Below are 57,671 nucleotides of genomic sequence, written 5' to 3'. Positions count from 1 at the left end.
AAATTGTATTCGTGCTTTTGACTAGAATCACTGTCGCCCATCATTTTAGCCATGACAATTGTTACGATTAAACAAGTTATTGAACCTACAATCGCTGGCAATTCTGGTCCAATAAACTTAGCCACTAGAATTTGTGGCAAGGCAAAGGATAAACCTGACATTAAGGTAATCCAAACTACACCCTTCAACGCCTTTAAGCTATTCTTAGTTAAAACCACCAACAAGAATGGAATAATTGCAATCAGAACTGCTAATTGCAAGGTAACAACGTAAGACAAGTTCAACGAATTAAGGCGTGTAACGTCTGCCAAGGTAATTACAGGTAATCCAATTGCACCGAAAGCTGTCGGAGTAGTATTGGCAATTAAACAGATAACTGAAGCTCTAATTGGATCTAATCCAAAAGCAATCAATATTCCCGCTGGAATAGCTACAGCTGTCCCAAAGCCAGCAATCGCTTCAAGAAAGCCACCGAATCCCCAAGCGATAATTAAAACTAAAACCCGCATATCAGTAGTAATTGAACTAAGCAAGCCTTGAATAACCTTCATCGCACCTGATTCAGTAGAAATATTGTAAGTAAAAAGAGCCGCAATAATTACATAGATAATCGGCCATAATCCCATAGCAATTCCTTCAAGCGCACCAGTAAAGGTATCAACAGCTGGTAATTTGAAATAAATAATAGCTAGGAAAATTGTAATTACTAAACCGGCAATACATGCCTTAAAAGCCGGCATCTTGATTACACCTAAAGATATTATCAACCAGATAATTGGAATAAGCGCGAAAATAAATTCAATCCACATATATTTCACCCTTTCTTATTTCACTCTTAACATCATTATAAATGAAAGCGCTTTAAAAAGATAGTGAAAAATATTATGTGTTAGCTATTTATTAGTAATTACATACGTATTTTTATTCACAAAGTATATAATTTATTAAGAAATTGATTCCACAATACTGATAAAAATTATTTATACTTCAAATGATTTTATTCACTAATTATGTCCAAAAAAAGATTAGTTTACATCAAAACTAATCTTTTTGCTCCTACATATCTATATTATCATCAAATTTATGGTGTTGAGAGTTCAGATCAACTAATTCCCCACTTGTCTTGTAAACAACCCATTGAGCCAAGTTAACTACGTGATCACCAATTCTTTCCAGTAATCTAATAATCATGAAGTAACTTGCGGAAGCTACAGCTGCTTCTGGATCCTTTTGAACTCCTTCAATGGCGATTTTTCTTGCCTTAACGAACTCTTCGTCTACTTCATCATCTTTTTTAGCCATAGTACGAGCCAATTCTTCGTCATCTTGAACATAAGCTTTCAAGATTTGATCAAGCATGAAGTTAACCTTTTTGGACATACTAGTGATAACTTCTTCAACTTCTGGAATACGACGATTACCTTTCACACGGATAGTTTCCCAAGCAATTGACATTGAGTTTTCACCAATACGCTCTAAGTCACTAGTTGCTTCCAAAATACTAATTACAGTTCTAAAATCTGTTGCAACTGGCTGCTGCAAAGCCATTAACTTCAATGTTTTCTTTTCTACCTTTAAGGCAGCACGAGCAAACTTCTTGTCATCTGCTACTAAATCTTGTGCCAATTTTTTATCGTGGTCAATGTAAGCTTGAGTCGCTTCATCGATTTGTTCACTAACATCTATTCCTAAATTCATAAAACGAGTATTTAATCTTTTTAACTCGTCTAAAAAGACCTCATGCATCTTAAAATTCTCCTTATATTATCCAAAACGACCATTAAGATAATCACTAGTGATTTGTTTCTTAGGATTGATAAACATATCTTCTGTTGAACCATATTCGATTAAGTCACCATTCATTAAGAAGGCTGTCTTATCTGAAATTCTACTTGCCTGCTGCAAATTGTGAGTCACCATAATAAACGTAAACTCATGCTTAAGACTAAGCAAAGTTTCTTCAATTTCTGAACTAGAAATAGGATCTAAGGCACTAGTTGGTTCATCTAATAGCACCACCTTAGGATGGACTGCCAAAGCGCGAGCAATACAAATTCTCTGCTGTTGACCACCTGAAAGCGCCTGGGCATTTTTGTTTAAGTCATCTTTTACTTCATTCCAAATTGCAGCTTGCTTTAAGCTTTCTTCAACTCTCTGGTCGATTATACTTTTATCTTTTACACCGGCTAGGTGAAGACCATAAGCAACATTATTATAAATAGAAAACGGAAAAGGAGTTGGCTGCTGAAAGACCATTCCTACTTCCTTTCTCAATTTAACCAAGTCCATCTTAGAGCCATAAATATCTTCATCTTCAAATGTAATTTTGCCGGTAATTTTAATATTATCAATATCATCATTCATACGGTTCAAACAGCGTAAAAATGTTGACTTACCACATCCAGATGGTCCTAATAATGCCGTTAATTCTTTTTCTTCAAAATTCATACTAATGCCATGCAATGCTTCGACTGGTCCATAACTCAAGTGAACATCGCTAGCAGTCATAATATTTGTCAAAGAAGTCTCCTCCTATCCAAAGCTACCACGAATATAATCTTCAGTAATCTTGCCTTGTGGATTAGTAAAGATGTTTTCAGTTTTGTCATATTCAAGCACATGACCTAAATGAAAGAATGCAGTATAGTCACTAATACGTGATGCTTGTTGCATATTGTGAGTTACCATAATCATTGTATAGTCACTACGAAGCTGCTTAAGCGTGTCTTCAAGCTTAGAGGTTGACACTGGATCTAAGGCACTAGCCGGCTCATCTAAGAGAATGACTTCTGGCTTGACTGCTAAGGCACGGGCAATACATAATCTTTGCTGCTGACCACCAGATAGGGCTAAGGCACTTTTATCAAGATTATCTTTTACCTCATCCCAAAGAGCTGCAGCACGTAGGCTTTCTTCAACTATCTGATCCAGTTGTCCTTTATCTTTTTGACCATTGGCTTTTAGGGCATAGATAATATTTTCTCTAATTGACTTAGGAAATGGATTCGGCTTTTGAAAGACCATTCCAATGTTCTTTCTTAATTCATAAACATTGATATCACTTTTATTAATATCAAGACCGTGATACCAGATTTCTCCAGTAATTTTAGCCACTTTATCATTCATTCGATTTATTGAACGCAAAAAGGTAGACTTACCAGAGCCTGAACCACCGATCAAAGCTGTAATTGAATTCTTCTTAAACTGCAAACTCGCATTAAATAACTTTTGAATTGTCCCACCATAAAAAACACTCAAATTTTTTGTAGACAAAATTTCATCATTAGGATCAAAGTTTTTAATGTGCGTCTTTACTTCATTTATATCTTGCATCCCAAACTCTCCTTAAGACTTAGCCGCAGTTAGCTTACGATATAAATGATTACCTAAAGCCCGCGCACCTAAATTGAATAAAATTACTACAATAATCAGTAATGCTGAAGTTGCAGCTGATACGATATCAGCATCAGGAATAATACCTTCGGTGTTAACTTTCCAAATATGAACAGCCAAAGTTTCTGCTGGTCGCATTACGTTCAAAAAGCTAGTAGGACTAAATGGATTCCAATTGCTATAATCGATCGTCGACCCGCTTTGACCAGCAGTATAAATTAAGGCAGCAGCTTCACCAAAAATACGGCCTGCACTCAAAATTACACCAGTTAAAATGCCTGGTAGCGCTGCTGGAAGGACAATTCCCCTAATGGTCTTCCAGTTAGAAAGACCTAAGGCAAGACCTGCATCTCGTTGAGTTTGCGGAACTCCTGCGATTGCTTGTTCAATATTACTGGTTAAAGTTGGCAAATTAAAAAATGTTAAAGCTAAGGCACCAGAAATAATCGAAAAACCAAAGCCAAATTGAACAACGAACAGCAAGTAACCAAATAACCCCACAACAATAGATGGCAATGAACTTAAAATCTCTATCGTAGTTCTGATTAAGCTAGTAAACCAATTATCAGTTGCGTACTCAGCTAAATAAATTGCAGCCCCCAAAGCAATCGGCAGGGATATAATCATAGTTAAGACCAACAAATATAATGAATTAAACAGTTGATCTCTTACCCCTCCACCAGCTTGGTAAGAAGATGCTTCTGAAGTTAAAAAATGCCACGATAAGTGCGGTACACCTGAAACAAGAATATTTCCAATTATTCCAAACAGAATAACTACCACAACGCTAACCAAGGCATAAATAACTGCAGTAGCTACCTTGTCTCTTGTTTTTGCATTCATATTATTTCTGTCCTTTCTTGCCGACAAAGCGGACTAAGAAGTTGAAGAACAAAGCCATGATCAAAAGTAATAGCGCTAATGACCATAAGGCATTGTTTGGCAAAGTTCCCATAACTGTATTACCCATTTGACTAGTTAATTGACTAGTTAAGGTAGCTGATGGACTTACTAAGTTATATGGCATCAAAACTGCATTACCAATAACCATTTGAACAGCTAAAGCTTCACCGAAGGCTCTTGCCATCCCAAAAATTACAGCCGTCATAATTCTAGGAGCAGCTACTCTCAAGACTACCTTATAAATAGTCTGCCAGTGAGTAGCACCTAAAGCTGCTGATGCTTGGCGATAATGATTCGGGACTGCATTCAAACTATCAACTGTTAGAGATGTGATAGTTGGTAACACCATTACAAATAGAACTAAAGTAGCTGATAAAATACCAAAGCCTGTACCGCCAAAAATATTTCTAATTAATGGCACAATAATTGTTAGTCCCAAAAATCCATAAACAACTGATGGAATACCAACCAATAATTCCATCACTGTCTGTAAAAAGTGCCCGCCTTTCTTACTTGAATATTCAGTCATAAATAAGGCAACGGCAATTGCAAAAGGTGTCGCTACTAAGGCTGCTAATATGGTGACTGCAAATGATGTCACAATCATTGCAGCTGCACCGACATAATTCTTACCTTCGCCTGGATCCCAATCTGTTGAAGTTAAGAAATGAAAAACATTTACATGATTTTGCAAAAATGTCGATAAGCCACGTACCGCAATGAAACCGATAATTGAAACTACTAAGGCAATGATTAATATAATTGCTGCATAGGTCAAGCCTTTTCCCCAGTATTCTTGACGGGTTTCTTTAGAAGGTTTAGTTAGCCTTTCGACATTGACCTTATCAACGCCAATTTTTTTCAGCTTAACATGTGGTACCTTCTGCTCTGCCAGAGCTTGGTTTACCACTTGCTTTAAATCTTGTTTGTTATTCATTTAAGAGCAATCCTATTCTTTTACTACTTGATTGTTACTATCTCTAGTAACCTTCATGTCATCAATACTAATATAACCTAACTTAGGTACTAAGCCCTTTTGAACTTTAGTTGAAAGCATATATTTGATAAAGTCCTTAACATACTTAGGAGCATTTTTTTGTGTGTACATATGCTCATAAGACCACAGCTGCCACTTATTAGTAGTAACATTATCATTAGTTGGCGCTATGCCATTTAGACTTAATTTTTGGATGTTTTTGTCGTTAGCATATGGGAAGGAAATATAAGAGATTGTCCCTGGAGTTGAACTGACAATTTTTCTTACTGTACCATTTGAATCTTGTTCTTGAGCCTTGACAGGCTTAACGCCTTTTAGAACAATTCCTTCAAAGCTAGAACGAGTACCGCTTCCTTTAGAGCGATTAATTACAGTAATTGCTAGGTTCTTGCCACCTACTTGCTTCCAATTGGTTATCTTTCCAGAAAAAATATCCTTTAGCTGTTGGAAAGTAAGATTCTTAACCCCAACCCCCTTATTAACGATTGGTACAATGCCGACAATGGCAATTTTGTAATCAGTTAAGACCTTAGCATCGATTCCTTTTTGTGTCTCTGCAAAAACATCGGATGTTCCAATTTCTACTGCTTTAGCCTGTACTTGACTTAGACCTGTACCTGACCCACCACCTTGAACAACAATATTGCTATCTGTGTGAGTTAGACGGTAATCGTTCCCGGCTTGCTCTGCCAAAAGTTGCATAGCACTCGAACCGACAATAGTTATCTTCTTATCATTATTTCTCGCACATCCCGTTATGACCGTAGCCACTAAGATTGAAACAAAGAAAATAATAAACTTCCGTAATCTTTGTTTAAACATTTTATTCTCCAAGCTAAATATATAAATAATCAACTTTATTTTATCATATAAAACGCCTGCAACAATAGTCTTACAATGAGAAACAAAAAAGAGATTCATAAGAATCTCTTTTTACCATTATTTTAAAACCTTAGATAGAAAATCTTGAGCACGGTCTGATTGAGGATGATCGAAAATTTGCTCTGGACTTCCTTTTTCTTGAAGATAACCATCAGCCATAAACCAAACAATGTCAGATACTTCTTTAGCAAATCCCATCTCGTGAGTAACAATGACCATTGTCATTCCTGAATCTGCTAAATCTTGCATAACCTTTAAAACTTCCCCTACCATTTCTGGATCAAGAGCACTAGTTGGTTCATCAAATAGCATTACTTCAGGATCCATAGCTAGTGCTCTAGCAATAGCCACACGCTGCTGCTGTCCACCTGAAAGACTAGATGGAGATTGATTAGCTCGATCTTTTAGACCTACCTTATCAAGTAAATCAAGGGCAATTTTTTCTGCTTCTTGGTCACTCATTCCTTTGACTTTCATAGGGGCAAGCTTGATATTTTCAATAACGTTCATATTTGGAAATAGATTAAAGTTTTGAAATACCATACCCATTTTTTCTCTAAGTTGGTCTAGTTCTTTTTCATCAATATTGGTTAAATCTTTCCCATCAAAAATAACCTTACCAGACGTAGGTCTTTCTAAAACATTTAAGCATCTTAGTAAGGTACTTTTACCTGAACCAGATGGGCCAATAATTGTAATAACTTGTCCTTTATTAACGGTGGCAGAAATATCTTTGAGGACTTCATTTTTATCAAAATTTTTCTTTAAGTGCTGAATCTCTAACATTTTAGTCATTTTTCTTCATCCTTCTTTCAAAGTAGTTCAACAGTCTAGTCAACGAGAAGGTCATGATGAAGTAGATCACCATCGCAATAAATAATGGTAGAACACCACGATAAGTTGAAGTTTGAACCAATTGTGTTTGGTACATTAATTCAGAAACTCCAATCACAGAAACTAATGAGCTATCCTTTAATAAAGTAATAAATTCATTACCTAAAGCTGGCCAAATATTTCTTATTGCTTGGGGAATAATTACATATCTGTAAGCCTTAGCCTGACTTAAACCTAAAGAGCGAGCTGCTTCAACTTGTCCTTTTGGAAGTGAATCGATCCCTGAACGGATATCTTCAGCCACATAAGCACCAGAGTTAAGACCAATTGCAATAATACCAGCAATAATAGCCGATAAATTAGAAATTAAGTATCCCACTCCAAAGTATACAAATAAAATCTGTACCATTTGTGGTGTCCCACGGATAAATTCAATATAAGCAACTGCTAAACAGTGAAGGAGCTTATTTCTAGATAAGCGCATCAAAGCCAAAATTATTCCTAAAATAATCCCAATTAAAACTGAAAAGACGGTAATTACAATAGTATAGCCGACTCCCTTAAGGAAGTAACTCCAGTATTGGCTCATCTTGTTAGTCTTGTTAGCAGTCTTCATATATTTAGCAGCTTGAGGCAAGAACTTATTATCAATCAGATTATTCTTTTTTACTTTATTGATAGTCTTGTTAACTGCTGCTACTAAATCAGGCTGCCCTTTAGCCATTGCTACAGCGTTACCTGCTGCATCGTCTTTAATGTCTGATTTGACAGCTTTTAAGTTATTATTGTTTTGAGCATAGGCTTTTGCAATTAATTCTTCCATTAATACTGCAGAAACCTTGCCCGATTGTAAAGCTAAAACTAAATTATTAATTTTCCCTAAGCCTTTAACGGTTGATCCCTTCATTTGGGACTTAATTTCATTATATTGAATACTACCAGTTTGGGCTCCAACAGTTTTTCCTTTAAGACTTTTTATGTTGGTATATTTAGTTGCATCCTTTTTATTAATTAAGAAATATTCACCACTTGGCTTGTAATAAATTTTAGAAAAATCAACGCTCTCTTTACGCTCAGGGGTTGGTGTCATGCCTGAGATAACCATATCAATCTTACCCGTTTCAAGAGCGACTAAAAGAGAGTCAAAGCTCATGTTTTTAATAACGAGTTTTACACCCAAGTCCTTAGCTATTTCTTTAGCCAATTCAATATCAACGCCGACATATTTAGTACTACCGTTTTCGCTAGTTGTAAACTCTAGTGGTGGGTAGTCTGCTGAAGTACCAACAACTAATTCTTTCTTAGCCTTAATTCTTTTTAATACTGAACCCTTAGCTACTTTTTTAGTAGTACTAGTTTGACTAGAACTAGCCGCATAACTAGGTGTCACTGTCGCAAAAATTATGGCTAACATCGCCAAGATTATTGACAGTGCCTTAATCATCTTTCCTTTCTTCATTCTTTTCACCTGCTCCATGTCTTTTATCATAAATTTAATTATTTTATCATTATACCTGTAATTATAGGTATTAAGCAAGCTCTACCGCAGATTTTTTAATTAATTGTAATGCTGCCTATTCATAGACATCAAAAAAAGAGTTCCATCTGCTGAACTCTTTAGTGAACTATATTTTTAAATTTCGTAACCTATCATAATGCCATTATTTTCGGCATAGTATGAGCATAAACCACCACAAGTTGAAATGGTAACTTCAGCTTCAGGATAAACAGATAAAATTTCGGTCTTCAATAACTGGGCCTTGCCATCTGCATCAACAGTATCAATCATTACCTCTCCGCCATGGTATCCAGCTGCTTGCATTACCTTAAGTAACTTAGGATACATCTTCTTACCACCGCGAGTCTTACCCAACATTTCAAACTTACCTTCACTGTTAGCACTGCCATAGATGTTTAACTTAAGTAGATGTGTCACCTTAGCAATTGCGGGACTAATACGGCCATTATTAGCTAAATTGTCAAGATGTTCCAATACGAACAATAAGTTGGTCTTGTTAATCTCTTGATTAATTGTCTCTACAACTTCATCGAAAGACTTGTCTAGATTAATTAACTCAGCTGTCTTCTTGGATAAAAGCCTAATTTGTGGACCAGCAGTCTTAGTATCGAAAATATGTATTTTAACATCTGGATGATCTTCTTTAAATAAGTTAGCTGCCTGGACAGCAGAATTATAAGTGCCTGAAAGACCACTAGTAATTGTCAAAACATAAATTTCATCTGCACCTTCATAAGCAGATAACCAGTCATTAATACTTGGACACGCTGAAGATGTCTTTTCTTTAGTATTAGCAAGTTCTTCAACAAAGCTATTCAAATCTAACTCCTCATTATCAGTCCAAGACTTACTTCCTGCCCTAATGGTTAAAGGTACATTAGTATGTTGAATATTTAAAATAGTGTTTTCAAAGGTGTTAGCACCTGAATCTGTAATAATTTTTATTGTCATAATTTTACCTCGATTTGTTACCAATACTAATAGTTTTTAAAATACCTGTCAACAGTTTTTAAAAAACTGATATAAAGTTGTTTGTTGACAGAGTAGAGTAATCAAGGTTTAATCTATTTATGAGGTAAATAATCATGACAAAGCTAATTGAAATTTCTAAATTTAAATTACCAAAGTTTAGCGAAATTCCTGATATGGGTTTATATCTAAACCAAGTAGTCGCCTACTTAAATAATTGTCTAAGTCCACTAGGAAATATTAAGATTACCAGTTCCATGGTTAGTAATTATGTTAAGCACAAGTTAATTGCTCCTCCAGCTAAGCGTCTATATAGCAGAGAACAAATTGCTGAATTATTGTTTATTGCTGTAGCTAAAAACGTAATGGAACAAGATGATCTAAGACGCGCAATCAAGATCCAAAAGTCAACTTATCCGGTAGATATTGCCTATAATTACTTCGCCTTAGAGTTACAAAATGCTCTTTTACACGTCTTTGGCTTTCAAGAGCAATTACAGCAAATCGGACATGACCGAACTAAGCAAAAAGAAATGTTACGCAATTTAATCTTGTCTTTTGCTTATCGCGAATATTTATACCAATTTTTTAGAGAAAATTAAAAGGAGCGCATCAAGTCTGCTGCGCTCCTTTTTGTACTTATCTCTTAGTATTGCATTATTTAACTAGGAAATCTATAGTGATAATCTATAATCTTCTTCATTAACGAAATGCAATTTATCAACAAATACTTTTTTAAAAATCAGACCAAAGATTATTGGAAATACCGCATATACTAACGTAGTTATTAAAATATTAATCATACTCCAACCACCTGATGCTAAATTAAGATTATTAATTGGTCCGACTAGGCCACTAAAGCCAAATCCAGCACTCATCGGCGTTCCCTTAACTTGGAAAATATAAGCTACTAGGCCAGAACATGCATTTGAACATATTATAGGTATAAGTGTCTTGGGATTCCTAGCGATTACTGGCATCGAAATTTTAGGTGATCCCAAAAAGTGAGCAATGCTAATACCATGTGAATTCACCCTCCAGCCCAAAATTGCAAAAGCAAAGCCAGTTGCACAGATACCAACGTTAGCCGCTCCCGAGCCAATGCCCGCTAAGGAGATAGCCAAGGCAATTCCTACTGTAGTAATCGGTGATACAATTAAGACTCCAAATACTACAGCTAACAAAATACACATTAACATTGGCTGCAGTCCTAATAATTGCTTAATACCAATTCCGATTAATTCTGTAATCCTAGCAACATAAGGGGCAATTATTACCCCAACAGAACCAACAACTACTAAAAGTAGCGTTGGAATAATTAAAATTGTGTATGCTTTCAACCTATCTGCCACAAGCAGGATTACTCCAGCTCCAATTGCGGCAACGATCATCATATTGATAATGTCACCCGTACCTGACAATATTAGGGCTCCATCTTTAGCTTTAATAGCTCCTGCAGAAAATTCCACTGCCAATCCCAAAGAAGCTGCTTGAATTGGACTAAACTTGAAATTTAATCCAACTAAAATTCCGCAGACCAGTCCCATCATTGAATTAGCCAAGTTTAATCCTTGTTGCACGACAGATAAAGCGGGCATTGATGGCAACAATACTTTAACCAATTCTGATAATAAGGCACCTGGTACTAAGACGACAACAACACCAATTGCAATCCCATTAAGAATATTCATTGCAAAGTCTTTTATAGTAAATTTTTCTTTCATAATTTTTCATCTCCATCCCGAAATAAATGTTAGCGTTTACTTAAATATATTATTACTTGCTACAGATAAAAAAGCAATCAAATCCAACGCATTTATTAAAGCGCATACAGATAATTGCTAAACTTTTTTAATAAATATTATCAATTAGCGCGATTTTCTTGACATAATAAGGTATTATGGTAATAGTTAAAAAAAGGAGCTTCCCCATGCAAACAGATAAACGACCTATTATTATTGGTATTGCCGGTGGTTCTGGTAGTGGTAAGACTACTATTGCCCATGAAATTTATAAAACTTTACATCAAAATGATCACATGCTAGTGGTTACCCAAGATTCTTATTACAAGAATAATGACAACTTACCTATGTCAGAGCGCAAGAAGATTAACTACGATCATCCTGATGCCTTCGATATGCCACTATTAATTGAACAACTAAGTCAATTAATGAACCGGCAATCAATCGAGATGCCAGTATATGACTTCACCGCTCATACTCGCAGCAGCGAAACTATTCACACTGAACCTGCAGATATTATCTTATTAGAGGGTATCTTGGTTCTCTCTGATGAAAAATTACGTGACTTAATGAGCATTAAAGTATTCGTTGATACTGATGATGATATTCGCTTTATCAGAAGATTAGAACGTGATACTCAAGAGCGTGGTCGTTCTGTTGATTCAGTTATCAATCAATACTTGGCCACAGTTAAGCCGATGTACCACCAATTTATTGAGCCTACTAAGCGTTATGCAGATATTATCGTCCCTGAAGGTGGGGAAAATGGCGTCGCTATTGATATGCTTACCACTAAGATTCGTTCAGTTCTAGCCCAATAAGGGAAAATAAATAGACCTAGCTATGCATATTTTCATAACTAGGTCTATTTTTGTTTTGGTAATTAACTATTAAACTTCTTCTGTAAATGGCTGGCAAACATTGAGAGTGAGAAACATACCACGAAATACATTACAGAAATAATCAAGTACATTGGAATTAAGTAAGTCGAGTTTTGACTATAAATAATCTGCGCATGGAATAATAATTCCGGCAAGACAATAATTGTAGCTAATGAAGTATCTTTAACTAATGAAACAAATTGTGATAGCAAAGCTGGGATCATCTTGTGCAATGCTTGTGGCAAGACAACATGGATCATCGCCTGCATATAAGTCATCCCGTTAGAGCGGGCTCCCTCCATCTGACCAATCGGAACAGCATTAATACCACTACGGACAATTTCAGCTAACATTGCCCCTTCAAATATTACCAAGGCAATAATTGAGGCAAGTATAGGATTAGTTACTATTCCTAATTCTGGCAAGCCAAAATAAGTGAAGAAAATAATCAATAATAATGGCAAGTTTCTAATGATATCAATACAAAAGCCAACAATAGCAGAGAGATACTTAATCTTCATATTTCTAATGAAACCAAATATTAACCCAACTATAAAGCTTAGTGCAATTGAAATCAAAGACACATAGATTGTCACCCCAAGTCCTTGTAAGAGGAAGCGGATATCAACCCATGAATATGCTTGAGCAAAATTTCCCATCTATATTCCCTCCTCTAATTCAATTTCTTTTCTAAATAACGCATATAGTAGCTAAGTGGCAAAGTTAAGATCAGATAAAAGACCCCAACAATTACATAAGTATTAATTGTCTGAAATGATGACAATGCTACTACATCTGCTTGATACATTAAGTCGAACCCTGCTACAAACGCTAATACTGATGAGTTCTTAATCAAGTTTATGAATTGATTGCCCAGAGGTGGGATCACAATTCTCATTGCTTGCGGTAAAATTACATACCGCATTGCTTGGGTGTAAGTCATTCCATTTGAAAGAGCACCTTCCATTTGACCATCACCGACTGAGTTAATACCCGCTCTAATATTTTCTGCAATAAAGGCTGAAGTATATAAACTCAACCCAATAGTTCCAGCAACAAAGCCTGAAACCTTAAAGAAAAATTGCGGAATAACTAAATAAAATACCATTGTGATAACTAGCAGTGGAATATTTCGAAAAAGCTCAATGTAAATTTTAGCAATTATTCTTAAGAACTTAATTGGTGCAACTTCCAGCAATGCGAAGCCTATTCCAAGTACTAGACTAAAAAATAGAGCAATTAAACTGCATAAAATCGTATTTCCAAATCCGGTAATGAATTCTGACCAATGACTAGTTAAAATTCCTATCATTCATTCTCGACCTCCTTAAAACCTGGAACTCCACCAAACCACTTTTCAACGATTCTGTGATAAGTACCGTTCTTCTTCACTTCTACTAAAGCTTGATTTAGTTTATTAAGTAACTTCGTCTGCCCTTTATTGACGGCAATACCGTATGGTTCTTGAGTAAAGGTACCACCTACGAGTTTATAGCCACGATTTTCACTAGCAATCCCTGCCAAAACGCCATTATCCGTAGTCATAGCTTGTCCCTGTCCGGCCTTCAAGGCAGTAAATGCTTGACCATAATCATCATATTCAAGCACCTTGGCTTTTGGCGCAAACTTGGCCATATTATCGACAGCTGTTGTACCCTTAACTGCTAAAACAGTCTTACCATTTAAATCTTTAACATCTTTAATTTTAGAACTATCTGGCACTAATAATGACTGCCCAGATGGAAAGTAAGGCTTAGTAAAGTCAACTTGCTTTGCACGCTCTGGTGTTATCGTCATTGTCGCTAAAATGGCATCGATGTTACCATTTTTTAAAAGTGGGATTCTCGTTTTAGGGGTAGTTTGGACAAACTTAGCCTTAGCATCCTTGCCTAGTATCTGTTTAGTCAATGCCTTAGCTAAATCAATTTCAAAGCCTTCGATCTTACCAGTCTTTACACTCATTAGACCAAATAAGCGCGTATCAGCCCTTACACCCCAAGTAATTGTCTTTGATTGTTTAACTTCTTGATATACATTCTTATTCTTAGACTGCTTTACGCTGCAAGCTGCAAGGATAAATACCAATCCAAAAATTAATGGCAGCAGCCATATTCTACGGTATTTTTTCATAATAGCCACCTAGTTAGTAATAACCTTACTTAAGAATTGACGTGCACGTTCACTCTTAGGATTATCAAAGAATACATCTGGCTTCTCATCTTCGATTACTTCTCCACCATCAAAGAAAATTACCCGATTGCCTACTTCACGGGCGAATCCCATTTCGTGAGTAACCACAACCATTGTCAAGCCTTCATCAGCAACTAGCTTCATAACATTCAATACATCTTGAATCATTTCAGGATCAAGTGCACTAGTTGGCTCATCAAATAAAATAGCCTTTGGTTTCATTGCAAGTGATCTTGCAATTGCAACACGCTGCTTCTGTCCACCAGATAATTGTCTAGGATAATAATCTGCCTTATCAGCGAGACCAACTTTTTTCAAGAGGTCCATTGCAATTTGATGATTCTCTTCATTATCACGATGTAAAACAATCTTAGGCGCTAAAGTGATATTTTCAAGTACAGTATGATTTTCATATAAGTTGAAGTGCTGGAATACCATACCAACATTTTTTCTAATTTTATTTAAGTCAGTCTTTTTGTCAGCAATATCGTAGCCGGTTACAATCAATTGACCGGAATTAATTTTCTCAAGGCCATTCATAGTTCTAATTAAGGTACTCTTACCTGAGCCTGACGGACCAATAATACTTACGACCTGACCTTCTTCAATTGATAAGTTGATATTTTTTAGGGCGTGAAGTTTTCCATAATACTTGTTAACATTTTTAAATTCAATAATTGCAGCCATTATTTTTCCCCTCTCTTTTTTCTATTATGATTTATATTTTACTCTATGTTCGTGATTTTTGCTTTAAAAAGAATGAAATCTTTACAATAAGTACGAACTTTTTATTAAAAAAGCAAACTATTTTATTTAATTAAGAGATCAATATTTTCTTTTTATTGCTTAATTTTGTTGAGTGAATTTTATACTAAAACCCGGGATATTTCCGAACCATTTTTTCAAAAGTCGATTGTAGGTACCATTCTGTCTTAAATTCTGTAAGGCCACGTCTAGCTTAGAGGCAAACTCTTTTTGACCTTTATTAACAGCAATTCCATATGGATCACTGGTGAAGTTACCTCCAACTAGTTTATAGCCTTTACCCTCTTTAGCAAGTCCGGCTAAGATACCACTATCAGTAGTCAAAGCTTGCCCTTGCTTAGCCTTTAAGGCAGTGAATGCTTGACCATAGTCATCATATTCAAGCACCTTTGCCTTAGGGGCAAACTTAGCTATATTAATAGCAGCTGTAGTTCCCTTAACCGCTAAAACTACCATACCTTTTTTATTTAAGTCATTAACTGTCTTGACTTTTGAATTTTCAGGTACTAATAGAGATTGTCCCGCATTAAAGTAAGGTTTAGTAAACAAAACTTCTTTTTTTCTTTCGGGAGTAATTGTCATCGCTGCCAAGACAGCATCAATGTTTCCATTTTTTAACAGCGGAATTTTTGACTTAGTGGTTGTCTGAACAAATTCTGCTTTACCATTTTTTCCTAAGATTTCTTTTGTTAATGCGTTAGCTAAATCTATTTCAAAACCTTCAATCTTCCCGGTCTTGATACTCATTAATCCAAATAAGCGTGTGTCTGCCTTAACTCCCCAGACGATCTTATTGGACTGCTTTATATTTTGGTAAGTATTAGTATTCTTTCTGCTACAAGCTGTTAAAATAAAAAATATTAAACTAATTAAAGCCAAAAAAATTGCTTTGAATCTTTTTCTTGGCATCAACTTCACCTCCGTAAAATTCTTAGATAATTACTGGGCTTATCTGTTTACTTATGAGCCTGCTCTTTCATTAACTTCCAGAAAGTATCACTCCATTCGGTCATTAAAAATGTGAGCTGCTTCATTTTTTCTTTGCCCATTCTATCAGCTACCCTCTCTTCGAGTTCAATTAGCGGTTTCATTACCTCACGAGCATAGTCTTGTCCATCTTTAGTTAATTCACAAAATTTAACTCGATTATCTCGTTCTGAAGTAGTTAAACTAATATAACCTTGCTCATAAAGGAGATGTATGCCCTTATTGATTGATTGTTTAGGTAAGTCAGTCAACTTTATAAGTTCCTTTTGGGATAACTTAGAACGAATCAATAACTCATACAGAATAACTGATAAGTAGTTCGAAAGGTTAGCCTTCTCAGCCCAGTAATCATATGCCTTATTGCCACGAATTATTGCTAAATTTAATTTTTTCGTATTGCTTATTTCCATTTTTCTAACCTTTCTAAAAAATAGTCCCCATATGTACCTTTTATAATATTAGTATATCTATGGACTAATTGTCAAATTTAGATTAAAAAAAGCACTCATAGAGTGCCTTAAACATTAATTTTTCTTTCCTTTCTTTCTATCATTATTCACAATCTTAGCTGCAACTAAAATTGATACTAATCCCATAACAGATAAAAGGCTTTGGCCTTTTTGGCTACTTGTTTGTGGAATTGTACTTTTTTCAGTTGTAGTTTTGATTGAATTTTTAGATTTTACTTTATCATTATCATACTTCTTGTCCCCAAGCACTTTTTCAGAAGCAGTTTTGATAGTTTTAACCTTGTCAATATTAGTATTAGTTTCAGGTTTTAAATTGAGAATAGGGGCTTGAGTTATAGACTCTTTTTCTTGCTCTTCAGCTTCAGGAGTAGCCATATCTTCTTCGATTGCCGGTATTATTAACTCGGGCTTTTGTGATTCTAAATCTAAAATTAAATCTTCTTCGGGAACCAATTCTGAATCAATCGTTGAATCAGATTCTAAATCTGGAGTTGGAGTGTGTTCTGGATCTGATTCTGGAGTCGGGCTTGGTTCTGGGTCTAGATCTGGCTCTGGAGTCGGATTAGGAGTTGAATCTGAGTCCGGTGCTGGATCAAGGTCTGGTTCTGGGTCTGGATTAGGGGTTGGATCTGGCGTAACATTTGGAATTTCTACCTCTTCCATTGGATGATTTAGATCCCAGCGATGACTTTCACCGCCTTTAATATGAACTGTCTGTCCGATAATCGTGCCATCAATATTTACATTCGTTGCAATTGTTGCATTAGTTGCCAATATACTTCCCATAAAATGCCCTGAACTAAATTCTAATTCTTTTACCTCAGTACCAAAATTCCACAACAACTTATTAGGGTAAGCGTGATTTTCACCAGAAGCAAGGCTATCGCCATTCTCGTAAGTTAACTTGATTTGAGTTTGAACAGTTAACTTACTATCATTAATTTCTTTTACATTGATAACGATCGCCGGACCATCCTTTTCAGAACTTAATCCAGTAATGTATATTGGCTGACTCTTTGACAGTAATTCAGCCGGTATATTCACATATATTATATCTGTTTCCTTAGAAACCTCGCTTACATCAATGGTCTGGTTATTCATATCTGAAAAGTCGATTTTTACGCCTTCTGTAGTTAAATTGCTTTGATATTCATCAGATTTTTCACGCAATTTATCTAATTCTTTTTGAATATCAATATATTGATGTGCTTGTTTAACTTGTTCTGGCATAACCTTATCTAATTTAATTCCATTGACATAAACACTATTATCTTTAATTTCCAAATTTATATTTTCACCAAAAACAATATAGTTATTTTCATGATTAAAGCCATTATTAGTGATTTGAGCAATGTCTTCAATATAGTAAATGTCACCGTTAGTGTGATTATGAGAATCACCTCGCGTTCCAAAGTCAACGCTAGCCGAAAGATTCCCCGCAACAAAGTTGCCATTTGTGTGAGCATCTAAGGTAACATTTTCACCAAAAATATGAAATCCACCTGCAATACCTAATAAATGATTTTGATCTAATTGATTTGCATCAAAACTTTCATCGAATTTTTTTAAGTCCTCATCATTAGTAATAGTAAGATTTTGGCTATTAACTGTATTTTCTAAAGCTGCTTCAGAATTTGCTTTCTCTTGCTGGATGTTATTTAGCACAGGCTCTATCGGATTAGCACTCACTGCTTGAGTCGAAATAGGATAGTTTTGAGTTGAAGATTGCTTCTCTATATCGTTAGTACAACTAGCTGGGTTAGATAATTGATTAGTAACTTGCTCAGAATTGTTAGCTTGCTTTGAACTTTCATTAACTACAATATGCTCCTCTTGGCTTGTCACGCTAGTAATCTGTCCTGTAGAAGATAACTGTACTGCATCTGTTTCGACTGTATCGGCTTTAACATCAACTTGATTTATTCCTAAAGCTAAGGAAATTCCCAACAAAACCGAAGCTGCTCCGATATTTAACTTGCGAATGCTGTAACGGGGTTGACGGTCAGTCATCAATGCAAGTTTATTTTTCTTGTTATTTTTTGATACCATGATCGTTCTCCTATAAAAAATTCTATTAAATTTTACTAAACTACAGCTATACCATACTTCTTTGTTATATAAATAGCATTTTATTTGCAATTTATATTAAATCGTATATGATTTAAAAATATTTTATTTGCAAGGTTAATGCTTATTATCAATAGTATTTGTATCGCAATAATCATTAAACCTAAAATTTTAGATTAATTTAAGCATAAATTATGATATAATTGTGGTTAATTTATTAAAAAAATCTAAAGCAATAAAAAAGAAAGCCGACTATGGCTTTCTTTTTTAGTTATTTAATTGCATAAATATTATTTGCTAATTTTTATCTATAATTCTTCTTCTACCAAATTAGTTATTAATCAGAAATTTTTTCAATTTTACCAGCAGCAATTGGCAAGGTAACATGTTGATCGTACTTATCATTGATCTTGCCAGCCACCGTGTCTGGTAGAACTAAGCTATCTGGAACACCGTGAACGTATACAACACGCTTATCTAGGTCTAATTCACTACCACCAAAGGCTTCTTTAAACTTATCAAGTAACTTTTGATAAGGGACATCCTTCTCATAACTATAATGACCTTGGTCATCAGCTACAGGATAGTTGTCATTTGGAATGCACATTTCATGTGGTGCAGCATCGAGTGGCACCATAGTTGTTCCAGAAACAGGTTCCGTTTCTACTAGGTCAATATAGCCGTCGTGGTTCACATCTTGCTGTGCAGTTGGTACACTAGCATCTTTTCCGTCTGGGAAGCCATGGAAGTGTTCCCAGTGTTGCACATTAGCAGGAGTATCAAACATTTCTAAGCTAATGTGTAATGTATCACCATCAACAGAGAATTCTGCTGTTCCATGTGCCTTAGTACCAATCTTGTCTGCATTAAGTGGTAATATTTCTGCTCTATATCTTTCCATTGTAATCCCAGCCTTTCTTTATTTATCTTAATTCTAATCCATCTTATTAAAATAAAAATTGACTTAGATCAATTTTTGTTACAATTTTGAAGAATTTATTGTAGGATAAAACTAAAATTTGTAAATTTTAAAGAAAGGAATTCCCATGACCCATTCTCCTATTAACTGCTTAAGACAAGTCTATGTATTCAAGGATATTTCTGACAAGACACTAAGCAAATTAGCTACCGTATCAACTCATCGCCAACATTACAAAAAAGGCGACTTCATCGTCACACCTGAATCTCAAGATGGGTTAATTGTAATTGACCAAGGCCAAGCAAAAGTCTATACCCTATCTGACAATGGCAAAGAAAAGATCTTATATATTGCCGAGCAAGGCAGTATCAATGGGCAGAGCAACTTGTTTAACAGTGAGCAGATCCCCCACTTTATGCAGGCTACATCTGATAGTTGGGTCTGTTCAATTAAACGTAATGACTTTCAAAACTTCCTTAAGTCCAACCCAGAAATTGCTGTCAACTTACTTAACTCAATTGGCTCACGCTTGTTAAGCTTGGAAATAAATAATTCTCGGCGTGATTTGATGAATTCCAAAGATAGAATTTATTCTTATTTAACTGATTGGCATAACGAAGCCAAAAAAGATACCTTTCCCTTACCCATCAAGAAGAGCGAATTTGCCAGTTTACTTGGTATATCTCCAGAAACTTTAAGTAGGCAACTAAAGAAATTAGTCACAGAAGGAAAAATAAAAATGAAAGGAAAAATGATTACACTTATCGAATAATTGCTTATTTTTCGATTATTTTATCCTTTCTATAGTCAATTAATTCATGAATATTGCTACATTTCTGCAATTCTTGCTCATATTGCTTCTTAGTGTTAGGATCAACCTCATTCGTTCCAGGCATAAAGTGAATTCCCTCTGTACCAGCTTCAAGTGAGGTTTTATAGTACCATTTTTTATAGCGTAAGAAAGCCAGTTGTGCTTGTAATTCTTTGATCCTTTGAATTAAAACTTCTTCTTCATGATCTAAAAAATCATATCTTTCTTTTAGTGTTTGGTCTCCAGACATGCAAAGGCTAATGAATTTCTTAATATCATTTATTTCTAAACCGCTTTTCTTCATGCAATCAATAACTTCAATGAAGTTCAGATCATTATCTTCAAAGTAGCGCCTACCATTTTCATCTCTCTTAACGAATGGTATCAAGCCTTTTTTATCATAAAATCGCAAAGCTGATGTATTGATACCCATAATCTCTGCAACTTGTCCAATTGAATATTTCATAATTTTCTCCTTGACTTAAACCTTAGTTTAACCATTATACTCAAAATAGCATATTTATTCAGTAGAAAGGAAACACATAATGACTAAATCTGAATTAGAAAAACTCGAAGCAGGTGAAGAATATTATTTTTTAGATCCTGAAGTAGCTGCTAGAAAAGCTGCTTCAGCTGACAAATGTTACGAATTCAACCAGATTCCACCATCCCAGCCTGACAAGCAACTGCAAAAGGCAAAAGAGATTTTAGGCTCACATGGTAAGAATCTCTCTATGCAAGCTCCGATCTACTTCGATTACGGTAAAAATATTCACGTTGGAGATGATTTCTTAAGCAACTATAACTTGACTATCCTTGATATTGCCCCAGTTAATATTGGTAATAACGTCATGATTGGACCTAATGTAGATATTTACACAGTTAACCATCCTTTAACTGCTCAAGGACGCCGCGCTTATAAGGCTCAAGCATCTCCTGTTACGATTGGTAATGACGTCTGGATCGGCGGTAAATCTACTATCTGTCCTGGCGTTACAATCGGCAACAATGTTGTCATTGCGGCTGGTGCTGTCGTTACTAAAGACATCCCTGATAATTCATTAGTTGGCGGTGTACCAGCTAAAGTCATCAAAAAATTAGAAAAATAATCTCTCAAAACTAGGTATGTACAATGTTACCTAGTTTTTTTATTTTACAAGCTATCTGCTTTCCATTGCCCATAGTGAAGTAATTAGATATAATTCTAATTATTAGATATCTAATAATTATGGAGGTAACTATGACCACTAAATCAGAAAAATTTAATCAAATGAATCAACAACTGCGTCTTTATATGAGAAATTCGCATCATTTAGCCGTTAAATATCTAGCCGATCTAAACTTAACCCCCCAGCAAGCTCGTACTCTAGAATTTATTAAACAAAATCCTGGCTCTATTCAGCGCGAGCTGGCTGATTTCTTTCACTTACGTGGGGCTAGTGTTGCCAATATGGTCAAAAACCTTGAACGGGATGGTCTAATTCTCAGAAAAAACGACCCCATCTCTGCCCGCATTAAACGAATATACATTACTGAAAAAGGCGCTAAAATAGTCGAAAAAATTTTTCAAATTTTTCAAACTACTTCCAATCAAGTCACAAAAGATTTTCCGACAGAAAAAATTGATCAACTAACTAACTTGTTATCTGACCTTAACCATCACCTAGAAAAAATAATTAAATAGTTGACAGTTAGATATCTATCTGTTTTAATAATTGTTATCAATTTAGTTAGATATCTAATTATCAGGAGGTTATAAAATGCACGGTTCCCGATCACAAGTATCTGTTGAAAAGTCAAATGAAAAATTTAGTTTTGTGGATTTTTTTAAGTTAATTAACCAGACTCATCCTCACTACTGGCAACTTATTGTTGGTATTTTATTAGGATTAATTTCGACAGTTGCTAACTTATTAGTCCCGCAACTAGCACAAAAAATTATCAATAGTTTTAAAAACTTAAATCCTACAATAATCACTATTACAATTACTGTCTTTATTGGCGGAATCTTAATTAGCGCACTTTCGGGCTTAATTTTAGGTATTTTTGGTGAGAGTGTAGTAGCTAATTTGCGTAAATTACTTTGGAATAAATTACTCCATTTACCAATTAAGTACTCGGTGCCTTAATTATCATGCTAACAATGGATTGGCAGATGACTATCATTATGTTTATTGCTATTCCACTTGTAATATTGGCAATGCTTCCGATCATGCATCAATCAAGAAAAATTGGTCGCAAGCGTCAAGATGAATTAGCTAACTTTTCTAGTGATTCTACTAGTACACTTAGTGAGATCCGCCTAGTTAAGTCTTCAAACGCCGAAAAGCAGGAGCTAGCTCGTGGTAATAGTCGCATTGATAATCTTTTCAATATCGGAAAGAAAGAATCCTGGATCAATGCCTTAACCCAGCCCCTAACTAATATGTTAATGATGGTTTTATTTTTAGGAATATTAGGTTACGGGGCAATTAGGGTAATGGATGGTTCATTAACTATGGGGTCACTTATCTCATTTTTAATGTATATCTTCCAAATCATGTCACCAGTGTTAATTATTAGCCAATTCTTCAATGAATTATCTAAAACTAGCGGCTCAACTCAAAGAATCAAGCAAATGCTTGATGAAAATGAAGAATTGTCCCAGGATAATAAAGAAAATGATATTACTAACCAAGCCTTAACTTTAAAAAATATCGACTTCTCCTACGAAGATGATAAGCAAATTTTGCATAATATTAATGTTACCGCCAAACCCAATACTGTCATTGCTTTTGCCGGACCTTCTGGCGGTGGAAAATCAACCATCTTTTCATTAATTGAACGTTTCTATAATCCTACTTCTGGTGAAATCCAAATCCGAAGTGAGAACATCGCTAATCTCGATCTAACTTACTGGCGCAAGCAAATTGGACTTGTAGGTCAAAATTCATCAGTTATGCCAGGTACAATTCGAGAAAACTTAGTTTACGGTTTAGATAAAGAATTCACCGATGATGAATTATGGCAAGTTCTCAAAATGGCCTATGCCGATAAATTCGTCAAAGAAATGGAAAAAGGACTTGATACTCAAATTGGTGAGCGAGGTATCAAACTCTCTGGTGGTCAAAGGCAGCGAATTGCAATTGCTCGAGCATTCCTACGTAATCCTAAAATTCTAATGCTTGATGAAGCAACGGCTAGTCTGGATTCAGAATCAGAAGCCATGGTTCAGCGTGCTCTTACAAGTTTAATGAAAAATCGCATGACTCTAGTAATTGCTCATCGACTTTCTACTATTGTGGATGCTGACAAGATCTACTTTATTGATCATGGTACCGTATCAGGAGCGGGGACCCATCAAGAATTAATTAAGTCTACCCCACTTTATGCCGAATATGTCAAAAATCAATTTAAAGATTAAAAAAGAAGCGTTAAGGAATCACAAGATTCGTTTAACGCTTCTTTTTCATCTTAATTCAATTAACTTTTTATCGCTAATTCTATATTGCCGCTTGCAAAATTGCTTCAAAAATTTTTCATTGTGTGAAGCTATTATACAAGTTAATTGCGATTGTTCTAGCAACTTGCTAAATGCTCTAACACTTTCAGGGTCAAGATAATTAGTAGGTTCATCTAGTAATAATATTTTTGTCTGATTTAAGTACAAATTGCGAAATAGTGCTAGCTTAGCTAATTCACCACCACTTAGAACACTTAATTTTGTATCTAAGTCAACAAATAAATCCATCATCACTAATAATCTTTTTATCTCTGTTTTTGAAAGAACAGTATTCTTAAAAAAATCAATTACACTTAAAGTGTCATCAGTAATTTTAGCATTTAGACCAACATATACCGCCGAAAGCATGTCCTTTTGATTCATCAAATATTTTAAAAATGTTGTCTTGCCCGAACCATTATCTCCCAGTAACCCGACTGATTCACCTAAATTGAATTCAAATTTTGTATTTTCAAGTAATACTTGACCTTTAGGACTCAGTATTTCAGCTATTCTTAGCTGATAATTTTTCTTTTTAACTACTTTTCGATCTATTCTGGGCAATAAAACACGATGTTGATACAGTTTCTTTTCTGAAGGTAAGTGTGACAATTCTCGCTGAGCGCGCTTTAGTCGTGAACTTAATCCGCGTTGAATGCGATCTTTACTTCTGGATGGATATCTCCCTTGCGTCACTTTCTTTAAAGGCGTTACATGATGATTAAATTCTTTGTTCTTCTGTGTTAGACTTTGAATCTTGTCATGTAACTTTTCCATATCGGATCTCTGCTTTTGATTAAAGTTAGCGATCGTTTGTTGCATGCGTTTTAAATGCTCTTGATACTGAGTATAATTACCAGGATAGTCAAGTACCTTATTAGGTTCTAAAATAAGCGACCTAGTACAGAAACTATCAATAAAGTCCATGTCATGGCTTGCTAGCAAAATAGTTCCGTCGTAATCCTTCAATAAGTACTTCAAATTATTAATATTGTTTTGATCAAGATAAACTGTTGGCTCATCTAGTAACAATAACGAGCCAGGTAACCAAATTGTATTTTCAATAAGTTCAAGTCTCCTTTGACCTGCGCTCTGTTCATCGCTGATATACTCATTAGTTACCTGTGGTACATAGTTAGCCAAGCCGAATGAGGTCACTTTCCCATGATCTGGCTTTAGTTCACCTAAAATCAGCTTAAATAGTGTAGTCTTGCCAATTCCATTAGGACCAATTATGGCCACACGTTCACCACTACTTACACTAAAAGTGAAGTCGGTAAACAGCTGGCGATTTAAAAATGATAAACTTACTTTATTAAAAGTGAGGACTGTATTTTTATTAATTGTTGTATTATTTAACATATTTACCTGCTTCTTCTAAATATCAGGAGAAGAGGTTCTCCTGACTACTAACGATTAGACAGGTTCTTTCTTAATTTCATAGTTTCACCTTATTTCTAATATTTTAATTAAATTATAATAGATTTGACTTTTTTGTCAATCTAAATAACTTACTCCCATAAAAAAATGATGTCGAATTAAATCGACATCATTTTTCATTTGTTATTTTTTCCAGTGTTCTTCAATAAATGCTGCGCGTCCACCAGCTTCTTCAATTGCATAGCGAAATGGATCTTTTTTATAAAAATCTTGATGATATTCTTCTGCAGGATAAAATGGCTGCGCCGGCTCAATCTTAGTCACAATTGGCTTATCAAACTTGCGACTAGCTGCTAATTCTGACTTTGACTTCTCTGCAGCAGCTTTTTGTTCAGGTGAATTATAATAGATCACTGGACGATATTGGTCACCGCGATCTTGGAATTGTCCCATCTCATCAGTTGGATCAGTTACTTGCCAATAATATTGTAATAGTTTCTCATAAGGCATCTTTTCTGGATCATAAGTTATTTCAACTGCTTCAGCATGACCTGTTGTACCTGTGCAGACTTGTTGATATGTGGGGTTAACAACATGTCCTCCAGTATATCCACTGACAATCTTTTCAACACCAGGAAGTGTATCAAAAGGCTCAACCATGCACCAAAAGCACCCTCCGGCAAAGATTGCTGTGTCATATTTTGAATTATTTGCCATAATTAATCCTCCGTATCAAATAACTTCTTGTATTCGCCGTAGCCTTTTTTATCTAATTCATCATAAGGGATAAAGTTCAAAGCTGCAGAATTAATACAGTAGCGTAAGCCACCACGATCTTGTGGTCCATCGGTAAATACGTGTCCCAAATGAGAATCTGCTTCAGGACTTCTTACCTCAGTTCTTTCCATATTATGGCTAGTGTCACGATTATATTTTAACTTTTTGATTGGCTGGGTAAATGCGGGCCAGCCGCAACCAGAATCATACTTATCTTCACTAGAAAACAGCGGCTCTCCTGATACAACATCAGTATAGATCCCCTTTTGAAAAAAGTTATCATATTTTCCAGTGAATGGCATCTCTGTAGCAGCGTGTTGAGTTACTTCATATTGTTCTCGGGTTAAATGGTCAAGATTCTTTTCTGTCATAAAAAAGCCTCCTTAAATCCAAGTAAGTTTTAGTTAGATTAACAATAATCCTGTCCAGACTAAAATTCAATTTTTTTGCTTATAAAAAATAAGATAGCTAAAAAACATACTTTAACTATCTTATTAAACATTATTTGCTCTTAATGTAATTTACTCCATCAGCAGCTGGAGCGACTGACTTACCGAAGAAGATTACCAAGACTACAATCGTAATTACATATGGGGCAATCTGAACGTAAACAGTTGGTATCTTAGCAATAACTGGTAATTGATTACCAATTATACTCAAGCTCTGAGCTAAGCCAAAGAACAGAGACGATAACATTGCTCCAATTGGGTTCCACTTGCCGAAGATAACCGCAGCTAATGCCATGAAGCCTTGACCAACAATTGTTGAAACAGAGAAGTTCCCTGAAATTGCTTGAGCAAAAATCCCCCCGCCAATTCCAGCTAGCAATCCAGATGTTAATACACCAATATAGCGCATCTTGTTAACATTGACACCTAAAGTATCGGCTGCTTGAGGATTCTCACCTGATGAACGCAATCTCAATCCTAATCTTGTCTTATACAACACCCACCACAAAATTATGGCTAAAATAATTCCACACCAAGCTGGTGCTGAAGTATCTTTAAAAAAGATGGGCCCAATTACAGGGATTTTAGCTAAGATTGGGAAACTAAAATAGCCAAAATTAGCCGAAACATTTTCTGTCTGTCCCTTATCATAAATAGCCTTAATTAAAAAGACACCTAATGGCGGTGCTAACAAATTCAAGACAGTACCACTAATAACATGGTCGGCTCTAAAGTTAATCGTTGCAACTGCATGCAGAATAGATAGAAGCAATCCAGCAATACCACCAACTAGGACACCAAGCCATGGCGTTAAGCTGCCAAAAGTACTAGCAAAAGTTAAATTAAAAACTACCGAAGAAAATGCCCCAATAGTCATAATTCCTTCTAGTCCAATATTAACTATTCCAGAATTTTCACTATATACGCCACCTAAAGCCGCAAAGATCAAAGGGGCAGAATATACCAGTGTTGAAGAAACTATTAGGCTTAACATAGTTACAATATCCATTATTGCGGCTCCTTTCCCGAAATTGACCCATCTGCTTTATTAACTTTCACACTTGAAGAAGTGGATAGTGCAGAATTAGCTTTAGTTTTGAATAATTTACCAATTATATAGTTAATTGCTACAAAAAAGATAATCGCTGCTATTACAATTGACACGATTTCATAAGGGACACCAGCAATCGTCTGCATCCCTAAGCCACCAATCTTTAAGATTGAAAACAAAAATGCTGCAAGTACGATTCCACCAGCCGTTGAACTTCCCAGCAAGGCAACCGACAAGCCATCCCAACCAATATCTAGACTAGTTGTTTGGGTAAAGTAATTTTGGTAAGTTCCTAATCCTAATACCACCCCGCCTAGACCAGCGAATCCACCAGACAATAACATTGATACAATAATATTCTTCTTGGTGGAGATACCCGCATATCGACTAGCATCAGGATTCAGCCCGACTGCCTTAATTTCAAATCCTAGCGTTGTCTTCCTCATTAAAAACCAATAAATTAATGCAGCAATTATTGCTAAAAATATCCCAGCACTAATTCTAGAACTACCGAATACATTACTCAGCCAATCAAGGTGTAAGCTACCGTTTCTGCTAATTGTCTTGGTAGTATCCGTATCAATTCTTAAATGATCTGACATTACTTTTTGCATTAAATATTGGCATGAATATAAGACAATATAGTTAAGCATGATTGTCGTAATTACCTCATTGGTGCCAAAATATGCCCGCAATACCCCAGCAATTCCAGCAACGATTGCACCACTAACTGCACCAGCAATCACCGCTAAGGGCAATAAGATGGCCTTAGGCATGGTAGGGTTAGCTAAGACTATCCAAATTGAAGTTAACCAGCCCGCCTGAGCCTGTCCTGGCAAGCCAATGTTAAAGAATCCTGCCGCTGAAGCGATTGCGAATCCAATTGCGGTAAATATCAATGGTGTTGCTTCACGCAGAGTCTCACCTAGGCCATTCATATTACCTAAAGCACTAGTAAACATTGATCCATAAGCTGTCAAAGGATTATAGCTCCAGATCAACATAATTATTGCACCAATTAAAAAGCCTGCTAAGACTGATACAACTGGTACTAAAATCCGCTTGACCCTAGCATTAACTTGAATCATTCCTTAACACCTGCCTTCTTAATACCAGTCATCAATAAACCTAACTCAGTTTCACTTGTTGTTTCTGGCTTTACCTCACCAGATTCTTGTCCATTGTGTAATACCAGGATTCTATCAGAAAGTTGCATGATTTCATCAAGTTCATAAGATACTAATAAAATCGCCTTTCCTTTAGCTCGTTGGGCCAAAAGTTGCTTATGAATATACTCAATAGCACCGACATCTAATCCTCGCGTCGGTTGAAAGGCAATAATTAAGTCACTGTCTCGATCTAATTCTCTGGCAATAATAGCCTTTTGTTGGTTTCCTCCAGATAGTTCACCTGCTGGTAGGTTAGCACTTGCTGCTCGAATATCGAACTTTTTCATTAACTTTTTGGCATGATTATATATTTGCTTAAAATTAATAATGCCCAACTTAGAAAACGGACGTTGGTAATATTCTTGCAATGCAATATTATCTGCTAGTGACAGAGGTAAGATTAATCCATATTTTTGACGGTCAGCAGGAATATGAGCAACTCCAAACTGGGTAATCTCCCTAGTTGACATTGAATTAATTACCAATTTTTTAATTACAGCTTTACCGCCATTAATCTTTCTTAGACCTGTCAGTGCTTCAACTAATTCATCTTGGCCATTACCATCGATTCCTGCTATACCTAAGATTTCACCAGCATGAATTGTAAATGATAGGTTATTGACTGCTAAACTACCGTTTTTACGCTTAACTTGTAAGTCCTTTACAGTCAATATTGGTCTACCTAATTGAGCCGCTGGCTTGGTAAGCTTCATCTCAATCTTGCGACCAACCATTAATTCAGCCATCTTATCATCGCTAACTTTGCCGACTTCAAAGCTGCCAACACTCTTACCAGCACGAATAATAGTCACCCGGTCAGCTACTGCGCGAATTTCTTCTAATTTATGAGTTATTAAGATTATCGACTTACCTTCGTTAGCTAGGCCTCTGATAATTTTGATAAATTCAGTAATTTCTTGCGGAGTTAATACAGCGGTCGGCTCATCGAAGATTAAGATGTCAGCTCCTCGATATAAGACCTTCAGTATTTCAACTCTTTGTTGCTGGGCAACTGTAATTTCTGAAACCTTTTGATCAGGATCAATGCTAAGACCATAATTATTAGCCAAGGCTAAAACTTGCTGTCTGGCTTTTTTAAAGTCAATTGCTATGCCTTTAGTAGTTTCATAGCCTAAGATAATATTCTCTAAAACTGTAAATGATTCTGCTAACATAAAGTGCTGGTGAACCATCCCGATCCCTAACTTCTTAGCAACTTGGGGACCAGTAATATTAACCTTTTTTCCTTTAACAAAGATTTCACCACTAGTTGGCTCAAGTAATCCTGATAAGATACTCATTAAAGTAGACTTACCGGCACCATTCTCACCTAGCAGTGCTAGAATTTCACCTTTTTGCAAATCGAGATTGATTCCATTATTAGCCTTAAAACCAGAAAAATCTTTCACGATTTGTTTCATTTCAATTACTTTTTGCGTCATAATATTCTCTTTTATAAAAAGATTCTTCACCATGAGACATGATGAAGATATCTTTAATTAATCAATATTTTTAGTTCTTAGGGTGGATAGCAACTGTAACTTTCTTAGCTAAAATATCTTTTCTAGCACTTTGAGCTGCTTTCCAAGCAGAAGCACTAACTTGGCCACGGGTAATTGATACACCGTTGTTCTTCAAACCGTAAATTAAGTTCTTACCACCTGGGAATTTACCTTCGTAAGCGCGGTCAGCAATATCCTTAGTGGCAACGTTAACACCAGTAATTACTGAAGTTAAAACAAAGTTACTCTTCTTACCATCTTTAGAAGTGTAGTTACCTAAGTTAGATTGATCAACATCAACCCCAATAGCCCAAACCTTCTTATTAGCAGGTCTAGTTTGGTTAATTGACTTAGCTTCTTGGAATAAGCCATCACCAGCACCACCTGCTGCATGGAAGATAATGTCGGCTTTTTTAGCGTACATTGATTGAGCAATTGACTTAGCCTTATCTGATGAAGTGAAATTACCAATGTATTGGTTTAGAACAGTGACTTTCTTGTTAAGCTTCTTAGATTCATCCTTAACCCCTTGGGCAAATCCAGCATCAAACAAGTCAACAATATCACCATGAGCACCACCAATGAATCCTACTACACCAGTCTTAGTCTCCTTGGCTGCAACTACTCCAGCTAAGTAAGAAGCTTGTTCACTCTTAAAGTTAGCGGAAACAACATTCTTTTGTCCCTTGATAGTATCATCAATAATAGCGAAGTTCTTCTTAGGGTACTTCTTAGCTGCACTTGAAACAGCATCTTTTAATTGATAACCAATACCAAAGATTGTTTGGTAACCTGCCTTAGCAGCCTGGTCAAAGTTAGGCACAAAGTCTGATGGACCACTTGATTGGAAGTATTGGTAGCCATTCTTACCGCGATTCAAGTTATGTTCTTTACCATAGGCTAAGAAGCCGTTCCAAGCTGATTGATTAAATGAGTGGTCATTAACACCGTTACCGTCAGTTATTAGCGCAATTGAATGCTTAGCATCGCTAGCTTTATTACCGCTGCCTCCTTGTTTTTTGCCTGAGCAGGCTGTTAAAGTTAACCCTGCTAAAAATGCAACACCTGTAACTAACAGGAACTTCTTAATCTTAAAACTCATTGTTTTCCTCCTGAAATTCATTAATCGTGATGAGTTTATCAATATTTAGTATGTCTGTCAAAACACGAACACTAGATGATGTGTTGATATAAGTGGATTCTTAATTGGTCTAGCCCTTAAAAATTCCCTTGTGGCTCTAAGCCTGAAATAAGTTTTTGTAAATTTTTTAAAAAATATCAATATCTAGTGATTATTATTACTGCGTATACTATATATTGTTAGCTAAGGATAAAATTTAGAAATATTTTATTTGAATTATTTAGACAAAGTATACCTAGTTTTAAATTTTTTAATTTTTTAGTTGACAAATTTTAGTAAGCGCTTTACTATATGAATGAATTGAATAACTATTCTTCGAGGCAGGGTGAAATTCCCGACCGGCGGTATAGTCCGCAACCCGTTTTATACGGTGGAATTCCAATTGGATACCGATAGTTAAAGTCTAGATGGCAGAAGAAATAATTCCTTACTTATGTGTAATTGATATTATTTTTTATGATTTATTGTTAGGAGTCTCGAAGTTTCGAGGCTCCTTTTTTTACTAAAAAGGAGTGATTAAATGGTTAAAAACGATGCATCCTTTATGCGTCTTGCATTGAATCAAGCCGCTAAAGGCCGCTACCAAACTTGGAAGAATCCCATGGTTGGCAGCGTTATTGTCAAGCACGGACAAGTGCTGGCTACTGGCTACCATCACCACTACGGTGATCAACATGCCGAGCGTAACGCCATCTCTAAATTAACTCCAGAACAATTATTCAATTCTACTCTCTATGTTACCTTGGAGCCTTGCAACCATTATGGTAAGCAGCCGCCTTGTTCAGAGCTGATTATTAAAAGCCATATCAAGCGTGTCGTAATTGCCCAAGTAGATCCCCATAAGTTAGTTACCGGCAAGGGAATCACTAACTTAAAGCAACACGGGATTGAAGTTGAAGTTGGTGTTTTAGCGGAAGAAGCACGTAAATTAAACGAACACTATAGCTACTTCTACGAAAACGATCAACCTTGGATTACGCTTAAACAAGCTATCTCTCTTGACCATAAAGTCACAGCAATAAAGGGCACACGAACTCAGATTACCAATCAAGAAGTTTATCAGCGAGTTCACTCAGAACGAGCTGATTATCAAGCAATTGTTATTGGCAGTTCAACGGCAATTATTGATAATCCTAGCTTATTGACTAGTCACCAGAGTAACTTCCCACCTATTCGGATAATCCTAGATAGACGCGGGCGCTTACTAGACCATCTTGACTTGAAGTTATTAACAGATAATCTAGCTCCTACTTGGATCTTTACTCAAAATCAAGAGTTAGCATTCCATCCCTTTAATAACTCGGTTCACTGCTTCTTAAATAAAGGTAATATTCTAGTTAACTTATTAACCGAATTGAAAAAGCAAGAAATTCAATCTATCTATGTTGAAGGTGGACCTAAGATAGAGAATGCCTTTCTTAATCAATTCCAAGTTAACGAATTGATTACATACCTATCGCCAGACTTAATTGGACAAGATGGGCTCGATGGCTTAAGTCCACAGTTTAGGCAGCAATTTACTAACAAAAATTTTGAAATATTAGCTGATAATATTCGTATTGATGAAAGGAATTAATATGTTTAGTGGTGTAGTAGCAGGCAAGAGTAAAATTGTCCAAATTGAAAAACACGATGAGACTATTAAAATGACAGTTTCATATACTGATGAATTATTAAAAGATATCAAGATCGGTGATTCGATCTCAGTTAACGGTACCTGCTTAACAGTTGAAGAATTCGACCAAAATAGCTTCGTAGTAACCATGATGCCGCAAACATTTAAAAAAACTACTTTTAAAAATTTAAATGTCGGTGATGAGGTTAACCTTGAACAAGCAATGGGCGCAAGTAGTCGTTTTGAAGGTCATATTGTTAGCGGTCATATTGACGAAGTAATCAAGGTAGTCGACCGCCATATTAATGAAAATGCAATTGAATTATGGTTTACACTTCCTAAGCGGTTAAACAAGCAAGTAGTCGCTCAAGGCAGCGTAGCCTTAAATGGCGTTAGCTTAACCGTGATGGATGTTAAAGATGATACTTTCTCAATTGGATTAATCCCACATACCCAGGACAAGACTAACTTATCTAACTTGCAAATTGGTGACGAACTTAATCTTGAAACTGACATCTTAGGAAAATATGTTGAAGCAAACCTAGTAAAGGAGAATTAAAATGGACGTTAAGAAGATTCAAAATGCAATCAAATGGATGAAAAAAGGTGGCTTAGTAATTGTTGCTGACGATGAAGACCGTGAATCTGAAGGCGATATGATCGGCTTAGGTTCTAAAGTAACCCCTGAAAATATTAACTTCATGACTAAGTACGCCCGTGGTCTTTTATGCACTAGCATTAGTCGCGATATTGCCCAAAGATTGAAGCTCAACCAGATGACTGGGGATAATACTGATCCCTTCGGTACTGCCTTTACAATTAGTGTCGATTACAAAACTACTACAACTGGTATTTCAGCTTACGATCGTGCAGCTACTATTAAGGCCTTGGCGGATCCTAATTCTAAGCCAGAGGACTTCTTCCGTCCGGGTCACTGTTTCCCATTAGTTGCCAAAGACGGGGGCGTTTTAGAAAGAAATGGCCACACTGAAGCTTCTGTAACCTTAGCTAAGTTAGCTGGCGAAGAACCAGTTGCCTACATTTGTGAAGTTTTAAAGTCTGACGGGCATATGGCTAGACGTCCACAATTGCGTGAAATTGCTAAAGAACACCACATGCCATTTTTAACAATTGCCGAATTACAAGAATATGTTAAGAGCCCTGTTAGTAAGACTAACGACTTCGTAGACTTTCCAACTGCATATGGACATTTCAAGATCAAGAGCTACCAAGACCAGAACTTAGCAATTTTAAAAGGCAATATTGATCCTGATAAACCTCTCTTAGTGCGGCTTCATTCTGAATGTATGACTGGTGACACTTTTGGCTCGAAACGTTGCGATTGTGGTGACCAGCTACATACCGCTATGCAAAAAATTGACGAAGCTGGCAACGGTCTGATACTTTACTTGCGTCAAGAAGGCCGTGGTATTGGTCTAGAAAACAAGTTAAAGGCTTATAGTTTACAAGACCAAGGTTATGACACTTATGAAGCAAATACAATTTTAGGCTTTAAACCTGACGAACGTAAATATGACATTGCTGCAAGCATCTTGAAAGATCTTGGCGTTAAGAGAATTCACTTGTTAACTAATAACCCTGATAAGATCTCTCAATTAAAAGAATATGGCATTGAAGTTGAAAAACGTGTCCCACTTGAAATTCCAGCTAATAAGATCAATCATAGCTATCTAGAAACAAAACGCGACAAATTCCACCACATATTAAAGGCATTATAAGATAAGCGAGGATTTAATCATGACAAAATTTGAAGGTAATTTTAAAGGAACTAACTTTAAGGTAGCAATCGTAGTTTCTAAATTTAACGAAATCGTTACCCACCACCTTGTTGATGGTGCAGTTAACACACTAACTCAATTTGGTATATCAAAAGACAACATTGATATTTATTGGGTACCTGGAGCTTTTGAAATTGGTTTTACAACTAAAAAGGTTCTCAATACCGATAAGTATGATGGCATTATGACTCTAGGTGCTGTAATCAAGGGTGAAACTGACCACTACGGTATGATTATTCAAAATATTACTAGTGCAATTATGCAATTGAACCTTGAAGCAAAAGTTCCGATAACCTTCGGTATCTTAACTACTGATAACATCGATCAAGCCTTACAAAGAGCTGGACTCAAAGCTGGTAATGAAGGTAGCTCAACAGCCCAAAGTTTAATTGAAATGATTTCATTGAATAAACAGATTTAAGAACGCTATAACGGCGTAATGGTAAACTTTCATCTTTATAATTTCTAAATAATTTCTTATTACTTTTTATAAATTTTACTTACTCTTATTTAAAATAGTAAGTATATTATGCGGGATAAGAGCAATATATTAGCCTGCTACTTATTATTGCTTTTCCCCCCAATATAGAAATTTTTCAGTACATCTCTTCCCCCTAATTAGAGATGTACTTTTTATTTTAATTATACTTGTAATTACAAGTAGTTAGTCCTATACTAGTATTGTTGTAACTACAACTAGTTAAGAGGAATATAATTAATGTCAACTCAAAAGCGCCTGCCAAGTAACCTAATCTACCATATTGGTAGACTAGAAAATGTCTTTATTAACCAAAAGTTAGAATCCGTCAATCTTAGAATGAGCCATGCCCACTTGCTTAAGTTCGTCCAGCGTCATCCTGGCTGCATTCAAAAAGAATTAGCCCAGGACTTAACTTATCAAGCTGGTAGCTTAACAAATATCCTAAAAAACTTAGAAAAGCGCCAAATGATTATTCGCAAAAGAGACCCTAATAATGGCTTGCAAAAGCAAATATTTCTATTGCCTCAAGGAGAAGCTGTCCTTAAGTCTGTTGATCAAGCCTTCAAGGAGCTTAATCAGTTAATTGATCAAATTGATCCTGCGACCTACCATAACCTACTGGCAATCTCTAATCGGATAGATAAAGAACTTAACGAAGGGATGAAAAAATGAGTCAAAGCAAAAATAATGAACTTTGGAGAAAAAATTTAAAAGTCTTATCAATTGCTGTTTTCATTGCCGGAATTGCTTTTTCAGAAGTTATGCCCTTCTTATCACTTTACATTGATACTCTGGGGACATTTACCCATCAAGAGCTGAACTTTTGGTCGGGATTTGTTTTTTCAGGAGTTTATTTTGTTTCTGCAGTTGTATCACCCTGGTGGGGTAAGCTCGCTGATAAAAAAGGCCGTAAATTAATGATTCTAAGAGCATCACTAGGAATGGCAATTGTTCTAGCAGCAATGGGATTAGTAACTAATGTTTGGCAGTTATTCTTTTTAAGGATGACACAGGGATTTTTTGCAGGATTTGTTTCTAATTCTAACGCCTTAATTGCCACCGAAACTCCAAAAGAAAAATCCGGTCAAGCCCTCGGAACAATGACTTCCGCCTTTACGGCCGGTAACTTATTAGGGCCATTTGTAGGTGGAGCTTTAGCTTCTGCATTTAGCTATCGAGTTACCTTCTTGATTACCGGTGGCTTGTTATTAATTGCATTCTTTCTGTCACTATTTTTTGTTCATGAAGATGACTTTAAGCCAATCACTGAGCAAAAACTTGAAAATACTAGAGGTGTGATCTCAGCACTGCGCTCGCCTATTTTGGTCTTTGGGCTTATGTTGACAACCTTAATCATTCAAGCTGCCAATAATTCAATTAATCCAATTGTGTCTTTATATGTTAGACAATTAATGCATAATCAAGGAAATATTGTCTTTGTGTCAGGGATTATTGCCGCCTTACCTGGAATCGCTACTTTCCTCGCAGCTTCGCGATTTGGAGCATGGGGTGACCGAATCGGAACACATAAGATTATTATCGGTGGCTTTATTGGGGCAACTATTCTTTTCTTTTTAACTGCCTTCGTACAAAATACTTGGCAATTAGGAATATTACGGTTCCTAGTTGGCTTCACAGATGCCTGTTTGTTCCCTCAAGTTCAAACACTCTTAACCAAAAATTCCCCAGTTCAAGTAACAGGGAGAATTTTTTCTTGGAATCAGAGTGCAATGTATATTGGCAATATTGTTGGTCCTCTACTAGGTTCTACAATCGCCGGAATTTCTAGCTACAGTATGGTATTCATAGTAACTGCAGTAATTGTAGTCGCAAATTTAATATTATTTAGATTTAATGTTATTAAAAACTTGAATTAAACTTGACTTTTTGCCCAAAAGCTTGTTAAATATAGTCAAATGAATAAGTGATGACCTTTAACACTAGTCCCGTGAGGCTAAGAAGGAAATCTGCATTAGCTACACAGTCCTTTTTGTGCAAGCCTAAATACAGTAAGACTATCTTAGACTCGTTGTCAGATAGTCTTTTTCTTTTGGTCATCGTAGAAAGGATTCTTTATGAAAAATCAGGATAATTTCCGTAATCCCGATGCTGTACTAGATGTCTATGAAAAGCCAGGCCCTAGCCAGGGAATTCTACTATCCTTGCAGCACTTGTTTGCCATGTTTGGTTCAACAGTTTTAGTGCCAATTCTAGTTGGTATCAGTCCAAGTATTGCCTTGTTATCGTCAGGTGTAGGTACACTAGTTCACATGTTGCTTACCAAGTTTAAGATTCCTGCCTACTTGGGTTCTAGCTTTGCTTTTGTAGCAACAATGCAAGCATTGATGAGGCAAGATGGCTATCCGGCAATCGCTCAAGGAGCCATTGCGGCTGGGTTAGTATATGTAGTAGTTGCCCTAGTTGTAGCTAGAATTGGATCAGCTTGGGTAGATGAGGTATTGCCACCAATTGTAGTTGGACCTGTAATTATTGTCATTGGTCTATCATTAGCTACAACAGCTGCTAATGATGCAATGATGAACCATACTAAGTATGACTTAAAATTTTTCGGAATTGCGATCTTCACCTTGGCAGTGACTTTATTCTTCCAAATGTTCTTTAAAGGGTTTACATCACTAGTATCAATTCTTTTAGGAATTGTCTGTGGCTACATCCTCTCTTGCTTTTTGGGAGTTGTTGACTTCGGACCAGTTGCTAAGGCAGCTTGGTTTACTTGGCCTGCACTTGATGTACCAGTTGTTTCTTATAAGTTAAAGTTCTACCCAGCAGCAATTCTAACGATGGCACCGATTGCCTTCGTTACCATGTCGGAGCACATGGGACACATTATGGTACTCAATTCGCTGACTAAGCGTGACTTCTTCAAGAATCCTGGCTTGCACAGAACCTTGATGGGTGACGGGCTATCAACAGTTATTGCCGGCTTCATCGGTGGTCCTCCAACTACTTCTTATGGTGAAAATATTGGTGTCCTTGCAATGACTAAGGTTCACTCAGTCTGGGTCTTAGCTGGAGCAGCAGTATTTGCGATTATCTTTTCCTTTGTAGGTAAAATTGCTGCCTTAATTGATTCAATTCCAATGCCAGTAATCGGCGGTATTTCCTTCTTACTCTTCGGAACTATCGCTTCTAGCGGACTTAAAATTCTAGTTGATAATAAGATTGACTTTGGTGAGAAGAGAAACATGCTAATTGCCTCAGTAATCTTAGTTATCGGTATCGGTGGAGCTTACTTACAACTTGGTAGCTTCCAGTTAACCTCCGTTGCCCTCTGTACCATTATGGGGATGCTCTTGAACTGGATTCTGCCAGCACATGCAGCTAGTGAAATAGCTCATCAAGAAGAAATGACCAAAAAAGAAAATAATTAAACAAGAAGCACGATCCTAGTTATATTCAATGTCATTGATATTGAATTGCTAGAGCCGTGCTTTTTTTATTGATTATGGGCAATTAAAAACATATAGCCAAAATATGTATTTTTAAATTTCCAATTTGTAATATTATCGCCCTTTAAGCTTTCACGTAGAGGGTTTAGTATTCCTATAGAGCCATCGTAATCTATGTTTAATTTTAAAAATTGAGAAAATTGATTTAAAAAATCCGTCTTCCCGTACTTCTTCAACAAAATATACGCCACAATGCTAGAAAATTGAATTAAATATTCCTGACTCAAAAACAGCAAGTATCCTTCTAATATTGGTCTATTGATATCATTAATATCTTTATTAGCTACAGACCAGTATACAAGATATTCTGTCTTATCTTTAGCAGACAGAGAATCACTCATTAAGATTTCTTCTAAATTAGCTTTAGGCATCTTTATTTTATTTAAAATACTGGTAAAGAGCGATTCATCGGCTTTGTCTTCTTTCAATATTTCTGATAATTCATTATCTTCATCAGTTAATAAATTATTGTGTAGTGCTAGCCATTCTTTTAATTTGATAATTTCATTTTCCATAATTTAAAATCCAAATTCCAAATATTTGATCAATACTGCAAGTATCAAGATTAATTTTCTTTTTCAAACTACAATTCAGTGCCAAAGATAATAATATTATGTTAGTTACATCCCCAGTATAGTAATAATAGTATAACAATCGTTGCTGCTCTTCTTTATTATCACAAGAGATATTTTTAATATTCAATCTATTTAGAATACTAGACTGGTGTAAAGATATAATATCTTCAAAAGGACAGTAACTATAAAAAGTTTACGTTTAATCCTGCTATCTAATAACGCAAAACCACGAAATTCTTCTATCTGAATTTCGTGGTTTTATTATGCCTTCTTCTCTTTATCGGTATAAATAAATGTCAGCACAATTGAAATAATCAACAGTCCTACCGCACACAACATAATTTCTTGCAAGCCTGTGTGAAATATATTACGCATAATTGGCAATAAATCTTCTGGTAAAGACTTAGCAGACTTAGCATCACTAATCTTATTCATCATACTCATTGTAATTTGCGGATAGTTTTTAATCCCGTCAGCTAAAGCTAAGTTCATAATTACACCATAGACAGCAGCCATTACAGTCTGAGCCAAAATTCTAATCAAATAAGATAAGGAAGTAGCTGGCGCCATATTCTCTTCTCTAGCATCAATTTGAACCTTAACCTGTAATAATACAAAGACAAAACCAACTCCAAAGCCAGAAAAAGCCCCCAAGAAGGTAATCATCCAAATGCTGGTATTACTTGGTGCAACAGCTAATCCCAAGCAAGATACTAACATGCAGAGCATACACATTAATATCAATCCTCGATTACTAAAACGTGCACGCAGCGGATTCACAATCAAGGTCCCTAATACATCGACAATTGAATTAGGAATCAAGGTCATTCCACCAACTAAAGCTGTTGTTGCTAATAATCCTTGAGCCCACATTGGCAAGTAAGTATTAATCGCTAAAAATGCACCCCAACTAAAGATAAATATTAGAAAATCCCCTACTAAAGCACGATTCTTAAACATTGAAATGGGAACAATAGGGCTAGTCTGGTGCTTTTCATAAATGAAGAATAATACCAATAATACTAACCCCAAAATAATTAAGGCTGCGACCAATACAATACTGCCAATTCCTAATAATTGAATTCCTACTAATAAGCTAATTAAGCCACTGACAATTAATACCGCTCCTAATATATCAAACTTATCTGTCTGCTCTAACTTAGATTCACGGTAATAAATCATCGACAACAAGATCGCTAAACCGCCAATCGGAATATTAATGTAGAATACCCAATGCCAAGATAGACTATCTACTAAGTATCCTCCAGCTAGTGGTCCAATAATAGCTGCCACACTAAATGAAGCACCCAAATATCCCAAAATCTTAGTACGTTGCTTAATATTAGGAAAGATATAACCAGCCATAATGTAGGGTAAGGAACCTAAGCCCCCAGCGCCAATCCCCATCATGGCCCTAGCCGCTAAGAACAGAACCATATTCGGCGCTAATCCTTGAAACAGTGATCCTAAGACAAAGAACAGCGATGATAGTTCAAAGGCAGCCTTGTTACCTATCTTCTCACCAACCTTAGTCCAGATTGGAATTGAAATTGACATCCCTAATAACAATATTGCCACAATCCAACCCATATACTGTATTCCATGTAAGTCCGCAATAATTGCTGGCAGGGCAGTATTAATAATCGTACTATCTAGCCCTGCCATTACATTAGCTAAAATCATTGCAAAAGTTAGCATCCTAACTTGTTTTTGACTCATTTAGCAGCTTCCTCCTTGTTAAAAAAAGAACCTGGAAATTTATTCCAGATCCTAAGACTAATATAGATTATGCTTGCTTTAATTAGGAAATACAAGCCTATTTAGAAGATTTTTTGAAGTTATAATAAAAGTTAAAAATAGTAGCAATAATTAGCAGTGTAAATGAAACGAGCATAATTTCTTTAATACCCGAATGAAAAATTCCCCTCATTTCAGGTAGTAAATGTTGCGGCAAGGTCTTAGCAGTATTGGCATCACTTAACTTATTCATCATGTCCATAGTAATGCTAGTCTTATGAAGAATACCGTGTTCAAGAGATAAATTCATGATCACACCATATACAGCTGCCATGACCGTTTGCGCTAAGATTCTGATCAAGTAAGAAGTAGAGGTTGCTGTAGGCATATCCTTAAAGCCTGCATCAATCTGCACCTTAACTTGCAAGGCAACAAAAATAAATCCAACCCCAATTCCAGAAAAGGCAGCTAAGCCAGTTAAGAGCCAAATTGGTGTAGTTAGTGTTGCTAAATACATTCCCGCCACAGAAATCATCATCGTGATTATCCCAATCATGACCAGTGTAAAGGTTCTTAAATGCTCTTGAATAGTTGCGACCGTCTGAGAGGCAATAATTTCAACAATTGAGTTAGGAATAAGCGTCATCCCGCCTAAAAGAGCTGATAATCCTAATAATGCTTGAGCCCACATTGGTAAGTAAGTATTAACCGCAATGAAAGCTCCCCAAGTAAAGGCAAATAATAAGAAGTCACCATTTAAATCGTGCTTTTTAAAGATAGTCAGTGGGATAATTGGATTATCAGCCTTCCCTTCTCGCATGAAGAATAAGAATATTAAGATTACGCTGCAGATTACTAGACCCAAAACTACGAAACTATTAGCAATTCCTAGTAACTGAATCCCTCCTAAAAATGCCAATAATCCTGTAATCAAAAATCCTGCACCTTGCAAATCAAATACAGGCGATGATTTAGGTGTAACTGGTTTATAGTAAATTAAGCATATAATCAGTCCAATTACACCTATCGGGACATTAATATAAAAGACCCAATGCCAAGATAAAGCATCAATTAGCCACCCACCAATTAAAGGTCCCAAGATTGCAGCTCCATTAAAACTAGCGGTTAAATATCCCAATACTTGGGTTCTCTTCTTGATATTCTTAAAAATATAACCGGCAATAATATAAGGCAGTGACCCCATGCCACCAGCACCAATCCCCATAATTAAGCGTGAACATAGGAAAAAGATAATATTAGGTGCTATCCCTTGCAGAGTTGATCCAATTACAAAAAGAATAATTGCAATTTCAAATGCCTTCTTATTAGTAATTCTCTCGCCAATTTTAGTCCAAATTGGAATTGAGATGGACATCCCTAATAAATAAATTGCCACAATCCAACCCATAAATTGAATCCCATGAAGTGCGGAAACAATTGCTGGAATTGCAGTATTTGTAATTGTGCTATCTAGCCCTGACATCACATTTCCCAGCATCAAGGCAACAGTTACCATAGTAATCTGCTTTTTAGTCATAAATCTTCCCCTTATATTATAAAAAAGAGCACTGATAAGCAGTGCATAAACATATATATGTTAGTACTTTTATAGGGATTTGAAAAGTGTAATTTTATTTTTAATTTGCTAAGCTAGTATTAGAAAGTTTACGAAAGGACATTCACTATGAAAATTGGTATTATCGGCGTTGGTCACATGGGAACTGCAATTATTGAAGGATTGAGAGTAAATCCCGATAATGAAATCATTGCAGAAAATCCCGTTAACCCTCGAGTTGATAAACTAGCTCAAGAACTAGGATTCAGCTTGTACAACGATATTAATGAATTTCAAAAGCAAAAACCAGAAATCATTATTTTAACTACACCAGCTGAGATAACCCTGCGTGTTGCTAACCAACTGCGCCAACTTGATTCAAGTACAATTGTTATCTCAGCTGCTGCTGGGATTAAGATTGCAGAATTTAGGCAGTTCCTATCTCATTTAGATATTGTGCGGATTATTCCTAATATTCCTGTATCGGTTAATGCAGGAACGATTGGTCTCAGCTGTGAAGATGATCTAGATGAGGAGAGTAAGACTAAGGTTATCAACTTCTTGAAGCAATTAGGAGATGTTATCCCTGTTAAAGAGAATGATCTCAGCATTGTAGGAACCATTGGTGGCTGCGGACCTGCATTTGTAGATATCTTCTTAGATGCATTAGGGGATGCAGCAGTACTTAATGGTCTTAACCGCGACACTGCCAACCAACTTGCAGCTAGCATGGTCGAAGGAAGTGCCAAGCTTGCCTATCGAACCAAGCTAGCTCCAGCATTATTGCGTGATAAGGTCTGCTCACCTGGCGGCACTACTATTCAAGGTGTACAAGCTCTCGAAAAGAATGGCTTCCGTTACGCAATTATGGACGCTGTTAATAAGGCTAATAAAAATTAAAATAAAAGCTCAGATTCTATTACAAGTAGTTTCTGGGCTTTATTTTGTGCAGTATTTAGTCTTTCTTTAAAATCTTGGCAATTCCATCAATTATCTTTAAATATTGATTTAAGTTAGCAATATTTTCACCATTATTGACAATTATGTCAGCAATATCTCTTACCTCAAGCGCACCGTGTTCAATTTTGAATTGATCTTTTTTCTTAGTTCTTGCTATCATTTCGGCTAGACTTAAGTTTAAATCTTTTTGTTTAATTGATTCTCGCTTAGCTCTTAATTCAAGTGGAGCATCAATGTAAATGTTGATCATTCTATCAGCTAGAATTCTCTTTAAATATGCCCCTAGCTCTGCACGATATAGGCTTTCTATTGAAGCATATTGAACATTTTCCTGTTTCATTTTAGCAATTAAGCGGTACAAGAATTCCCTGAATAATTGCTCATGATCTTCGGAATATAATTTTTGAAATTCGGCTTCTTTTGGTCGATCTTCGAATTCAATGCCGCGTTCCCTCATCATGTCGCTTTCAACTTGGATAATTTTCATTCTTTTAATTCCAATTGAATCAAAGTATAGTCCCGCTGCACTCTTACCTGACTCACTGAGTCCACCCAAAGAAAATAAACCTTTAAGATAAGTTAGTTGACCTTTGAAATCTTCATCCGAAATATACATGTTTTTCCTTTTCCTCCAAATTATTAAAATATATGATATTTATGATCCTGAACTTTCATAAGATGATATTCCTTTTTTCCATATAAAAAGTGATAATAAAAAAAACAAAATTGAAATCATTATTAAGCTATAGAAAAAAGTATTATTTTCTCCTCTTATAAAAAAGCTTGCTGGATAAAATGCTGTAAAGGCAAATGGTATTATAAATGTTATTACAAATCTTATTACAAAGTTATAAATATTTACTGGATACTTTGCAAAGTTATTAATCATATAAAATATATACATTACACTTCCAGACTTTTTTGTCCAAAAAGATATACTTGCTGTCATAATTTTCAAACTAGTATAAATCAAAGTAGTAAATGGAATTGTTAAAATAAACAAAATAGCCTTTTGTGGTGTCCAATATACAATATTAAAACTTTTTATTAATAATAATACTCCAATCAAAATTTCACCAACTGCATCAAATTGAAAAGTTTCAAAAGTTATTTGAAATAAAGGTGAAATTGGCCGCAACAAATACTTATCAAATTGTCCACTCACTACTGTCTTTTTAGCAAAAATCCATAAATTATCCGTAAGTAAATGATCTAAGCCTTTAGGGATTAGCGAAAAACCATAAATAAATATCAACTCATCTAAATTCCATCCATATAAAGATGGTATCTTAGAAAAAATTACCCATAAAAATACTATATTCAAGCATTGCGTTACAAAAATTCCTAATATTCCGATTATAAAGTCTAATTTGTACTCCAATAATTGTTTAAAATATTGTCTTACAAAAATTTTGTATAACTTAATATATTGCATTCTATCCTCCTTGAATTTCTAATTTTTTCAACGCTACCTTAGCTATAACCTTAGAAAGTATATAAAAGAAAATTAGCCAAAATATTTGAAAAATTAAGATATTTAATAACTTATAAGGAGTATATTTTCCTAAATAAATCATTGTTGGAAAATATATTAATGAACTAAAAGGCATAAATTGTAATATATTAGATATAACATTTGGTAAAAAGTTAAATGGTATGACCGATCCAGAAGCAAACGATATTATCGCTTGTTTAAATAGATTTGATCCCCATGTGTTTTTTAAGGTAAATGAGCTGAATCCTACACAAACATTAAAATAAAAATTTGTTAGATAAGATATCGCAAATGAAATTACGAAAGCAATTATGTATAAAAAATTGTAGTATAGTTTTATCTTAAAAATAATATATGAACCAGTTATAAATATTATTATTGGTATCCCTAAAAGAAAAATTTGTAGTAACCTTATCCCTATTTCTGTAAATAAATACGTATTTACAAAATTTATAGGTTTTAAAAGTCTAATACTTATTGATCCATCTTTTACTTCTTCTCCAATGCTTTCATTAACTCCTGTTTTTATAATTATACTTATAAAGAAACTAACAAAAACATATAACTTCATTTCATTAAATGAGAAACCTGAAATTCTATTTGAAGACGAGGAGTTAAAAATAGATAACCATAGGAAATATGTTATGATTGCCTCTAACATATCCCCAAAGCGATAACATAAAAAGTCCAATTTATATGTCGTACTTATTTTTATACCTGCTTTGGCAAAAGGCAGGTATTTTTGCAATCTAGATAACATATATTAAGTCCTCATTATTTTTTTTACAATATCTTCTATACTAGTTTCATTTACTAAAATGTTCTTAACTACTACCTTATCTAGAGTATATTTTATCAACTCAGGCAATACAGTTTTATTAGAATCAAAAATCACATGTATATCATTATCTTTAACATAAACTTCTATTTCCGGAAACTTAAGTTTATAATTTAGCTTTTCTATATCATTTATATGATCCACACTAAATACGACTTCGCGCATAGAACCATAACTACTTTTCAATTTTTCTAATGTACCATCAAATATTTCTTGACCATTATTAATTATATATATGCGATCACATAAAACTTCAACATCCCTTAAATCATGTGTAGTTAATATAATGGTTGTTTTCTTTTGAGAATTTATTTCTTTTATGGCTTGCCTAATTCTATCCTTAACAGATACATCTAAGCCTATTGTAGGTTCATCTAAAAATAAAATTTTAGGATTATGCAGCAAACTAGCTGCAATATCAGCTCTCATTCTCTGCCCTAAGGATAATGTCCGTACCGGATTATTTATAAACTTTCGAAGCTCCAAAATATCATCAAAAAAAGCAAGCCTATCATTAAATTCAGAATCAGGAATCTGATATATTTCTTTTAGTACAAAATAAGTTTCTATAACTGGAAGGTCCCACCATAACTGTGTCCTTTGACCAAAAACAACTCCTATCTCTTTTACGTATTCTTTTCTATCATTTTGAGGATTGTATCCATCTATTACTATATTCCCCGATGTAGGTTGTAAAATTCCAGTTAACATTTTTATTGTGGTTGATTTTCCTGCTCCATTTGCACCTATAAAACCGAAAATCTGTCCTTCAGGTATTTGAAAATTTAAATCTTTTACAGCTTGAAAATAGGTGTATTCTGGAAGAATCAATGTCTTTAAATATGAGATTAAGTTACTAGATTTAGTTTGTTTTTTAAATACTTTATTTAAATTTGAAACTTCAATTATATTATTTTTCATAATACATATCTCTCAATAATCTATATTCTCTCACACACGCATCTTTTTATTAATATTATATACTTAAATGCAATTTATTTGTAAACGTTTTCTATAATAAATTACTATCCGGTTTTTTATCTTAAAATATTATATTCTATACTAAAATAGCGATTTTCTTATATGTACTCAACAAGAAAATCGCTTAAATTTTAACTATTCGAATGTTTGAACTTCTATTATTATGTATTACAATCCATGAAAAATGTAATTAATATTCAAGTCTACAACAGAGCTGCAATAATAGTGTCCTAATAATTAATGGGAAATCTATCTTTATTGTTTTGTATATTTTCATTTTCGAAAATATCTAATTAACTTAATTACGTCCCCAATTATCTCAGACCCAAAAACTATAGAAAACACAAATACAAAAATAACTTGAACCGGTTTTGAGATATATAAATAACTACTATTAAAAAATGGAGTATTTAAGAATAAGAATAAAAATAACAGTATTTGAACAATATCCAATAATAATAGAGCAAATAAAATTATTTTATTAGAATAGAGAGCAGATACATTTCTCACCAGCCCAACAAAGAAAATTGCTATAAATAACGGCATCAATTGTGGCCAACTGTTTAAGCTATAGACATTAGCTATAATATTACTAATTCTAACAGGTAAAATGCTAACAATATTAGGCAAAAATATAAAAAACAACGCTATTACTAAACCAATAATAGTACTAACTATTAAATTCAACTTTATATTTTTAGCAATGGCATTCATTGTTCCTCTCCTTCTTAATCGTATTTATATATTATCTGTCTGACCGTAGATATACTCCCATTTATATTATATTCTCATATATTAATTTAAGAAAGCGCTTTCTTAATAAACTGTTATATTCTGTAATAAAATAGCGATTTTCTTATATATGATAAACAAGAAAATCGCTTAAAATTTAACTATTCGAATGCTTGAACTTTTCTATTATAAATTACAATCCACAACAAGCTAACTACTAAAAGCGGCAAGAAAATTATTAATATACCCGCCCAAGGCACAGCTACAGTAGTCGCAGTCTTAATAACTGGTGAAAAATCAAATAAGAAGTGCATTAATGCCGGAACTATCATTGTATTGGACCAAATATGAATAACACAAAATAGTAATCCAATGGCAAATGCATAAAAAACTTGCTGACTAGTAGCCGCCCAATCCTGATGAGTTAGGTTAACCAAGTGCATTAAGCCAAAAATCGCTGAAATAGTTATACTTGACAATGCTAATGAATATTTATTATTTCTGAAAACTCCAAGAAATGCATTAAAAAGCAAATTCCTAAATATAAATTCTTCACCAAATCCTGCCCCAATTGCTGTTGCCAAGCAGATAATTGTAACAGTCAAGCCTTGATTAAAAATCATCACCCAACCTATAACTTTGCCTAAATAAAGTAAAACCAATATTACGACTAAAATAGTAGATAAAATCGCTAGCTTCCCTTGTTTAGGTCTAACTTCTAAGACCTTGCTTGTCTTGGCAAAATATGCACAAAAACCAGCAACAACTAAGGTAATAGCCATATAGAGCAACCTATTCCAAGGCTGAGGTATAAATTTAAGTAAGGAAACTTTACCAGCAAAAAGATAAATTAATAGCAAAATAATGCTAATAATAAACATTTTTGGCAAAGAATACTGATATTTAAAAAAAGTAAATTTGTTATTTTTCATAAAAACCCCTTTCGAATTAATTTTAACTTAAAAAATAAAAATTCTGAAATTTTAAGCATAAAAAAATGGAGTTTTTCAACTCCATAAATCGTTATTTATTTAAGTGAAGATAAAGCCTCATCAATTGGGGTATTGCCACCAGTCATTGGAATAACTTTCTTTTCAGTATTTGGATATTTAATCACGTCAGCTAGAACTTGAGCAACATCTGGAATAGTATTCTTATCAGATGTAGTGTTATCCAAAGCTATCTTACCTGTTGCAGCTTCTTCGACTAAGCTAGTAGGCTGAACAATTGTGTAGTCAAGATTAGTTGAGTCCATTAAGAACTTATCTGCAAAGAACTTCGCTGCCAGATAATCTTCAAGACCTGGAATCGAATTAAATTTATCAATATCCAAACTATACATTGAGCTAAGCATTACGTAGCGCTTAATACCTAATTTTTCTGCAGCTTTCATTGTCTTGATTGCACCTAGTACATCAGTCTGAATTAAGTCCTTCCCTCTAGAACCAGCTGTAAAGTAGATAATATCACTGTCTTGCATTTGCTTAGCAATATCATCAACACTTGCGTGTAAATCAAGCTTATCTACTGTTACACCATCCAACTTAACAATGTTTTCTGGATGACGAGCTGCAGCCTTAACACTATGACCAGCTGCCACCAAGTCCTTAATTAATTCGGTTGCCACTCTTCCTGATCCACCAACAATAAATACTTTACTCATAATTAATACCTTCTTGTCCTAATAATCTTTACACACATATTTTATATTACTAATTATTAGTAAGGAAGCAAAAGCACTTATTTTCTTAAAAATTTAGTATCCTTATCTGGAACTTCATCAGAAACAAACCGTTCAATCCTCATATGCAAGTCATACTTGTCGCGTAACTTAGCCAAATCTTGCATCATTGATGTCTTATGATGAGCATCAATTGCGGCTTGATCAGCCCAAGAATCAATTAATAAGATAGTTTCAGGATCAGCTAGTGGTTGAAAATATTCGTATTTCTCATTACCAGGTTCTTGACGAATCTTATCTGCTAGACCACTCTCTTCCATTTCGCGTGCGAACTTTTGAGCACTACCATTCTTACCAGTATAATAAAGATTTACAGTTAAACTCATAATATTTTCTCCTTTATGTAATCGGATTCATGATTATTATAACTTGATACTACACAAAAAAGCCAAAGCTTTTTCGCTATGACTTTTAATGCTTATTGGTTATAAAATCTAATATTTTGAACATGACTGATTTGTTCTCTTCTGGTACACCATGGGCAATAATATCTTGATAAGTCTGGTGCAAGTCATTATCTTCTGCTGGATAGTCTTGGTCATTAATCGCAATTTCACGAACGTTATCTATTTCAGGTTCAAAGTGGAATTGCAGCCCAACTATATTATCACCTAGTAAGAAGCCTTGATTCTCTACTAAGTCACTTACAAACAATAATTCTGCTTCCTTAGGGATTTCAAACATCTGCTGGTGCCAATGCAAGGCTGATAACTTAGAGGGAATGTCTGGTATTTTCTTACTCTTTAAGTATACTGGTGCCCAACCTACTTCCTTGTGTGGCGCATCTAAGACTTGATAGCCTAGTGTCTTAACAATCTGCTGTGCACCAAAGCATGCCCCAAACATCGGCTTATGTCGATCAAGCATCTGCTTAATTAATTCACGCTCTTGCTTAATCCAAGTCAAATCATCGTTAGGACTCATTGGACTACCTAGAATTATTAATAAGTCGGTTTCATCAATACTTGGCAAGTGACCAAAAGTCTCCGGATGATAAACATAAAATTCATGATGATTCTGATCTGCCCAAGTCTTAATTGAACCCGGTCCTTCATTAGGTGTATGTTGCAGTACGTTTACTCTCATTTATTCAGATCCGTTCTATTATTTAGGAATCATTATAACTTAACTGGCGTATACTTGTCGCTTCAAAATTCCTATGTATGGTAAATTGCGATATAAGCCATCATAATCTAAGCCATAACCTACTAAAAATTCATCCGGTGCACTAAAGCCAATATAATCGCCTTTCAAGGCTACTTGTCTAGTTGACGGCTTATCAAGCATTGCACAGATTTCAACGCTCTTGGCGCCACGCTTTAGGAATAATTGCTTTAAGTACTTTAGGGTACGGCCGGTATCAATAATATCTTCCATCAAGATCACAGATTGACCTCTAACATCTGACTTAATATCTTGAATTAAGTCAATCTTACCGCTAGAAGTTACACCTTCATAGCTTTGAACCTTAATTGGATCAACAACTAGCTTAAAGTCCATCCTCTTAAGCATATCACTAGTAAATACCATCGCCCCAGTCATTACAGGAACTACTAGTGGTTGACTATTAGCATATTTTTCATTTAACTCTTGACCTATTTCATCCATTCTTCTATTAAGTTGATCTTCACTATATAAAATCGTTTCAATATCGTTATTCATAATTAATTTAGTCCTCTCAATTGATAACGATAAGATTTTAGCATAAAATTGTCTACTTTTTAATACTAAATTCGATATTTTTGCAATTATTTATTAACTATTTAAGCAATTTTTGGTTATATAGTTCGTATTTATTGCAAAAGAATAAGCTATTATCTTCTAATAAATAATCTGTTATGATAAAACTAAAAATAAAGGATTGTAATATGAAACTAATTAAAAAGACTATTGCTTGGCTAGTTAGCATTATAATTATTGTCTTGCTTACTGGCTCTATCTACCTGCACTTAAGCGCTTATCAACCTAGTCATAACGCACAACGTGCTGCGCAGACAGCTACAATTACTAATAAAGCGACAACATTTAAGGCAAAGCATAATCGAATGACGGTTATCTTCTATCCCGGTGCCTTAGTAACTCCTAATTCTTATTCTATTTGGGCCAAGAAAGTTGCCGCTAGCGGCTATACTGTTAAGATTGTACACTTTCCCTTAAACATGGCATTGCTTAACATCAATGCTGCTGGTTCATTAGTTGCTAAAAGCGAAAAGTACGTCATTGGTGGCCATTCGCTTGGTGGCGCTATGGCGGCTCGTTACGCCCACAATCATAACCAGCAGCTAAAGGGGATTTTCTTTCTTGCTTCTTATCCTGACCAAAAAGGTCGCCTAGATACGACCAAGCTTGCTGCCTTATCAATAACTGGCAGTCGCGATGGTGTCTTAAATTGGCAAAAATATAACACCAACAAACGCTACCTCCCTAAAAATACTCAATATGTCACTATAGCCGGCGCAAACCACGGTAATTTTGGCTCCTACGGTCAACAAAAAGGCGACAAAAAAGCCACTATTTCTAATGCTCAACAACAAAATGAAATTGCTAAGCAATTAGTCAAGTGGCTTGAAAATATTAACTATTAATTAGTCAGCAATCATGATTGCTGGCTTTTTAAATATTTGCCAGCTTCTCGAATAGTTAACTTATCTAGCGTATTCTGGTACTGGTTTAAAAAGTTGCTGACCCAGTTAGGATCAATCTTTGAATATTCTCTTAAGGCCCAGCCGATTGCCTTATTAATGAAAAATTCATCGCTACCTACACAATTTAGAATTATCTTTTCAAGTTGAATGGAATTAGTATAATTTTTGAACCGCAATTGATACAAAATTGCTACTCGCTTAATCCAAATGTTTTCTTGCTTAGACCATTTAATCATCAATGGGTCTACTCTTTTATCATTTATTGCAATGTTACCAATAACTTGAGCTAAAAAATCTACTGTATCCCACCAAGATTTAGTAATAACAAAAGTTCTAATTTTGGGAATGTCTTCATACTTAATGAACTTCTTGCTTGCCAGCAAATAGTCATACACTAAATATTGAAATTCACGATGATCATCTTGATAACACTGATTTAGAAATTCCCAGTCAACTTTTTTACTAGACTTTTCCGATTTGATGAATTCTTTATATAATTTCTTTCGATCTAATGCAGAAATCCCGTAAAACATAAACTGATTTCTCATATATTTAGCCATCGCAGGAGCCCTATTTTCATCCCCATGTTTAGCAAAAAGCTCCTTAATTACCTGATACTTATCCATTTCAAACTTCCTAAAACTAATTTATTTCTCCATTTTCTAATTTGTTGATTAAGTCGTGTACTTCTTGTTCACTAGTTGCCATCTGGTAATACACACCTGATTCCTTCAATTGATCAAAGTACTTCTGTTGAATAATGCAAATCTCTTCATCACCTAGACGCATATTTTCAGCTTTGGTTTCAATAACTAAATAGATTGGCTTATCACCGTGTTCAATTTTGAAAATAAAGTCCGGTGTCGTTGTCCCACTATCAAAACGTGGTATCTTGATGGCTTGCTTAGGTAACTTACCAAAGACACTGATCTTAGGACCATATGAATGATTTAAGATCTTCAATTCTGGATCAGCACTGTCATAGCGCAGTGGTGGCCGGTCATATAAGTACTTCTCATCAGACATTGAATTCGATTGATATACGCCAAGTACACTAGCAGGTACTGAATCTACAAATTCCTGCTTCTTAGCATTATAAATTGAAGTTGATGAAGAAAATTCCAACGGTTCATACTTATATAAAGTCTTAATATGCTCATTTAATTGTTTGTTAAAATTCTTAATCAAGTTGCCAAGAGTCTTTTCATTGATATACTTAGTGTTATTTCTTAATCGTTTAATTGCCTTGACTATTAAATTATTCAAAAGATTCACAGATAAGTCGGTCTGTTGTGCTAAGGTCTTAAGAAACTTGCCATAATTCATGGTTAAATATTCCGCATTATAATCTGCTTGATTTTCCCGAATAGTTGCTTCACTATCAGTTACAATTTCTTGATGAATCATTTGTGGACGTTGCAAGACAAATAGTTTATTATCAGGGTCATTAAATACAGTCCGAGCAATGTCTTCTGCAATCTGGTTTACCGAGGGATCAAACTTAATCATCTGTCGTTTAGCTAGTTGTAACCACAAACCCTTCAATTGTTGCCAATTTTGCTTGCGTAATTTAACAACAGTATTATCTTGTGAATATTTATCACGAACTTTACCTTGGGCAACTTTAGTCTGTTGTTCAAGTTCTGGATACAGTTGACATAGAGCATCATAACCTGTCATAGTTTGTCCATTAAATTCAACATTATTTTTGAACTTATTAGAGCGAGTAATGATATTATGCGCATCTAACTCATCAAGTAGCTGATCCTCATTAAATTGAGGATCGTTTTTTTGTTTAACTTGAACAATCAGCTTAATCATTTCATCAGTAAGTTCCTCCTGACTAAGCTTAATAGGAGAATCAGCATTAATTTCGCCGACTAATTTTTGAGCAAAGTCACGTTCATCATAACCAATTAAAAATGATAGTCTACTCTGCCATTCATCTTGGGTCAGGCGGTGACCTGTCTCATCAACTGGTAAACGCAAGCCACGCCCGACTTCTTGAATCTTGCTAATTTCAGAGCCAGAAGATCGCAGCTTAGCAATTGTGAATACGTTCGGGTTATCCCAGCCTTCACGCAAGGTCCACTTAGAGAATAAGAAACGACGAGTAAGCCAATTACCATCTTTATCTTTGAAACTTAGTAATTTTTCTTTGTTACTTAAAATATCTTCGACTTCGGCTTGAATATCAGCATCTGAACTACCACGATCTTCGCTAAAGTAGCCCGCATATACGTCTTGATGTTCAGAACGCAAACTAGATAACGTAGCCTGTAAAAATGAACAGTATTCTCTCTCACGTTCATCAATTGCCGATTTATATTGAGCAATTAATTTTTGCAGTTTTTTAGTTAAAATATCTTCAAAATGTTTAACTAACCACCCCTGGCTATTATTTTCACCACGAAAGCTAGAAATGCTATCAATAAAGAATAATGATAGCGTCTTAATCTTAGGAGCATTCTCACCTGAACTTGAGCGTAGAAAGTTATTTTGCTCAGCTTTAAAATGGCAGTCTAAAGCTTGTGAAATGATTTCGTCTTGATAATTCTGGGCAAAAGTACCAGGAATCAACTTCATATCCTTTGATAAAGCTAGACCGTTAGATAGTTCCCGATCTGTTCCACCTGCATAAGTAATATTACCCTCAAACCCTGGATCAACATCTGCAAGGTTTTCGCCGATATTCAAAGAATATTCTTTATTTCCTTTAGAGAGAATTAATTCCTTAGCCTTAGCTTGCTTAACTTTATAAAGATTATTTGCCTGTTCTTCAGGTATATCAGGGTAATCAATATCAATTCCCTTAACCAGCCCCTGATTAAAGCTATCAACTGCATCTAAGTTAAATTGTGGTTTTCCTCGGTAATAATCTTTTTTGGTAACTTTATTTTTACCGCGGCCAGTGGTGATTTCTGGGAAGGTAGCTCCGAAGCGAACAATTAGTTGAGGCTTTAAAGCTTCTATGTCAGCATAGAATTTTTTACCACGTGGGAAACGCTGTGGCTCATCAATAATTACTACTGGACGAGTAGCAGCAATCGCCTTAATTGGTGAAGTTTCACCGCCTAATAAGGTCTGGTCATAATCAGTCCGATGCATTGACTTAGAGTGTAACATCCCTTGATTAATTAATAACACTTCTATTTGATTAGTATTCTGCCTAGTTGCTTCCACAAATTCAGAGAGTTGAGCTGGGAAGTTACGTCTACCAGAACGAGAACTGAAGTCACCTGCATTAATTACGTTCAATTGAACTCTAGTATTTTCATAAAACTCATTAAAGTGACGCTTGACATAATCACTTTCAATGAAGTTCCGTGTACCTTCCTTGATACTTGGACTAGGCACAGCAATGACGAATTTAAATAGACCATATTTTTGATGTAAATCATACATCATTCTGGTATAAACATATGTCTTACCTGTACCAGTTTCCATCTTAATATCAATGTTTGCCTTATCACTATAACGATAGTTAATCAGAGGATTAGCATAAACATAATTAGCATTGGGATCATTAGTTAGAGCATCAATATCGGGAAAAGCTTTATCAATAGCTTCAAGAGCATCAGTCTGGTGTTGTAAAGTTTCAAGTTTAATCTTCATGATCTTAGTACCTCTTGATTAGTGTAACTTTACTGTCTAACTGCTTCAGACCATTCTCTAGTTCACGTAACTCAGCAATGTTAAAAGAATAGCCAAAAATCACAACGCTTTGCACTTCTAATTGATGAGTACCTAATTGATTTAGCAATTCTTTAGTTTGACTAGATGACCAGCCTTCATTAATTAGGTAAAGACGACTATCTTCAACTTGATGTGCGGTATAATTGCCGAATTTAATATTCTGAATTTCAGTATCTAATGAATAGCCATCTTTAACAAGCCAAGTAGTTAAGATGGTTTCTTCGCCACTTGCATCCCCATCAACTTTTAGACTTTGACTAGAAAAGCCATCAACCATATTAGTAAACAAGTCAACACTATCAGGATTAAAATCATCAATTTCTTCAAGAATTTGTTTGACTGGCTTTACAACACGGTAGTGCTTAAATGATCCATCAAAGTCCTCTGGTAAGGTCAATTCATTGTCTTCACGTATCTTCTTAGCTGCTCTGCGGATTCGTTCGCGAGAAATTTCGTCAACACTCATAAAGCCATCTTGAAATGCAATACGTCCTCCCTTGGTTGGTATTTTTTTACCATCTTTATTAGTGTGATAAGTCTTTTCAGGAAGCTGAACCATAATAAACTTACGATGTCCACCATCTTCAACATTTTGTTGCATCACTGCTTCTGCCGTAGTGCCTGAACCAGCAAAGAAATCCATAATTATAGAATTTTCATCTGAATAAAGTTGTATTGCACGCTGAACTAATTTAATCGGTTTAGGATATACAAAATATTTTTTACCACCCATTAATTCTTGCAAACCCTGAGTTGCAGATTGACTATGTCCAACCTCATCATACTTCCAAATGGTCATGGGAGTAATTCCAGTTTTTCTCAATTCTGACTTAAATCGTTTCATACTTGGAACCGCATCACCATTTTTTCCAAACCAAATTCGATTATCAGCGAGTCTCTCGCGAAACGCTTTTTGCGAGAGACTCCAGCTCCTTCCAGCTGGAGGCTCTACGACTCTCCCAGAGGGAGTCGTGACAGGGTAAATATTTGCTTCTACAGCGGGACCAACTGACAAATCGCTAGGCTTCCAGTCACCTCTTGGATCATTATCTGGATTTTTATACAAACTGTCTGCTTCTTCACTTCGTACAATACCATTGGTTTCGATAATATTAGCATCACGACCATATACCAACATATAGTCGTGGCTCGGTGAGAAATTTTTCTTAAGATTGATTGGTGCATATGCTCTTTCCCAAACTACTTGAGCTAAAAAATTGGCTTCACCAAAAATCTCATCACAAATTTCTTTAAGATTTCCATCTTCGTTGTCATCAATTGATATAAAGATTACTCCTGTCTGTTTCAGAAGATGCTTTGCTAGCTGAAGGCGCGGATACATAAATGTCAACCAAGCAGAATGACTAGACTTTCCCTGAATACTTTTCAGCCGCTCAATCTGTTCATCGTCAAGCCCCAGCATAGTAGATAACTGTTCATCAGAATATTCAAAACTATCAGGATAGATAAAGTCACCATTTCCAGTATTATAAGGTGGATCAATATAAATCACATCAATCTTATTAGCATAAGCAGACTGTAAGTGTCTTAGTACTTCTAAATTGTCACCAGTAAAGAACAAATTCTTACTGTCCTTACCTTCACCATTATTCTGCTTCTCATCAGGCACAATTACTGTTGTCGGCATTTCACCAGCTTGCCGGCGGGCATAGTCCTTACCAATGAAGTTGAGTTGATAGCCTTCACTTAGTTCATTAATATTTTTGTCTTTTAGCTGATTTTTAAACTTCTCTAAATCAAATGCCCCATCCTTAGTAAAGAACTCGGGTAATTTTTCTTTTAACTCATTCAAAAAGGCGGTGTTTGGTTTTACGGTTTGATTATATCTTTCATTATCACTAATCAACGCAAACACCTCCTTGATAAGCACAAAAAGAGTCTACTAATTCTTTAAAAATTAATAAACTCTCCTTAAAGCTATTGACAAATAGGTATTTACTTAAATAATCAGTGTGCTGTGCTGTGCTGTGCTGTGCTGTGCTGTGCTGTGCTGTGCTGTGCTGTGCTGTGCTGTGCTGTGCTGTGCTGTGCTGTGCTGTGCTGTGCTGTGC

57 protein-coding genes, 2 pseudogenes and 1 riboswitch (1 of these 60 running past the window's edge) are annotated in these 57,671 nt (G+C 35.3%); of the genes and pseudogenes, 15 read left to right on the top strand and 44 right to left on the bottom strand.

Translation table 11 applies throughout. The annotated features are described in order from the left end of the window. The 10 genes from J2Z60_RS03570 to J2Z60_RS03525 form a co-directional block, all read right to left on the bottom strand. A protein-coding gene (locus tag J2Z60_RS03570; protein WP_209686302.1) for an L-lactate permease crosses the window boundary here: on the bottom strand, nucleotides 1-809 show its 5' portion. Its footprint begins 709 nt before the window's first position; the window shows 809 of its 1,518 coding nt (coding positions 1-809); the start codon lies at nucleotides 807-809; the stop codon falls past the left edge of the window. A 247-nt stretch (nucleotides 810-1,056) separates the two neighbouring features. Next, nucleotides 1,057-1,746 (bottom strand): phosphate signaling complex protein PhoU, encoded by a 690-nt coding sequence (phoU, locus tag J2Z60_RS03565; RefSeq protein ID WP_209686301.1) that lies wholly within the window; start codon nucleotides 1,744-1,746, stop codon nucleotides 1,057-1,059. A gap of 18 nt (nucleotides 1,747-1,764) precedes the next feature. Continuing rightward, nucleotides 1,765-2,520, bottom strand: coding sequence for a phosphate ABC transporter ATP-binding protein PstB (pstB, locus tag J2Z60_RS03560; protein ID WP_209686300.1), 756 nt, complete (start codon nucleotides 2,518-2,520; stop codon nucleotides 1,765-1,767). Between the two features lie 12 nt (nucleotides 2,521-2,532). Further along, complete coding sequence (pstB, locus tag J2Z60_RS03555) at nucleotides 2,533-3,333, bottom strand: phosphate ABC transporter ATP-binding protein PstB (protein WP_209686299.1); 801 nt, start codon at nucleotides 3,331-3,333, stop codon at nucleotides 2,533-2,535. A gap of 12 nt (nucleotides 3,334-3,345) precedes the next feature. Continuing rightward, the gene (gene pstA / locus J2Z60_RS03550) at nucleotides 3,346-4,236 is read right to left on the bottom strand and encodes a phosphate ABC transporter permease PstA (RefSeq protein ID WP_209686298.1); all 891 of its coding nucleotides are present in this window, start codon (nucleotides 4,234-4,236) and stop codon (nucleotides 3,346-3,348) included. A 1-nt stretch (nucleotide 4,237) separates the two neighbouring features. Beyond that, entirely contained in the window at nucleotides 4,238-5,233 is a 996-nt protein-coding gene (gene pstC, locus J2Z60_RS03545; RefSeq protein ID WP_209686297.1) for a phosphate ABC transporter permease subunit PstC, read from the bottom strand. Between the two features lie 12 nt (nucleotides 5,234-5,245). Next, nucleotides 5,246-6,115: a phosphate ABC transporter substrate-binding protein gene (locus tag J2Z60_RS03540; protein WP_209686296.1), complete on the bottom strand. Its 870-nt coding sequence runs from the start codon at nucleotides 6,113-6,115 to the stop codon at nucleotides 5,246-5,248. Nucleotides 6,116-6,232: 117 nt separating this feature from the next. Beyond that, the gene (locus J2Z60_RS03535; protein WP_281063416.1) at nucleotides 6,233-6,970 is read right to left on the bottom strand and encodes an amino acid ABC transporter ATP-binding protein; all 738 of its coding nucleotides are present in this window, start codon (nucleotides 6,968-6,970) and stop codon (nucleotides 6,233-6,235) included. After that, the gene (locus tag J2Z60_RS03530; RefSeq protein WP_245328709.1) at nucleotides 6,963-8,468 is read right to left on the bottom strand and encodes an ABC transporter substrate-binding protein/permease; all 1,506 of its coding nucleotides are present in this window, start codon (nucleotides 8,466-8,468) and stop codon (nucleotides 6,963-6,965) included. Before J2Z60_RS03530 ends, J2Z60_RS03535 begins: the two co-directional genes overlap by 8 nt. Before the next feature lie 174 nt (nucleotides 8,469-8,642). Continuing rightward, on the bottom strand, nucleotides 8,643-9,479 hold the full coding sequence (locus tag J2Z60_RS03525; RefSeq protein WP_209686295.1) for a DegV family protein: 837 nt from the start codon (nucleotides 9,477-9,479) through the stop codon (nucleotides 8,643-8,645). A 134-nt stretch (nucleotides 9,480-9,613) separates the two neighbouring features. On the opposite strand from J2Z60_RS03525, the gene J2Z60_RS03520 reads away from it, so the two are divergent. Then, nucleotides 9,614-10,099, top strand: a complete 486-nt coding sequence (locus J2Z60_RS03520) for a DUF1836 domain-containing protein (RefSeq protein WP_209686294.1) — start codon at nucleotides 9,614-9,616, stop codon at nucleotides 10,097-10,099. A gap of 72 nt (nucleotides 10,100-10,171) precedes the next feature. Here J2Z60_RS03520 and J2Z60_RS03515 read toward each other — a convergent pair whose 3' ends face one another. After that, nucleotides 10,172-11,221: a PTS sugar transporter subunit IIC gene (locus J2Z60_RS03515; RefSeq protein WP_209686293.1), complete on the bottom strand. Its 1,050-nt coding sequence runs from the start codon at nucleotides 11,219-11,221 to the stop codon at nucleotides 10,172-10,174. Nucleotides 11,222-11,427: 206 nt separating this feature from the next. Here J2Z60_RS03515 and udk point away from each other — a divergent pair, with 206 nt between their 5' ends. Beyond that, nucleotides 11,428-12,060, top strand: coding sequence for a uridine kinase (gene udk / locus J2Z60_RS03510; RefSeq protein WP_209686292.1), 633 nt, complete (start codon nucleotides 11,428-11,430; stop codon nucleotides 12,058-12,060). 62 nt (nucleotides 12,061-12,122) lie between these two features. Here udk and J2Z60_RS03505 read toward each other — a convergent pair whose 3' ends face one another. From J2Z60_RS03505 to J2Z60_RS03470, 8 genes are all read right to left on the bottom strand, one after another. Continuing rightward, nucleotides 12,123-12,779: an amino acid ABC transporter permease gene (locus J2Z60_RS03505; protein ID WP_209686291.1), complete on the bottom strand. Its 657-nt coding sequence runs from the start codon at nucleotides 12,777-12,779 to the stop codon at nucleotides 12,123-12,125. 14 nt (nucleotides 12,780-12,793) lie between these two features. Then, nucleotides 12,794-13,432, bottom strand: coding sequence for an amino acid ABC transporter permease (locus J2Z60_RS03500; protein WP_209686290.1), 639 nt, complete (start codon nucleotides 13,430-13,432; stop codon nucleotides 12,794-12,796). Next, on the bottom strand, nucleotides 13,429-14,250 hold the full coding sequence (locus tag J2Z60_RS03495; RefSeq protein ID WP_209686289.1) for a transporter substrate-binding domain-containing protein: 822 nt from the start codon (nucleotides 14,248-14,250) through the stop codon (nucleotides 13,429-13,431). The genes J2Z60_RS03500 and J2Z60_RS03495 overlap by 4 nt, the downstream gene beginning before the upstream one ends. A 9-nt stretch (nucleotides 14,251-14,259) precedes the next feature. Next, a complete protein-coding gene (locus J2Z60_RS03490; RefSeq protein WP_209686288.1) occupies nucleotides 14,260-14,997 on the bottom strand; it encodes an amino acid ABC transporter ATP-binding protein in 738 nt (245 codons plus the stop codon). A 159-nt stretch (nucleotides 14,998-15,156) separates the two neighbouring features. Beyond that, nucleotides 15,157-15,984, bottom strand: a complete 828-nt coding sequence (locus tag J2Z60_RS03485; protein WP_209686287.1) for a glutamate ABC transporter substrate-binding protein — start codon at nucleotides 15,982-15,984, stop codon at nucleotides 15,157-15,159. 47 nt (nucleotides 15,985-16,031) lie between these two features. Beyond that, on the bottom strand, nucleotides 16,032-16,472 hold the full coding sequence (locus J2Z60_RS03480; RefSeq protein ID WP_209686286.1) for a MarR family winged helix-turn-helix transcriptional regulator: 441 nt from the start codon (nucleotides 16,470-16,472) through the stop codon (nucleotides 16,032-16,034). Nucleotides 16,473-16,586: 114 nt separating this feature from the next. Next, nucleotides 16,587-18,581 carry a YSIRK-type signal peptide-containing protein gene (locus J2Z60_RS03475; protein ID WP_209686285.1) on the bottom strand — a complete coding sequence of 665 codons (1,995 nt, stop codon included), beginning with the start codon at nucleotides 18,579-18,581 and terminating at the stop codon, nucleotides 16,587-16,589. Between the two features lie 355 nt (nucleotides 18,582-18,936). Further along, a complete protein-coding gene (locus J2Z60_RS03470) occupies nucleotides 18,937-19,500 on the bottom strand; it encodes a hypothetical protein (RefSeq protein ID WP_209686284.1) in 564 nt (187 codons plus the stop codon). Between the two features lie 145 nt (nucleotides 19,501-19,645). Between J2Z60_RS03470 and J2Z60_RS03465 the strand changes: the two genes are divergently transcribed. Then, the gene (locus J2Z60_RS03465; RefSeq protein ID WP_209686283.1) at nucleotides 19,646-20,290 is read left to right on the top strand and encodes a Crp/Fnr family transcriptional regulator; all 645 of its coding nucleotides are present in this window, start codon (nucleotides 19,646-19,648) and stop codon (nucleotides 20,288-20,290) included. A 4-nt stretch (nucleotides 20,291-20,294) separates the two neighbouring features. On the opposite strand, the gene J2Z60_RS03460 is transcribed toward J2Z60_RS03465, so the two are convergent. After that, nucleotides 20,295-20,795 carry a MerR family transcriptional regulator gene (locus tag J2Z60_RS03460; RefSeq protein ID WP_209686282.1) on the bottom strand — a complete coding sequence of 167 codons (501 nt, stop codon included), beginning with the start codon at nucleotides 20,793-20,795 and terminating at the stop codon, nucleotides 20,295-20,297. Nucleotides 20,796-20,874: 79 nt separating this feature from the next. Between J2Z60_RS03460 and J2Z60_RS03455 the strand changes: the two genes are divergently transcribed. The 3 genes and pseudogenes from J2Z60_RS03455 (at nucleotide 20,875) to J2Z60_RS03445 (ending at nucleotide 23,732) form a co-directional block, all read left to right on the top strand. After that, nucleotides 20,875-21,438, top strand: coding sequence for a sugar O-acetyltransferase (locus tag J2Z60_RS03455; RefSeq protein WP_209686281.1), 564 nt, complete (start codon nucleotides 20,875-20,877; stop codon nucleotides 21,436-21,438). 131 nt (nucleotides 21,439-21,569) lie between these two features. Beyond that, entirely contained in the window at nucleotides 21,570-22,013 is a 444-nt protein-coding gene (locus J2Z60_RS03450; RefSeq protein ID WP_209686280.1) for a MarR family winged helix-turn-helix transcriptional regulator, read from the top strand. 76 nt (nucleotides 22,014-22,089) lie between these two features. Continuing rightward, nucleotides 22,090-23,732 (top strand): annotated as a pseudogene (locus tag J2Z60_RS03445) (ABC transporter ATP-binding protein). A 45-nt stretch (nucleotides 23,733-23,777) separates the two neighbouring features. Here the strand turns inward: J2Z60_RS03445 and J2Z60_RS03440 are convergent. The 7 genes from J2Z60_RS03440 to J2Z60_RS03410 all read right to left on the bottom strand — a co-directional run bounded on the left by J2Z60_RS03440 (nucleotide 23,778) and on the right by J2Z60_RS03410 (nucleotide 31,240). After that, a complete protein-coding gene (locus tag J2Z60_RS03440) occupies nucleotides 23,778-25,172 on the bottom strand; it encodes an ATP-binding cassette domain-containing protein (RefSeq protein WP_209686279.1) in 1,395 nt (464 codons plus the stop codon). A gap of 201 nt (nucleotides 25,173-25,373) precedes the next feature. Next, nucleotides 25,374-25,907: a peptide-methionine (S)-S-oxide reductase MsrA gene (gene msrA, locus J2Z60_RS03435; protein ID WP_209686278.1), complete on the bottom strand. Its 534-nt coding sequence runs from the start codon at nucleotides 25,905-25,907 to the stop codon at nucleotides 25,374-25,376. A gap of 2 nt (nucleotides 25,908-25,909) precedes the next feature. Further along, nucleotides 25,910-26,338: a peptide-methionine (R)-S-oxide reductase MsrB gene (msrB, locus tag J2Z60_RS03430; protein WP_209686277.1), complete on the bottom strand. Its 429-nt coding sequence runs from the start codon at nucleotides 26,336-26,338 to the stop codon at nucleotides 25,910-25,912. 130 nt (nucleotides 26,339-26,468) lie between these two features. Next, a complete protein-coding gene (locus J2Z60_RS03425) occupies nucleotides 26,469-27,425 on the bottom strand; it encodes an ABC transporter permease (protein WP_209686276.1) in 957 nt (318 codons plus the stop codon). Further along, nucleotides 27,425-28,555: an ABC transporter permease gene (locus J2Z60_RS03420; RefSeq protein WP_209686275.1), complete on the bottom strand. Its 1,131-nt coding sequence runs from the start codon at nucleotides 28,553-28,555 to the stop codon at nucleotides 27,425-27,427. Before J2Z60_RS03420 ends, J2Z60_RS03425 begins: the two co-directional genes overlap by 1 nt. Beyond that, the gene (locus J2Z60_RS03415) at nucleotides 28,552-30,078 is read right to left on the bottom strand and encodes an ABC transporter ATP-binding protein (protein ID WP_209686274.1); all 1,527 of its coding nucleotides are present in this window, start codon (nucleotides 30,076-30,078) and stop codon (nucleotides 28,552-28,554) included. The genes J2Z60_RS03420 and J2Z60_RS03415 overlap by 4 nt, the downstream gene beginning before the upstream one ends. Before the next feature lie 70 nt (nucleotides 30,079-30,148). Further along, entirely contained in the window at nucleotides 30,149-31,240 is a 1,092-nt protein-coding gene (locus tag J2Z60_RS03410; protein WP_209686273.1) for a BMP family lipoprotein, read from the bottom strand. A 346-nt stretch (nucleotides 31,241-31,586) separates the two neighbouring features. Further along, nucleotides 31,587-31,702: riboswitch (FMN riboswitch) on the top strand. Between the two features lie 97 nt (nucleotides 31,703-31,799). Here J2Z60_RS03410 and ribD point away from each other — a divergent pair. The 7 genes from ribD (at nucleotide 31,800) to J2Z60_RS03375 (ending at nucleotide 38,566) form a co-directional block, all read left to right on the top strand. After that, nucleotides 31,800-32,855 (top strand): bifunctional diaminohydroxyphosphoribosylaminopyrimidine deaminase/5-amino-6-(5-phosphoribosylamino)uracil reductase RibD, encoded by a 1,056-nt coding sequence (ribD, locus tag J2Z60_RS03405; protein WP_209686272.1) that lies wholly within the window; start codon nucleotides 31,800-31,802, stop codon nucleotides 32,853-32,855. A gap of 1 nt (nucleotide 32,856) precedes the next feature. Then, nucleotides 32,857-33,453: a riboflavin synthase gene (locus J2Z60_RS03400; RefSeq protein WP_209686271.1), complete on the top strand. Its 597-nt coding sequence runs from the start codon at nucleotides 32,857-32,859 to the stop codon at nucleotides 33,451-33,453. A gap of 1 nt (nucleotide 33,454) precedes the next feature. Next, complete coding sequence (gene ribA / locus J2Z60_RS03395; RefSeq protein ID WP_209686270.1) at nucleotides 33,455-34,633, top strand: GTP cyclohydrolase II; 1,179 nt, start codon at nucleotides 33,455-33,457, stop codon at nucleotides 34,631-34,633. 19 nt (nucleotides 34,634-34,652) lie between these two features. Next, nucleotides 34,653-35,114 carry a 6,7-dimethyl-8-ribityllumazine synthase gene (gene ribH / locus J2Z60_RS03390; RefSeq protein WP_209686269.1) on the top strand — a complete coding sequence of 154 codons (462 nt, stop codon included), beginning with the start codon at nucleotides 34,653-34,655 and terminating at the stop codon, nucleotides 35,112-35,114. 297 nt (nucleotides 35,115-35,411) lie between these two features. Next, nucleotides 35,412-35,846, top strand: coding sequence for a MarR family winged helix-turn-helix transcriptional regulator (locus J2Z60_RS03385; RefSeq protein ID WP_209686268.1), 435 nt, complete (start codon nucleotides 35,412-35,414; stop codon nucleotides 35,844-35,846). Next, a complete protein-coding gene (locus J2Z60_RS03380; protein WP_209686267.1) occupies nucleotides 35,843-37,051 on the top strand; it encodes a multidrug efflux MFS transporter in 1,209 nt (402 codons plus the stop codon). The genes J2Z60_RS03385 and J2Z60_RS03380 overlap by 4 nt, the downstream gene beginning before the upstream one ends. 198 nt (nucleotides 37,052-37,249) lie before the next feature. After that, nucleotides 37,250-38,566, top strand: coding sequence for a solute carrier family 23 protein (locus tag J2Z60_RS03375; RefSeq protein ID WP_209686266.1), 1,317 nt, complete (start codon nucleotides 37,250-37,252; stop codon nucleotides 38,564-38,566). 65 nt (nucleotides 38,567-38,631) lie between these two features. Here the strand turns inward: J2Z60_RS03375 and J2Z60_RS03370 are convergent, their stop codons facing one another. The 3 genes from J2Z60_RS03370 to J2Z60_RS03360 all read right to left on the bottom strand — a co-directional run bounded on the left by J2Z60_RS03370 (nucleotide 38,632) and on the right by J2Z60_RS03360 (nucleotide 42,493). Beyond that, on the bottom strand, nucleotides 38,632-39,159 hold the full coding sequence (locus J2Z60_RS03370; protein ID WP_209686265.1) for a hypothetical protein: 528 nt from the start codon (nucleotides 39,157-39,159) through the stop codon (nucleotides 38,632-38,634). A gap of 321 nt (nucleotides 39,160-39,480) precedes the next feature. Continuing rightward, nucleotides 39,481-40,938 carry an MFS transporter gene (locus J2Z60_RS03365; protein ID WP_209686264.1) on the bottom strand — a complete coding sequence of 486 codons (1,458 nt, stop codon included), beginning with the start codon at nucleotides 40,936-40,938 and terminating at the stop codon, nucleotides 39,481-39,483. Between the two features lie 97 nt (nucleotides 40,939-41,035). Then, on the bottom strand, nucleotides 41,036-42,493 hold the full coding sequence (locus J2Z60_RS03360; protein ID WP_209686263.1) for an MFS transporter: 1,458 nt from the start codon (nucleotides 42,491-42,493) through the stop codon (nucleotides 41,036-41,038). Between the two features lie 147 nt (nucleotides 42,494-42,640). On the opposite strand from J2Z60_RS03360, the gene proC reads away from it, so the two are divergent. Then, a complete protein-coding gene (gene proC, locus J2Z60_RS03355; RefSeq protein WP_209686262.1) occupies nucleotides 42,641-43,411 on the top strand; it encodes a pyrroline-5-carboxylate reductase in 771 nt (256 codons plus the stop codon). A gap of 55 nt (nucleotides 43,412-43,466) precedes the next feature. On the opposite strand, the gene J2Z60_RS03350 is transcribed toward proC, so the two are convergent. The 10 genes from J2Z60_RS03350 to hpt form a co-directional block, all read right to left on the bottom strand. Next, entirely contained in the window at nucleotides 43,467-44,087 is a 621-nt protein-coding gene (locus J2Z60_RS03350) for a cytidylate kinase family protein (protein WP_209686261.1), read from the bottom strand. Nucleotides 44,088-44,126: 39 nt separating this feature from the next. Continuing rightward, nucleotides 44,127-44,906, bottom strand: a complete 780-nt coding sequence (locus J2Z60_RS03345) for an ABC transporter permease (RefSeq protein ID WP_209686260.1) — start codon at nucleotides 44,904-44,906, stop codon at nucleotides 44,127-44,129. 1 nt (nucleotide 44,907) lies between these two features. Further along, nucleotides 44,908-45,726, bottom strand: a complete 819-nt coding sequence (locus J2Z60_RS03340; protein WP_209686259.1) for an ABC transporter permease — start codon at nucleotides 45,724-45,726, stop codon at nucleotides 44,908-44,910. 3 nt (nucleotides 45,727-45,729) lie between these two features. Continuing rightward, nucleotides 45,730-46,725, bottom strand: coding sequence for an ABC transporter ATP-binding protein (locus J2Z60_RS03335; protein WP_209686258.1), 996 nt, complete (start codon nucleotides 46,723-46,725; stop codon nucleotides 45,730-45,732). Nucleotides 46,726-47,058: 333 nt separating this feature from the next. Next, complete coding sequence (locus tag J2Z60_RS03330) at nucleotides 47,059-47,499, bottom strand: hypothetical protein (RefSeq protein ID WP_209686257.1); 441 nt, start codon at nucleotides 47,497-47,499, stop codon at nucleotides 47,059-47,061. Nucleotides 47,500-47,678: 179 nt separating this feature from the next. After that, nucleotides 47,679-48,449: a CPBP family intramembrane glutamic endopeptidase gene (locus J2Z60_RS03325; RefSeq protein ID WP_209686256.1), complete on the bottom strand. Its 771-nt coding sequence runs from the start codon at nucleotides 48,447-48,449 to the stop codon at nucleotides 47,679-47,681. Between the two features lie 95 nt (nucleotides 48,450-48,544). Beyond that, nucleotides 48,545-49,180 (bottom strand): NAD(P)H-binding protein, encoded by a 636-nt coding sequence (locus tag J2Z60_RS03320; RefSeq protein ID WP_209686255.1) that lies wholly within the window; start codon nucleotides 49,178-49,180, stop codon nucleotides 48,545-48,547. Between the two features lie 77 nt (nucleotides 49,181-49,257). Then, nucleotides 49,258-49,584, bottom strand: a complete 327-nt coding sequence (locus J2Z60_RS03315; RefSeq protein ID WP_209686254.1) for a putative quinol monooxygenase — start codon at nucleotides 49,582-49,584, stop codon at nucleotides 49,258-49,260. Nucleotides 49,585-49,669: 85 nt separating this feature from the next. After that, a complete protein-coding gene (locus J2Z60_RS03310; protein WP_209686253.1) occupies nucleotides 49,670-50,344 on the bottom strand; it encodes a type 1 glutamine amidotransferase in 675 nt (224 codons plus the stop codon). Nucleotides 50,345-50,383: 39 nt separating this feature from the next. Continuing rightward, complete coding sequence (gene hpt / locus J2Z60_RS03305) at nucleotides 50,384-50,920, bottom strand: hypoxanthine phosphoribosyltransferase (RefSeq protein WP_209686252.1); 537 nt, start codon at nucleotides 50,918-50,920, stop codon at nucleotides 50,384-50,386. A 206-nt stretch (nucleotides 50,921-51,126) separates the two neighbouring features. Here hpt and J2Z60_RS03300 point away from each other — a divergent pair, with 206 nt between their 5' ends. Continuing rightward, entirely contained in the window at nucleotides 51,127-51,843 is a 717-nt protein-coding gene (locus J2Z60_RS03300) for an alpha/beta hydrolase (RefSeq protein ID WP_209686251.1), read from the top strand. 11 nt (nucleotides 51,844-51,854) lie between these two features. Here the strand turns inward: J2Z60_RS03300 and J2Z60_RS03295 are convergent, their stop codons facing one another. The 4 genes and pseudogenes from J2Z60_RS03295 to J2Z60_RS10895 form a co-directional block, all read right to left on the bottom strand. Continuing rightward, nucleotides 51,855-52,529 carry a DNA alkylation repair protein gene (locus J2Z60_RS03295; RefSeq protein WP_209686250.1) on the bottom strand — a complete coding sequence of 225 codons (675 nt, stop codon included), beginning with the start codon at nucleotides 52,527-52,529 and terminating at the stop codon, nucleotides 51,855-51,857. A 16-nt stretch (nucleotides 52,530-52,545) separates the two neighbouring features. Further along, nucleotides 52,546-55,518, bottom strand: coding sequence for a type III restriction-modification system endonuclease (locus tag J2Z60_RS03290; protein ID WP_209686249.1), 2,973 nt, complete (start codon nucleotides 55,516-55,518; stop codon nucleotides 52,546-52,548). A gap of 4 nt (nucleotides 55,519-55,522) precedes the next feature. Continuing rightward, nucleotides 55,523-57,466: a site-specific DNA-methyltransferase gene (locus tag J2Z60_RS03285; protein WP_209686248.1), complete on the bottom strand. Its 1,944-nt coding sequence runs from the start codon at nucleotides 57,464-57,466 to the stop codon at nucleotides 55,523-55,525. Further along, a pseudogene (locus J2Z60_RS10895) lies at nucleotides 57,459-57,671 on the bottom strand (hypothetical protein); the annotation flags it as partial. The pseudogene J2Z60_RS10895 and the gene J2Z60_RS03285, both read right to left, overlap by 8 nt.

The sequence above is a fragment of the Lactobacillus colini genome, from assembly GCF_017874575.1.
Lineage (GTDB): Bacteria > Bacillota > Bacilli > Lactobacillales > Lactobacillaceae > Lactobacillus > Lactobacillus colini.
Note: the sequence above shows the minus strand (reverse complement) of the source record. Positions and strands in the feature narration are given on the sequence as shown.

Coding starts and splice junctions, on each gene's coding strand:
- proC (WP_209686262.1), top strand. CDS start 42,641: ATGAAAATTGGTATTATCGGCGTTGGTCACATGGGAACTGCAATTATT.
- J2Z60_RS03505 (WP_209686291.1), bottom strand. CDS start 12,779: ATGGGAAATTTTGCTCAAGCATATTCATGGGTTGATATCCGCTTCCTC.
- J2Z60_RS03525 (WP_209686295.1), bottom strand. CDS start 9,479: ATGACAATAAAAATTATTACAGATTCAGGTGCTAACACCTTTGAAAAC.
- J2Z60_RS03460 (WP_209686282.1), bottom strand. CDS start 20,795: ATGAAATATTCAATTGGACAAGTTGCAGAGATTATGGGTATCAATACA.
- J2Z60_RS03440 (WP_209686279.1), bottom strand. CDS start 25,172: ATGTTAAATAATACAACAATTAATAAAAATACAGTCCTCACTTTTAAT.
- J2Z60_RS03470 (WP_209686284.1), bottom strand. CDS start 19,500: ATGGAAAGATATAGAGCAGAAATATTACCACTTAATGCAGACAAGATT.
- ribA (WP_209686270.1), top strand. CDS start 33,455: ATGGACGTTAAGAAGATTCAAAATGCAATCAAATGGATGAAAAAAGGT.
- J2Z60_RS03410 (WP_209686273.1), bottom strand. CDS start 31,240: ATGAGTTTTAAGATTAAGAAGTTCCTGTTAGTTACAGGTGTTGCATTT.
- J2Z60_RS03330 (WP_209686257.1), bottom strand. CDS start 47,499: ATGAATGCCATTGCTAAAAATATAAAGTTGAATTTAATAGTTAGTACT.
- J2Z60_RS03325 (WP_209686256.1), bottom strand. CDS start 48,449: ATGAAAAATAACAAATTTACTTTTTTTAAATATCAGTATTCTTTGCCA.
- J2Z60_RS03290 (WP_209686249.1), bottom strand. CDS start 55,518: ATGAAGATTAAACTTGAAACTTTACAACACCAGACTGATGCTCTTGAA.
- J2Z60_RS03380 (WP_209686267.1), top strand. CDS start 35,843: ATGAGTCAAAGCAAAAATAATGAACTTTGGAGAAAAAATTTAAAAGTC.
- J2Z60_RS03475 (WP_209686285.1), bottom strand. CDS start 18,581: ATGGTATCAAAAAATAACAAGAAAAATAAACTTGCATTGATGACTGAC.
- pstB (WP_209686299.1), bottom strand. CDS start 3,333: ATGCAAGATATAAATGAAGTAAAGACGCACATTAAAAACTTTGATCCT.
- J2Z60_RS03385 (WP_209686268.1), top strand. CDS start 35,412: ATGTCAACTCAAAAGCGCCTGCCAAGTAACCTAATCTACCATATTGGT.
- J2Z60_RS03300 (WP_209686251.1), top strand. CDS start 51,127: ATGAAACTAATTAAAAAGACTATTGCTTGGCTAGTTAGCATTATAATT.
- J2Z60_RS03375 (WP_209686266.1), top strand. CDS start 37,250: ATGAAAAATCAGGATAATTTCCGTAATCCCGATGCTGTACTAGATGTC.
- phoU (WP_209686301.1), bottom strand. CDS start 1,746: ATGCATGAGGTCTTTTTAGACGAGTTAAAAAGATTAAATACTCGTTTT.
- J2Z60_RS03450 (WP_209686280.1), top strand. CDS start 21,570: ATGACCACTAAATCAGAAAAATTTAATCAAATGAATCAACAACTGCGT.
- udk (WP_209686292.1), top strand. CDS start 11,428: ATGCAAACAGATAAACGACCTATTATTATTGGTATTGCCGGTGGTTCT.
- ribH (WP_209686269.1), top strand. CDS start 34,653: ATGACAAAATTTGAAGGTAATTTTAAAGGAACTAACTTTAAGGTAGCA.
- J2Z60_RS03370 (WP_209686265.1), bottom strand. CDS start 39,159: ATGGAAAATGAAATTATCAAATTAAAAGAATGGCTAGCACTACACAAT.
- pstC (WP_209686297.1), bottom strand. CDS start 5,233: ATGAATAACAAACAAGATTTAAAGCAAGTGGTAAACCAAGCTCTGGCA.
- msrA (WP_209686278.1), bottom strand. CDS start 25,907: ATGGCAAATAATTCAAAATATGACACAGCAATCTTTGCCGGAGGGTGC.
- msrB (WP_209686277.1), bottom strand. CDS start 26,338: ATGACAGAAAAGAATCTTGACCATTTAACCCGAGAACAATATGAAGTA.
- J2Z60_RS03515 (WP_209686293.1), bottom strand. CDS start 11,221: ATGAAAGAAAAATTTACTATAAAAGACTTTGCAATGAATATTCTTAAT.
- J2Z60_RS03540 (WP_209686296.1), bottom strand. CDS start 6,115: ATGTTTAAACAAAGATTACGGAAGTTTATTATTTTCTTTGTTTCAATC.
- pstA (WP_209686298.1), bottom strand. CDS start 4,236: ATGAATGCAAAAACAAGAGACAAGGTAGCTACTGCAGTTATTTATGCC.
- hpt (WP_209686252.1), bottom strand. CDS start 50,920: ATGAATAACGATATTGAAACGATTTTATATAGTGAAGATCAACTTAAT.
- J2Z60_RS03360 (WP_209686263.1), bottom strand. CDS start 42,493: ATGACTAAAAAGCAGATTACTATGGTAACTGTTGCCTTGATGCTGGGA.
- J2Z60_RS03310 (WP_209686253.1), bottom strand. CDS start 50,344: ATGAGAGTAAACGTACTGCAACATACACCTAATGAAGGACCGGGTTCA.
- J2Z60_RS03335 (WP_209686258.1), bottom strand. CDS start 46,725: ATGAAAAATAATATAATTGAAGTTTCAAATTTAAATAAAGTATTTAAA.
- ribD (WP_209686272.1), top strand. CDS start 31,800: ATGGTTAAAAACGATGCATCCTTTATGCGTCTTGCATTGAATCAAGCC.
- J2Z60_RS03420 (WP_209686275.1), bottom strand. CDS start 28,555: ATGATTCAAGTTAATGCTAGGGTCAAGCGGATTTTAGTACCAGTTGTA.
- J2Z60_RS03350 (WP_209686261.1), bottom strand. CDS start 44,087: ATGTATATTTCGGATGAAGATTTCAAAGGTCAACTAACTTATCTTAAA.
- J2Z60_RS03490 (WP_209686288.1), bottom strand. CDS start 14,997: ATGGCTGCAATTATTGAATTTAAAAATGTTAACAAGTATTATGGAAAA.
- J2Z60_RS03320 (WP_209686255.1), bottom strand. CDS start 49,180: ATGAGTAAAGTATTTATTGTTGGTGGATCAGGAAGAGTGGCAACCGAA.
- J2Z60_RS03425 (WP_209686276.1), bottom strand. CDS start 27,425: ATGGATATTGTAACTATGTTAAGCCTAATAGTTTCTTCAACACTGGTA.
- J2Z60_RS03530 (WP_245328709.1), bottom strand. CDS start 8,468: ATGAAGAAAGGAAAGATGATTAAGGCACTGTCAATAATCTTGGCGATG.
- J2Z60_RS03520 (WP_209686294.1), top strand. CDS start 9,614: ATGACAAAGCTAATTGAAATTTCTAAATTTAAATTACCAAAGTTTAGC.
- J2Z60_RS03315 (WP_209686254.1), bottom strand. CDS start 49,584: ATGAGTTTAACTGTAAATCTTTATTATACTGGTAAGAATGGTAGTGCT.
- J2Z60_RS03345 (WP_209686260.1), bottom strand. CDS start 44,906: ATGCAATATATTAAGTTATACAAAATTTTTGTAAGACAATATTTTAAA.
- J2Z60_RS03455 (WP_209686281.1), top strand. CDS start 20,875: ATGACTAAATCTGAATTAGAAAAACTCGAAGCAGGTGAAGAATATTAT.
- J2Z60_RS03415 (WP_209686274.1), bottom strand. CDS start 30,078: ATGACGCAAAAAGTAATTGAAATGAAACAAATCGTGAAAGATTTTTCT.
- J2Z60_RS03295 (WP_209686250.1), bottom strand. CDS start 52,529: ATGGATAAGTATCAGGTAATTAAGGAGCTTTTTGCTAAACATGGGGAT.
- J2Z60_RS03365 (WP_209686264.1), bottom strand. CDS start 40,938: ATGAGTCAAAAACAAGTTAGGATGCTAACTTTTGCAATGATTTTAGCT.
- J2Z60_RS03340 (WP_209686259.1), bottom strand. CDS start 45,726: ATGTTATCTAGATTGCAAAAATACCTGCCTTTTGCCAAAGCAGGTATA.
- J2Z60_RS03485 (WP_209686287.1), bottom strand. CDS start 15,984: ATGCCAAGAAAAAGATTCAAAGCAATTTTTTTGGCTTTAATTAGTTTA.
- J2Z60_RS03400 (WP_209686271.1), top strand. CDS start 32,857: ATGTTTAGTGGTGTAGTAGCAGGCAAGAGTAAAATTGTCCAAATTGAA.
- J2Z60_RS03480 (WP_209686286.1), bottom strand. CDS start 16,472: ATGGAAATAAGCAATACGAAAAAATTAAATTTAGCAATAATTCGTGGC.
- J2Z60_RS03500 (WP_209686290.1), bottom strand. CDS start 13,432: ATGATAGGAATTTTAACTAGTCATTGGTCAGAATTCATTACCGGATTT.
- J2Z60_RS03535 (WP_281063416.1), bottom strand. CDS start 6,970: ATGACTAAAATGTTAGAGATTCAGCACTTAAAGAAAAATTTTGATAAA.
- J2Z60_RS03495 (WP_209686289.1), bottom strand. CDS start 14,250: ATGAAAAAATACCGTAGAATATGGCTGCTGCCATTAATTTTTGGATTG.
- J2Z60_RS03465 (WP_209686283.1), top strand. CDS start 19,646: ATGACCCATTCTCCTATTAACTGCTTAAGACAAGTCTATGTATTCAAG.